Annotated in this window: 59 protein-coding genes (2 of these 59 cut by a window edge); 22 read left to right on the top strand and 37 right to left on the bottom strand. The window is 69.9% G+C overall.

What is annotated here, in order from left to right; translation table 11 throughout:
- Window positions 1-244, bottom strand: the beginning of a protein-coding gene (gene wecC / locus ACQ860_RS22360) for a UDP-N-acetyl-D-mannosamine dehydrogenase (RefSeq protein WP_431305509.1). It extends 968 nt beyond the left edge of the window; only the first 244 of its 1,212 coding nucleotides appear in the window; it begins with the start codon at window positions 242-244; its stop codon lies beyond the left edge, outside the window.
- Window positions 245-321: 77 nt separating this feature from the next.
- On the opposite strand from wecC, the gene ACQ860_RS22355 reads away from it, so the two are divergent.
- From ACQ860_RS22355 to ACQ860_RS22335, 5 genes are all read left to right on the top strand, one after another.
- A complete protein-coding gene (locus ACQ860_RS22355; protein ID WP_431305508.1) occupies window positions 322-1,278 on the top strand; it encodes a Bug family tripartite tricarboxylate transporter substrate binding protein in 957 nt (318 codons plus the stop codon).
- A gap of 135 nt (window positions 1,279-1,413) precedes the next feature.
- On the top strand, window positions 1,414-2,283 hold the full coding sequence (locus ACQ860_RS22350) for an isocitrate lyase/PEP mutase family protein (RefSeq protein ID WP_431305507.1): 870 nt from the start codon (window positions 1,414-1,416) through the stop codon (window positions 2,281-2,283).
- Window positions 2,284-2,287: 4 nt separating this feature from the next.
- Window positions 2,288-3,001, top strand: coding sequence for a haloacid dehalogenase type II (locus tag ACQ860_RS22345; protein WP_431305506.1), 714 nt, complete (start codon window positions 2,288-2,290; stop codon window positions 2,999-3,001).
- An 86-nt stretch (window positions 3,002-3,087) separates the two neighbouring features.
- On the top strand, window positions 3,088-3,489 hold the full coding sequence (locus ACQ860_RS22340; RefSeq protein ID WP_431305505.1) for a Rap1a/Tai family immunity protein: 402 nt from the start codon (window positions 3,088-3,090) through the stop codon (window positions 3,487-3,489).
- Between the two features lie 8 nt (window positions 3,490-3,497).
- Window positions 3,498-3,770 (top strand): glycine zipper domain-containing protein, encoded by a 273-nt coding sequence (locus ACQ860_RS22335; RefSeq protein ID WP_431305504.1) that lies wholly within the window; start codon window positions 3,498-3,500, stop codon window positions 3,768-3,770.
- Here the strand turns inward: ACQ860_RS22335 and ACQ860_RS22330 are convergent.
- The 10 genes from ACQ860_RS22330 to dusB form a co-directional block, all read right to left on the bottom strand.
- Window positions 3,764-4,594, bottom strand: a complete 831-nt coding sequence (locus ACQ860_RS22330; protein WP_431305503.1) for an inositol monophosphatase family protein — start codon at window positions 4,592-4,594, stop codon at window positions 3,764-3,766. The genes ACQ860_RS22335 and ACQ860_RS22330 overlap by 7 nt on opposite strands.
- Window positions 4,591-5,808, bottom strand: a complete 1,218-nt coding sequence (gene hflX / locus ACQ860_RS22325) for a GTPase HflX (RefSeq protein ID WP_431305502.1) — start codon at window positions 5,806-5,808, stop codon at window positions 4,591-4,593. Before hflX ends, ACQ860_RS22330 begins: the two co-directional genes overlap by 4 nt.
- A 94-nt stretch (window positions 5,809-5,902) precedes the next feature.
- Window positions 5,903-6,229 (bottom strand): RNA chaperone Hfq, encoded by a 327-nt coding sequence (hfq, locus tag ACQ860_RS22320; protein ID WP_431305501.1) that lies wholly within the window; start codon window positions 6,227-6,229, stop codon window positions 5,903-5,905.
- Between the two features lie 87 nt (window positions 6,230-6,316).
- Window positions 6,317-6,955 carry an HAD family hydrolase gene (locus tag ACQ860_RS22315; RefSeq protein ID WP_431305500.1) on the bottom strand — a complete coding sequence of 213 codons (639 nt, stop codon included), beginning with the start codon at window positions 6,953-6,955 and terminating at the stop codon, window positions 6,317-6,319.
- Between the two features lie 59 nt (window positions 6,956-7,014).
- Entirely contained in the window at window positions 7,015-7,887 is an 873-nt protein-coding gene (locus tag ACQ860_RS22310; RefSeq protein ID WP_431305499.1) for a D-amino-acid transaminase, read from the bottom strand.
- 10 nt (window positions 7,888-7,897) lie between these two features.
- On the bottom strand, window positions 7,898-9,292 hold the full coding sequence (locus ACQ860_RS22305; protein WP_431305498.1) for a sigma-54-dependent transcriptional regulator: 1,395 nt from the start codon (window positions 9,290-9,292) through the stop codon (window positions 7,898-7,900).
- On the bottom strand, window positions 9,282-11,528 hold the full coding sequence (locus tag ACQ860_RS22300) for an ATP-binding protein (protein ID WP_431305497.1): 2,247 nt from the start codon (window positions 11,526-11,528) through the stop codon (window positions 9,282-9,284). The genes ACQ860_RS22305 and ACQ860_RS22300 overlap by 11 nt, the downstream gene beginning before the upstream one ends.
- A 13-nt stretch (window positions 11,529-11,541) precedes the next feature.
- Complete coding sequence (gene ntrC / locus ACQ860_RS22295; protein ID WP_431305496.1) at window positions 11,542-12,984, bottom strand: nitrogen regulation protein NR(I); 1,443 nt, start codon at window positions 12,982-12,984, stop codon at window positions 11,542-11,544.
- Complete coding sequence (locus tag ACQ860_RS22290; protein ID WP_431305495.1) at window positions 12,981-14,150, bottom strand: two-component system sensor histidine kinase NtrB; 1,170 nt, start codon at window positions 14,148-14,150, stop codon at window positions 12,981-12,983. Before ACQ860_RS22290 ends, ntrC begins: the two co-directional genes overlap by 4 nt.
- Window positions 14,147-15,202: a tRNA dihydrouridine synthase DusB gene (dusB, locus tag ACQ860_RS22285; RefSeq protein ID WP_431305494.1), complete on the bottom strand. Its 1,056-nt coding sequence runs from the start codon at window positions 15,200-15,202 to the stop codon at window positions 14,147-14,149. Before dusB ends, ACQ860_RS22290 begins: the two co-directional genes overlap by 4 nt.
- 91 nt (window positions 15,203-15,293) lie before the next feature.
- Between dusB and ispD the strand changes: the two genes are divergently transcribed.
- The 3 genes from ispD to ypfJ all read left to right on the top strand — a co-directional run bounded on the left by ispD (window position 15,294) and on the right by ypfJ (window position 18,780).
- Window positions 15,294-16,457 (top strand): 2-C-methyl-D-erythritol 4-phosphate cytidylyltransferase, encoded by a 1,164-nt coding sequence (gene ispD / locus ACQ860_RS22280; protein WP_431305806.1) that lies wholly within the window; start codon window positions 15,294-15,296, stop codon window positions 16,455-16,457.
- Between the two features lie 297 nt (window positions 16,458-16,754).
- A complete protein-coding gene (locus ACQ860_RS22275; protein ID WP_431305493.1) occupies window positions 16,755-17,936 on the top strand; it encodes an acetyl-CoA acetyltransferase in 1,182 nt (393 codons plus the stop codon).
- A gap of 25 nt (window positions 17,937-17,961) precedes the next feature.
- Window positions 17,962-18,780, top strand: coding sequence for a KPN_02809 family neutral zinc metallopeptidase (ypfJ, locus tag ACQ860_RS22270; RefSeq protein ID WP_431305492.1), 819 nt, complete (start codon window positions 17,962-17,964; stop codon window positions 18,778-18,780).
- Window positions 18,781-18,818: 38 nt separating this feature from the next.
- Here the strand turns inward: ypfJ and ACQ860_RS22265 are convergent, their stop codons facing one another.
- From ACQ860_RS22265 to ACQ860_RS22230, 8 genes are all read right to left on the bottom strand, one after another.
- Window positions 18,819-19,781: a tripartite tricarboxylate transporter substrate-binding protein gene (locus ACQ860_RS22265; RefSeq protein ID WP_431305491.1), complete on the bottom strand. Its 963-nt coding sequence runs from the start codon at window positions 19,779-19,781 to the stop codon at window positions 18,819-18,821.
- 121 nt (window positions 19,782-19,902) lie between these two features.
- Complete coding sequence (locus tag ACQ860_RS22260; RefSeq protein ID WP_431305490.1) at window positions 19,903-20,106, bottom strand: hypothetical protein; 204 nt, start codon at window positions 20,104-20,106, stop codon at window positions 19,903-19,905.
- 18 nt (window positions 20,107-20,124) lie between these two features.
- Complete coding sequence (locus ACQ860_RS22255) at window positions 20,125-21,114, bottom strand: ABC transporter ATP-binding protein (protein WP_431305489.1); 990 nt, start codon at window positions 21,112-21,114, stop codon at window positions 20,125-20,127.
- Entirely contained in the window at window positions 21,111-22,079 is a 969-nt protein-coding gene (locus ACQ860_RS22250; RefSeq protein WP_431305488.1) for an ABC transporter ATP-binding protein, read from the bottom strand. Before ACQ860_RS22250 ends, ACQ860_RS22255 begins: the two co-directional genes overlap by 4 nt.
- The gene (locus ACQ860_RS22245; protein WP_431305487.1) at window positions 22,079-22,981 is read right to left on the bottom strand and encodes an ABC transporter permease; all 903 of its coding nucleotides are present in this window, start codon (window positions 22,979-22,981) and stop codon (window positions 22,079-22,081) included. Before ACQ860_RS22245 ends, ACQ860_RS22250 begins: the two co-directional genes overlap by 1 nt.
- A 3-nt stretch (window positions 22,982-22,984) precedes the next feature.
- Complete coding sequence (locus ACQ860_RS22240; protein WP_431305486.1) at window positions 22,985-23,965, bottom strand: ABC transporter permease; 981 nt, start codon at window positions 23,963-23,965, stop codon at window positions 22,985-22,987.
- Between the two features lie 6 nt (window positions 23,966-23,971).
- Complete coding sequence (locus ACQ860_RS22235) at window positions 23,972-25,552, bottom strand: ABC transporter substrate-binding protein (protein ID WP_431305485.1); 1,581 nt, start codon at window positions 25,550-25,552, stop codon at window positions 23,972-23,974.
- Between the two features lie 43 nt (window positions 25,553-25,595).
- Window positions 25,596-26,675, bottom strand: coding sequence for an AI-2E family transporter (locus tag ACQ860_RS22230; RefSeq protein WP_431305484.1), 1,080 nt, complete (start codon window positions 26,673-26,675; stop codon window positions 25,596-25,598).
- 43 nt (window positions 26,676-26,718) lie between these two features.
- On the opposite strand from ACQ860_RS22230, the gene ACQ860_RS22225 reads away from it, so the two are divergent.
- From ACQ860_RS22225 to ACQ860_RS22215, 3 genes are all read left to right on the top strand, one after another.
- Window positions 26,719-27,378 carry a DsbA family oxidoreductase gene (locus tag ACQ860_RS22225; protein WP_371819099.1) on the top strand — a complete coding sequence of 220 codons (660 nt, stop codon included), beginning with the start codon at window positions 26,719-26,721 and terminating at the stop codon, window positions 27,376-27,378.
- An 839-nt stretch (window positions 27,379-28,217) separates the two neighbouring features.
- Window positions 28,218-28,526 carry a hypothetical protein gene (locus tag ACQ860_RS22220; RefSeq protein ID WP_431305483.1) on the top strand — a complete coding sequence of 103 codons (309 nt, stop codon included), beginning with the start codon at window positions 28,218-28,220 and terminating at the stop codon, window positions 28,524-28,526.
- On the top strand, window positions 28,517-29,848 hold the full coding sequence (locus ACQ860_RS22215) for a PAS domain-containing sensor histidine kinase (protein ID WP_431305805.1): 1,332 nt from the start codon (window positions 28,517-28,519) through the stop codon (window positions 29,846-29,848). Before ACQ860_RS22220 ends, ACQ860_RS22215 begins: the two co-directional genes overlap by 10 nt.
- 7 nt (window positions 29,849-29,855) lie before the next feature.
- On the opposite strand, the gene mfd is transcribed toward ACQ860_RS22215, so the two are convergent.
- Window positions 29,856-33,296 (bottom strand): transcription-repair coupling factor, encoded by a 3,441-nt coding sequence (gene mfd / locus ACQ860_RS22210; protein WP_431305482.1) that lies wholly within the window; start codon window positions 33,294-33,296, stop codon window positions 29,856-29,858.
- Window positions 33,293-33,598 carry a succinate dehydrogenase assembly factor 2 gene (locus ACQ860_RS22205; RefSeq protein WP_431305481.1) on the bottom strand — a complete coding sequence of 102 codons (306 nt, stop codon included), beginning with the start codon at window positions 33,596-33,598 and terminating at the stop codon, window positions 33,293-33,295. Before ACQ860_RS22205 ends, mfd begins: the two co-directional genes overlap by 4 nt.
- A 19-nt stretch (window positions 33,599-33,617) precedes the next feature.
- Here ACQ860_RS22205 and recG point away from each other — a divergent pair, with 19 nt between their 5' ends.
- The 9 genes from recG to ACQ860_RS22160 are packed head-to-tail and all read left to right on the top strand — an operon-like array spanning window position 33,618 to window position 42,470.
- Window positions 33,618-35,708, top strand: a complete 2,091-nt coding sequence (gene recG, locus ACQ860_RS22200) for an ATP-dependent DNA helicase RecG (RefSeq protein WP_431305480.1) — start codon at window positions 33,618-33,620, stop codon at window positions 35,706-35,708.
- Window positions 35,709-35,763: 55 nt separating this feature from the next.
- Entirely contained in the window at window positions 35,764-36,507 is a 744-nt protein-coding gene (locus ACQ860_RS22195; protein WP_431305479.1) for an ABC transporter ATP-binding protein, read from the top strand.
- Window positions 36,504-37,235, top strand: coding sequence for an ABC transporter permease subunit (locus tag ACQ860_RS22190; RefSeq protein ID WP_431305478.1), 732 nt, complete (start codon window positions 36,504-36,506; stop codon window positions 37,233-37,235). Before ACQ860_RS22195 ends, ACQ860_RS22190 begins: the two co-directional genes overlap by 4 nt.
- Before the next feature lie 4 nt (window positions 37,236-37,239).
- Window positions 37,240-39,159: a GldG family protein gene (locus tag ACQ860_RS22185; RefSeq protein ID WP_431305477.1), complete on the top strand. Its 1,920-nt coding sequence runs from the start codon at window positions 37,240-37,242 to the stop codon at window positions 39,157-39,159.
- Complete coding sequence (locus ACQ860_RS22180; protein ID WP_431305476.1) at window positions 39,156-40,148, top strand: DUF4340 domain-containing protein; 993 nt, start codon at window positions 39,156-39,158, stop codon at window positions 40,146-40,148. Before ACQ860_RS22185 ends, ACQ860_RS22180 begins: the two co-directional genes overlap by 4 nt.
- Complete coding sequence (locus ACQ860_RS22175) at window positions 40,145-40,585, top strand: NUDIX hydrolase (RefSeq protein ID WP_431305475.1); 441 nt, start codon at window positions 40,145-40,147, stop codon at window positions 40,583-40,585. Before ACQ860_RS22180 ends, ACQ860_RS22175 begins: the two co-directional genes overlap by 4 nt.
- 37 nt (window positions 40,586-40,622) lie before the next feature.
- Window positions 40,623-41,606: a Bug family tripartite tricarboxylate transporter substrate binding protein gene (locus ACQ860_RS22170; protein ID WP_431305474.1), complete on the top strand. Its 984-nt coding sequence runs from the start codon at window positions 40,623-40,625 to the stop codon at window positions 41,604-41,606.
- Between the two features lie 34 nt (window positions 41,607-41,640).
- Window positions 41,641-41,847 carry a hypothetical protein gene (locus ACQ860_RS22165; protein ID WP_431305473.1) on the top strand — a complete coding sequence of 69 codons (207 nt, stop codon included), beginning with the start codon at window positions 41,641-41,643 and terminating at the stop codon, window positions 41,845-41,847.
- Window positions 41,844-42,470 carry a histidine phosphatase family protein gene (locus ACQ860_RS22160; protein WP_431305472.1) on the top strand — a complete coding sequence of 209 codons (627 nt, stop codon included), beginning with the start codon at window positions 41,844-41,846 and terminating at the stop codon, window positions 42,468-42,470. The genes ACQ860_RS22165 and ACQ860_RS22160 overlap by 4 nt, the downstream gene beginning before the upstream one ends.
- 10 nt (window positions 42,471-42,480) lie before the next feature.
- Here ACQ860_RS22160 and panC read toward each other — a convergent pair whose 3' ends face one another.
- From panC to ACQ860_RS22130, 6 genes are read right to left on the bottom strand one after another with little or no spacing between them, the layout of a single operon-like run.
- On the bottom strand, window positions 42,481-43,317 hold the full coding sequence (gene panC / locus ACQ860_RS22155; RefSeq protein WP_431305471.1) for a pantoate--beta-alanine ligase: 837 nt from the start codon (window positions 43,315-43,317) through the stop codon (window positions 42,481-42,483).
- A complete protein-coding gene (locus ACQ860_RS22150; RefSeq protein ID WP_431305470.1) occupies window positions 43,317-44,735 on the bottom strand; it encodes a M20 family metallopeptidase in 1,419 nt (472 codons plus the stop codon). The genes panC and ACQ860_RS22150 overlap by 1 nt, the downstream gene beginning before the upstream one ends.
- 2 nt (window positions 44,736-44,737) lie before the next feature.
- The gene (locus tag ACQ860_RS22145; protein ID WP_431305469.1) at window positions 44,738-45,298 is read right to left on the bottom strand and encodes a glutathione S-transferase family protein; all 561 of its coding nucleotides are present in this window, start codon (window positions 45,296-45,298) and stop codon (window positions 44,738-44,740) included.
- Complete coding sequence (locus tag ACQ860_RS22140) at window positions 45,295-45,603, bottom strand: c-type cytochrome (protein ID WP_431305468.1); 309 nt, start codon at window positions 45,601-45,603, stop codon at window positions 45,295-45,297. The genes ACQ860_RS22145 and ACQ860_RS22140 overlap by 4 nt, the downstream gene beginning before the upstream one ends.
- A gap of 58 nt (window positions 45,604-45,661) precedes the next feature.
- Window positions 45,662-46,129 carry an MmcB family DNA repair protein gene (locus tag ACQ860_RS22135; RefSeq protein ID WP_431305467.1) on the bottom strand — a complete coding sequence of 156 codons (468 nt, stop codon included), beginning with the start codon at window positions 46,127-46,129 and terminating at the stop codon, window positions 45,662-45,664.
- On the bottom strand, window positions 46,126-46,413 hold the full coding sequence (locus ACQ860_RS22130) for a 4a-hydroxytetrahydrobiopterin dehydratase (protein WP_431305466.1): 288 nt from the start codon (window positions 46,411-46,413) through the stop codon (window positions 46,126-46,128). Before ACQ860_RS22130 ends, ACQ860_RS22135 begins: the two co-directional genes overlap by 4 nt.
- An 83-nt stretch (window positions 46,414-46,496) precedes the next feature.
- Here ACQ860_RS22130 and ACQ860_RS22125 point away from each other — a divergent pair, with 83 nt between their 5' ends.
- Window positions 46,497-46,847 (top strand): metallopeptidase family protein, encoded by a 351-nt coding sequence (locus tag ACQ860_RS22125; protein WP_431305465.1) that lies wholly within the window; start codon window positions 46,497-46,499, stop codon window positions 46,845-46,847.
- Window positions 46,848-46,911: 64 nt separating this feature from the next.
- On the opposite strand, the gene ACQ860_RS22120 is transcribed toward ACQ860_RS22125, so the two are convergent.
- The 9 genes from ACQ860_RS22120 to ACQ860_RS22080 all read right to left on the bottom strand — a co-directional run bounded on the left by ACQ860_RS22120 (window position 46,912) and on the right by ACQ860_RS22080 (window position 54,635).
- Window positions 46,912-47,388 carry an MOSC domain-containing protein gene (locus tag ACQ860_RS22120; RefSeq protein WP_431305464.1) on the bottom strand — a complete coding sequence of 159 codons (477 nt, stop codon included), beginning with the start codon at window positions 47,386-47,388 and terminating at the stop codon, window positions 46,912-46,914.
- A gap of 67 nt (window positions 47,389-47,455) precedes the next feature.
- Window positions 47,456-48,409, bottom strand: a complete 954-nt coding sequence (locus tag ACQ860_RS22115) for a Bug family tripartite tricarboxylate transporter substrate binding protein (protein WP_431305463.1) — start codon at window positions 48,407-48,409, stop codon at window positions 47,456-47,458.
- Between the two features lie 130 nt (window positions 48,410-48,539).
- On the bottom strand, window positions 48,540-49,292 hold the full coding sequence (locus ACQ860_RS22110; RefSeq protein WP_431305462.1) for a hypothetical protein: 753 nt from the start codon (window positions 49,290-49,292) through the stop codon (window positions 48,540-48,542).
- A gap of 67 nt (window positions 49,293-49,359) precedes the next feature.
- Window positions 49,360-50,670 (bottom strand): alkaline phosphatase, encoded by a 1,311-nt coding sequence (locus ACQ860_RS22105; RefSeq protein ID WP_431305461.1) that lies wholly within the window; start codon window positions 50,668-50,670, stop codon window positions 49,360-49,362.
- Between the two features lie 66 nt (window positions 50,671-50,736).
- Window positions 50,737-51,069 carry a YnfA family protein gene (locus tag ACQ860_RS22100; RefSeq protein ID WP_431305804.1) on the bottom strand — a complete coding sequence of 111 codons (333 nt, stop codon included), beginning with the start codon at window positions 51,067-51,069 and terminating at the stop codon, window positions 50,737-50,739.
- Entirely contained in the window at window positions 51,066-52,214 is a 1,149-nt protein-coding gene (locus tag ACQ860_RS22095; protein ID WP_431305460.1) for a DegT/DnrJ/EryC1/StrS family aminotransferase, read from the bottom strand. The genes ACQ860_RS22100 and ACQ860_RS22095 overlap by 4 nt, the downstream gene beginning before the upstream one ends.
- 70 nt (window positions 52,215-52,284) lie before the next feature.
- Window positions 52,285-53,304: an NAD-dependent epimerase/dehydratase family protein gene (locus tag ACQ860_RS22090; RefSeq protein WP_431305459.1), complete on the bottom strand. Its 1,020-nt coding sequence runs from the start codon at window positions 53,302-53,304 to the stop codon at window positions 52,285-52,287.
- 51 nt (window positions 53,305-53,355) lie between these two features.
- Window positions 53,356-54,288, bottom strand: a complete 933-nt coding sequence (locus tag ACQ860_RS22085; RefSeq protein WP_431305458.1) for an ion channel — start codon at window positions 54,286-54,288, stop codon at window positions 53,356-53,358.
- The gene (locus tag ACQ860_RS22080; protein WP_431305457.1) at window positions 54,288-54,635 is read right to left on the bottom strand and encodes a RidA family protein; all 348 of its coding nucleotides are present in this window, start codon (window positions 54,633-54,635) and stop codon (window positions 54,288-54,290) included. The genes ACQ860_RS22085 and ACQ860_RS22080 overlap by 1 nt, the downstream gene beginning before the upstream one ends.
- A 48-nt stretch (window positions 54,636-54,683) precedes the next feature.
- Here ACQ860_RS22080 and ACQ860_RS22075 point away from each other — a divergent pair, with 48 nt between their 5' ends.
- Window positions 54,684-55,214 (top strand): TIGR00645 family protein, encoded by a 531-nt coding sequence (locus ACQ860_RS22075; RefSeq protein WP_431305456.1) that lies wholly within the window; start codon window positions 54,684-54,686, stop codon window positions 55,212-55,214.
- Between the two features lie 10 nt (window positions 55,215-55,224).
- On the opposite strand, the gene dnaE is transcribed toward ACQ860_RS22075, so the two are convergent.
- Window positions 55,225-55,349: the final stretch of a DNA polymerase III subunit alpha gene (gene dnaE / locus ACQ860_RS22070; RefSeq protein WP_431305455.1), read on the bottom strand. The gene runs 3,295 nt beyond the window's last position; 125 of the gene's 3,420 nt are visible here — the last part of the coding sequence; the start codon falls outside the window, past its right edge; its stop codon occupies window positions 55,225-55,227.

Genomic DNA, 55,349 nt, shown 5'->3' with positions numbered 1-55,349 from the left:
CCGCGATGATGAAGACATCGGCCGGCGGCGGCTCGGCATGCAGCGTGAAATGCCCGGCGCGGAGCGCGCGTTCCAGCAGCGCCTCGACATCGGCCTCGGCGATGTGGATGCGGCCCGCCGCCAGCGTGGCGCGCACGGCCGCGTTGCTGTCCACGCCCTGAACGGCCATGCCGCGGCTCGCCAGCAGGGCGGCGGTGGGCAGGCCGACATAGCCGAGGCCGATCACGGTCACACGCGGATTCATGAACCCAGGGTTGCATACTCCCGGGGCTTCCGCCCACAGCCATCACGCGCAAAACTCCGGTAACCGGAGGAAGATCCATGCTACGCCGACGCCATCTCCTGGCCCTGCCCGCGCTGCTGCCAACCGCTGCCCTGGCGCAGCCGGCCTGGCCGCAAAAGCCCGTCCGCCTCATCGTGCCCTATGCGGCCGGCGGCGGCACCGACATCCTGGCCCGCGCCATGGCCGAGGCGCTGCGGCCCAGCCTGCCGCATCCCATCATCGTCGAGAATCGGGCCGGGGCTGCCGGCGTCATCGGCAGCGAAATCGTCGCCCGCGCCGACCCGGACGGCCACACGCTCACCGCCGTGGTGTCCACGCATGTGATGAACCGCCATGTGCTGGCGCAGATCCCCTACGACCCGATCCGCGACTTCACGCCCGTCTCCATGCTGACGCGCAACACCATGGTGCTGGCCGCCTCGCACACGCTGCCCTTCACCGACATCCAGGGGCTGCGCGCCTTCGCCGTCGCCAACCCGGCACGGCTCTCCACCGGCAGCACCGAGGCGCTCTCGCAATTCATCGGCCAGGAGCTGGCCCGCCGCCTGCGCCTGGAGATTCCGGATGTGCAGTATCGCTCGGGCGGGCAGCTGATGACGGATGTGGTGGCGGGCCACCTGCCGCTCGGCTGGACCAGCACGGCCAGCGCCACGCCGCATCTCGCCACCGGCCGTACGCGCATCATCGCCGTCAGCACCGCGACCCGCACGCCCTTCTTCCCGGATGTGCCGACCGTGCAGGAACAGGGCATCCCCGATTTCGACCTGGCCGGCTGGGTGGCGCTGCTGGCGCCGGCCGGCCTGCCCGACGCCATCTCGGCCCGTATCCGCGCCGCGGTGGATGGCGCCTTCGCCGACCAGGCCTTCCGCGCCCGCCTGACCGCGCTCGGCATCGAGCCTGATTTGCGCGCACCTGCCGAAACCCTTGCCGCCATGCAGCGCGAGGACCGCATCTGGGCCGCGGCCAGCGCCGCCGGCCACATCGCCCGCCAGTGACGCGAAGCTTGCGTCCGTCGCTGCGCCCCTCCCGCAAGCATCACGTCACTTCAACTTGTTGCGTGGCCTGCTGATCCCTGGACATCGCCGTGGAGAACGGCGACGTCCAGGGGCAGGACACAGGAAAGGATCCACATGGCAAACCCCTCCCTCAAGGCCGCCTTCGACGCGAAGAAGTTCATCGTCGCCCCCGGCATCTTCGACATGATCAGCACGCGCGTGGCGGATGGCATGGGCTTCGACTGCCTCTACGCCACGGGCTTCGGCACCGTCGCCTCGCATCTCGGCGTGGCCGATGCCGGCATCGCGACCTACACGGACATGGTGGGCCGCATGGGCCGCTTCGCGCAGATGGCGAAGACGCCGATCATCGCCGATGCGGATACCGGCTATGGCGGCCTGCTCAACGTGCGCCACACCGTCATGGGCTATGAGGCGGCCGGCATCTCGGGCATCCAGCTTGAGGACCAGGAGATGCCGAAGAAATGCGGCCACACCCCCGGCCGCAGCGTGATCCCGGCCGAGGACATGGTCCTCAAGCTCAAGGTCGCGGTCGAAGCCCGGCGCGATCCGAACTTCCTGATCGTGGCGCGCACCGATGCGCGGACCAGCCTGGGCCTGGAAGAGGCCATCCGCCGCGGCCGCATGTATGGCGATGCGGGTGCGGACATCGTCTTCATTGAAAGCCCCGAGACCGAGGCCGAGATGGTCGAGATCGGGCGCTCCATCGCCAAGCCGCTGCTGGCGAACAATGTCGAGGGCGGCCGCACGCCCATCCTGCCCGCCGCGCGCCTGAAGGAGATCGGCTACAGCATCGCCATCTATCCGGGTGCGGGCTTCCTCGCCGTCAGCGCCGCGCTGGAGCGCGTCTATTCCCACCTGCTGAAGAACGGCGACACCAACGGCCTGCCGGCGCAGGAAAGCTACGGCTTCGGCCGCATGTGCGAGCTGATGGGCTTCCCGGAGGTCTGGGAGTTCGACAAGAAATGGGCACGGAAGGACTGAGGCGATGCAACAGGTAAAGGCCCTCGTCTTCGACGTCTTCGGCACGGTGGTGGATTGGCGCAGCGGGGTGGCGCGCGAACTCGCCGGCTATCTCTCCGCGATCGGCCGCACCGATCTCGACCCTTTCCTCCTCGCCGATGCCTGGCGCCGGCGCTACCAGCCGGCGATGGAGGAGTGCCGCTCCGGGCGACGCCCCTTCACGCGGCTCGATGTGCTGCACCGGGAGAACCTGGAGGCGATGCTGTCGGATCACGGCGTCACCGGCTGCAAGGCCAGTGATCTGGATGCGCTGAACCTCGCCTGGCACAAGCTCGACCCCTGGCCGGATGTGCTGCTGGGCCTGCATCGCCTGAAGCGCAACTACTTCCTGGCGCCGCTGTCCAACGGGAACATCGCGCTCTTGGCGAACATGGCCAAGCGCGCGCGCATCCCCTGGGACGCGATCCTCGGCGCCGAGCCGGTGCAGGCCTACAAGCCGCAGCCCGAGGCCTATCTGCGCACGGCGGATCTGCTGGCGATGCGGCCGGATGAGGTCTGCCTCGTCGCGGCGCATAATGGCGACCTGCGGGCGGCGCGCGCCGCCGGCCTCGCCACCGCCTTCATCCCGCGCCCGACGGAGCACGGCGCGGGGCAGACGATTGATCTCACGGCCGAAGACCCCTGGGACTGCGTGGCGGCCGACTTCGTGGATCTGGCGCAGAAGCTGAACTGCGGCTGATCCCGGCCTGAGCGTGGCGGCAACCCGGGACCGCCTGTCGGGTTCTCTCCGCAACGCGGCCTGGCGGGCCGCGCGGAGGGAAGCCGATGCGACCAACGATCCCCATCCTGGCCTTGTGCCTTGCCAGTGGCCAGGCCCAGGCGCAGCCACGCCAGGTTGACCATGTGCAGACCGCGAGCGACCTCGCCGCGGTCTGCGACCCTGCCACCAGCGGCGTGGTCCGGCTCGAAGCCATCGCCTATTGCCAGGGCTTCCTCACCAGCGCCGGGCAGTATCACGCGCTGATCTATCCGCAGGGGGGGCCCCTGCGCCCGCTCTTCTGCGTGCCCAACCCCGGCCCCAGCGTCGCGGAATCCGGCATCGGCTTCGCCCGCTGGGTCCGCGAGAACCCGGGCTACGCGAATGAGCCCGCACTCGACAGCCTGTTGCGCTGGGCCCAGGCGCGCTTCCCCTGCCCCGCCACCCCCCCGCGCCGGAGGGCACGCTGATGCGCCGCATGGCCTTCGCCCTCCTGGTCGGCCTGGGATTGTCCGGCTGTGTCGAGATGAACCAGACCCAGCAGACCACCGCGACCGGCGCGCTGGGCGGCGCCGCCCTGGGTGGCATCATTGGCTCCTTCAGCGGCAATGCGGGACTGGGCGCGCTGCTTGGTGCCGGCGTCGGAGGCGCGGGCGGCTATCTCTATGACCAGTCACAGCAGCAACGCGCCTATGGCTACCAGCTCGCACCGCGCGGCTACAGCCAGCAGCCCCATGACAAGCCTTACTGAAGCCCCAGCAGCCCCTCGCGCAGCGCCTGCCAGCCCGCCACATCCGGCGCGCAGATCAGCCCACCCGTGTGCTTGCGCGGCGAATAGGCGCCGCCGTCGAACTGCGCGGAATATCCGCCCGCCTCGGCATGCAGCAGCGCACCCGCCGCGTGATCCCAGGGCATGAGCTTGTTGTAGACCAGCGCGTGCAGCCCGCCCGTCGCGGCCAGGCGATACTCATGCGCGGCGCAGCGGAAGTTCAGCGTGCCGGCAAGTTGCGAGAGGCGCGGCAGCAGATGCGCCTTGCGCTCCGGCGGCAGGAAGCCCCAGGAGATGGCGCCCACCATGCGGCCGAGCGGCGCGGGCGCGGCCACGCGGCAACCCACACGATGGCCGGAGGGCGCCTCGATCCAGGCCCCCTCGCCCCGCAGCGCGATCGCCGTATCATCGCCCATCGGGTCATGGATCCAGCCGGCGATGGTCTCGCCGTGATGCACGGCGGCCAGCATCACGCCGAAGAGCGGCACGCCGCCCGCGAAATTGGCCGTGCCATCCACCGGGTCCAGCACGAAGCAGAGCTCGGCCTCCAGCATCCGCGTCAGCAGCGCGGGGTCGGCCGCCGTCGCCTCCTCGCCCAGGATCAATGCCGTGGGGTAGCGGGCCGCGAGTGCAGCGCTCAGCCGGCGCTCGGCCGCCTCATCCGCCTCGGTGACGAGGTCGAGCGGGCCGGATTTGGCGCGGATATCACCGCTCGCCAGGCGCCGGAAACGCGGCAGGATCTCGGCCTGCGCCGCCTCGCGCAGCAGCGCCGCGATCTCGCTCGCCGCGGCCGCGGAAAATCTCACGAAAGCAGCTCGTAGCGCGCGCGATTGGCGGGCGAGATGCGAACGGTGAGCTGAATGCGGTCCTCGCCATCCACGCGCTCCAGCACTTCGCCATGGCGGTAAAGCCAGGCGAGGCGCGAACCATCTTCGGTCGGCAGTTCGAAGCGCTCGGTCACCATGGTCTCGGCCAGGCGTGCATCCAGCGCGTCGCGCAGCACATCCAGCCCCTCACCCGTCAACGCGGAGACGGCGATGCCGCCCGCCGCGCGCGAGGCAAGGGCCTCGGGCCCGCCCAGCAGGTCGGCCTTGTTCAGCACCTCGATGCAACGGCCGCGCCAGCCCGCATCCAGTGCGGCATCCGGCCCCTCGGTCATCTCGTCCAGCACCGCGTTCACATCATTGCGCTGCGCCGTGCTGTCCGGATGCGCCACGTCGCGCACATGCAGGATGATGTCGGCGGCCGCGACCTCCTCCAGCGTGGCGCGGAAGGCCTCGATGAGCTGCGTGGGCAGGTCGCTGATGAAGCCCACTGTATCGGAAAGGATCGCATGCCGCCCCGAGGGGAGCGTGATCTGCCGCATGGTGGGATCGAGCGTGGCGAACAGCTGGTCCTGCGCGTAGACCGTCGCACCGGTCAGCGCGTTGAACAGCGTGGACTTGCCGGCATTGGTGTAGCCGACGAGCGCGATCACCGGGAAGGGCACGCGCTCGCGCGCCTTGCGGTGCAGGCCGCGGGTACGCCGCACCTGCTCCAGCTCGCGCTTGAGGCGGATGATGCGGTCGCCGATCAGGCGCCGGTCGATCTCGATCTGGCTTTCACCGGGGCCACCCAGGAAGCCGAAGCCGCCGCGCTGCCGCTCGAGGTGCGTCCAGGACCGGACGAGGCGCGTGCGCTGGTATTCCAGATGCGCAAGTTCCACCTGCAGCGTGCCCTCGCGCGTGCGGGCGCGCTCGCCGAAGATCTCGAGGATCAGGCCGGTGCGATCGATGACCTTGGCGCCCCAGGCGCGCTCCAGGTTGCGCTGCTGCACGGGCGTCAGCGCCGCATCCACGATGACCAGCGTCGCTCCCTGCTCCTCCAGCGCCTGATGGACCATCTCCACCTGGCCCTCGCCCAGCAGGGTGGAGGGGCGGCGCTGGCGCAGCGGATGGATCGCCGAATGGACGATCATGACGCCGATGGAAGCGGCGAGCCCTACGGCCTCCGCGAGCCGCGCCTCGGCGGCGCGTGGCATCCCGCCCGTGGGCGCGAATTCCAGGACGTTCGAGCGCTGCGTGCGCTCGAAGGGCAGGATGACGGCCGCGCGCGTCGGCGCGGCCGCGACATCTTCACTCTTCGCGGGCAGCGGCTGGCTCCCGCGACATGGTCAGCGTCGTCTCGCGAATGGGCGTGCCCGTGGCGGGCGGCGTGGTGGCGGCGCCCGCGGCCTGCGGGTCGAACAGCATGATGGGGGCGCCCGGCATCACGGTGCTGATCGCATGCTTGTAGACGAGCTGCGTGTGGCCGTCCCGCCGCAGCAGCACGGAGAAGTTGTCGAACCAGGTGATGATGCCCTGGAGTTTGACGCCATTGACGAGGAACACCGTCACCGGGGTCTTGCTCTTGCGAACGTGGTTCAGGAACACGTCCTGCACGTTCTGGGACTTCTCGGCCATCACGGCCTCCTTCTTCTTCTTGGTCGCGGGCCCCCGTCACCGAGGAGCCCACCGCCTTGCCATGAAGGCAATGTCGGTCGTCCCGGATCACTTGTCCAGAGCGTGCAAACGGTCCGCAAGTTGCACGCCATCGGGGAAGGCCATATCGGGCGCGCAGGCGGCGATTCCGCCGTCATGCGCGGCATCGCCCAGCAGCACGGCGCGGCAGCCCGCCGCGCGGGCCGCCTGCATGTCGATGGACGTATCGCCCACGTACCAGACATGCGGGCCGGCGCTGAGCCCCATGCGTTGCAGGGCCAGGTGCAGCGGCGCGCCCGAGGGCTTGTCCGCCACCGCATCCCCCGCGCCGACCAGCGCGCCGAAGCGCGTCGCCCAGCCCAGATGCGCGGCCTCCTTGCGGAGCAGCGGGCCCTGCTTGTTGGAGACGACGCCGAGCGGCAGATGCGCCAGCGCATCCAGCATGGCGATGGTGGCCGGAAGCGGGCGGATCACTTCCAGATGGGTGGCATGCACCGCCTCGTAGAAGATGTCCCGCGCGCGTTCCCATTCGGCGCCAAAATGCTCGGGGAAACTGTCGCGCAGCGATTTGCGGACATTGGCCAGCACCTGCTCGCGCGTCCAGGCGGGCTTGCCGAAGGCGGCGAAGGCCGCGTTCAGCCCCGCCTCGATCGCGGCCCAGCCATCGATCAGGGTGTTGTCCCAGTCGAAGAGGATGGCGGTCGGCATGATCTGATCGCCCGACCGATTCTGCTCTCCGGGCTGCGCCCTCCGACCATCGGGCGGGGTCATGCCGCGTTGCCCAGGCCGGCATGCACATGCCGGGAAAACAGGTCGAAGAGGCGGCGCGTGATGGGCCCCACCTGCCCATCGCCCACCGCGCGGCCGTCAATCTTCACGATGGGCTTCACGAAAGAGGTGGCCGAGGTCAGGAAAGCCTCCCGCGCGCCCTGCAATTCCGCAAGGCTGAAGGGCTCCAGGCTGTAGGGAATGCCCGCCGCCTCCATCTCCGCGATCAGCGCGCCGCGCGTGCAGCCGGGCAGGATCACCTGGTCCAGGTGGCGGGTCCGCAGCACGCCCGCCGCATCCACGATCCAGAAGGAGGTGGCCGCACCCTCGGTCACCATGCCGGTCGCTTCCTCATAGAGGATCGCCTCGGCCGAACCCGCGTCGCGCGCCGCCTGCCGGGCGAGCACATTGGGCAGCAGGTTCACGCTCTTGATGTCCCGCCGCGCCCAGCGCAGGTCCGGGTGGGTGATGGCCGTGATGGTCCAGCGCTCCACATCCTTGGGGTAGGGCGGGATGTGGCGCACGGTGACGACGAGCGAGACGGGCACCGGCGTCTTCGGGAAGGCATGGTCCCGCCGCGCCACGCCGCGCGTCACCTGCATGTAGAGCAGGCCGTCCGTCACGCGGTTGCGGCGAGCCACCTCCATCAGCACCATGCGCAGCGCGGCGCGCGGCATGGGCATGGGCAGGTGGATTTCCTTCAGCGAGCGCTCCAGCCGGTCGAGATGGCGGACCTCGTCAATGAAGCGGCCGCGGTAGAGGTGCACCACCTCATAGATCCCGTCGCCGAACTGGTAGCCGCGATCCTCGACATTCACCGAGGCGTGGCGCTGGGGCACATAGGCCCCGTTCACATAAGCGATCTTCGACATGCGAAGAAGCTTAGGCGGTTCCCGACGCCCTGTCTTCCGCGTGGACGCCGAGGAATTTCAGCTTCCGGTGCAGCGCGCTGCGTTCCATGCCGACGAAATTGGCAGTCCGGCTGATATTGCCCCCGAAGCGCAGCAATTGCGCCTCGAGATATTGCCGCTCGAAGGCTTCGCGCGCGTCGCGCAGCGGCAGCGTCATGATCTCGCTGGAACGATCAAGCCGCAGCATGGAGGGTGCGGTGGAGACGATCTCGGGCGGGAGCGATTCCGCCCGGATGGGCGCGCCCGAATCGCCCGGCGCCATGATCAGCAGCCAATCCATCAGGTTGCGAAGCTGGCGCACATTGCCCGGCCAGTCATGCGTCTGCAGAGCGGCGATCGTGTCCTCCGCCAGCGCGCGCGGCGCGAGGCCCGAGCTTTCGATGGAGCGCGTCATGAAGTGGCGCGCCAGCGCTGGCACATCCTCCCGCCGCTCCCGCAGCGCCGGCATGCGCAGCGGCACGACGGAGAGGCGATAGAACAGATCCTCGCGGAAGCGCCCGGCCGCGATCTCGGCCTGCAAATCCTTGTTGGTGGTGGCGATGACGCGCACATCCACCTTCACGCGCGTGGCGCCGCCGATGCGCTCGAAGCCCTGCTCCTGCAGCGCGCGGACAATCTTGCCCTGGGTCTCCAACGGCATGTCGGAGACCTCGTCCAGCAGCAGCGTGCCGCCATGCGCGCGCTCCAGCGTGCCGGCGCGGCGCGGCTGGTCGCCGCGCGGCTCCACGCCGAAGAGTTCCTCCTCGATGCGCGACGGGTCGAGTGTCGCGCAGTTCAGCGCCACGAAGGGGCCATCGGCGCGGCGGGAGCGCGCATGCAGCATGCGCGCGGCCACCTCCTTGCCGGTGCCGGGCGGGCCACTGATCAGCACGCGCGAATTGGTCGGCGCCACGCGCTCGATCGCGGAGCGGATCTGCGCCATGGCGGCGGAATTGCCGATGAGTTCCGCCTCCGAGCCCGCGCGCAGGCGAAGGTCGCTGATCTCGCGCTTGAGCTTCGCCGCTTCCAGCGCGCGGGCGACGATGAGCAGCAGCCGGTCGCTCTTGAAGGGCTTCTCGATGAAGTCGAAGGCCCCCTTCTGGATGGCCTGCACCGCCGTCTCGATATTGCCGTGGCCCGAGATCATCACGCAGGGAACATGCGGCTCCTCCCGGTGCAGCGCGTCCAGGATCTCAAGCCCGTCCATCCGCGAATTGGCCAGCCAGATGTCGAGGATGACAAGCGAGGGACGGCGCGCGCGGAAATGCGCGATGGCGGTGTCGGAATTATGCGCCTGCCGGGTCTCGTAGCCCTCATCGGAGAGGATGCCGTCCACCAGCGAGCGGATATCCGGCTCGTCATCCACGATCAGGATGTCATGCGCCATGGCGCGGCTCCCTGGTCTCCAGCCCGGCGGCGCCCACCGCCTCCGACTCCAATTCCGGCAGGATCAATTCAGCCCGCGCGCCCTGCCCCTCGCGCGCATCGCCAAGGCGGATGCTCCCGCGATGGTCCTCCATGATCTTCTTCACGATCGCGAGACCAAGGCCGGTTCCCTTTGTCTTGTGCGTCACATAGGGCTCGGTCAGCCGGTCTCGCTGGTCCCCCGCCGGCAGGCCGATCCCGTCATCTTCCACCGCGATGATCAGACGCCCCGCTTCGGAAGACAAGCCGACACGGATATGGCCGACCGGCCTGGGGCAGGCAAGGCCCTCCTCCTCGTCCCGCTGGACCCGCATGGCGATGGCATCCGCCGCATTGTTGAGCAGGTTGGTCAGCGCCTGGTTGATCAGGCGGCGGTCACAGGCGGCGAAATGCCTCTCCTCCGGCAGCTCCGTCACCCAGGCGATCTCGGGGCGGGATTGCTGTTGCAGGACGAGCGCCTCGCGCACCAGGCGTCCCATCTCCTCGGGGCGGATCACCGGCTGGGGCATGCGGGCGAAGGCGCTGAACTCATCCACCATGCGGCCGATATCCCCCACCTGGCGGACGATGGTGTCCGTGCAGGCGGTGAAGGTCTCGGGGTCCTGGGTGATCTGCTTGAGGTAGCGCCGCTTCAGGCGCTCGGCGCTGAGCTGGATGGGGGTCAGCGGGTTCTTGATCTCATGCGCGATGCGTCGCGCCACATCCGCCCAGGCGGCCTGGCGCTGGGCGGTGAGCAGGGCGGAGATGTCGTCGAAGGTGAGCACATGGCCCTGCCCCTCCATCTCGGGCGAGAGACGGGCGAGCAGGGTCTTGCGGTCATTGGGCGGCCCCACGCGGATCTCGGCCGTACGGGTGGTGCCCGGCTGCGCCAGGAGGCCTGCGAACTCCGGCGCCACCTCGGCCATGAGGCGGCCGATCTCGCGCTCCAGGTCAATGCCCAGAAGCTGGCTCGCGCTGCGGTTGGGCAGGTTCACCCGCAATTCCTGGTCGAGGCCCACGATGCCGGCCGAGACGCCGCCCAGCACGGCCTCGGTGAAGTTCTGCCGCTCGGCAATCTGGCGATAGGCTTCCAAGAGTTCGCTGCGCTGGCCGGCCAGCTGGTTGGTCATGCGGTTGAAGGCGCGGCTCAGGCTGCCGATCTCGTCATCGCCATCCCCTTCCTCCACCCGCACCGAGAGGTCGCCGCCGCGCACCCGCTCGGCCGCGGTGATGAGGCGCGCGATCGGCCCCGCGAGCTGATTGGCGAGCACGAGGCCGACCAGAACCGCGGCCAGCAGCACGAGCAGCGCGCCGATGGCGAAGATCATCACGAAGGTGATCTGCAGCCCCTCGCGGTTGCGGTCGATCGCCTGATAGGCCGTCACCGCCTGCTCGGTCCGCTGCATGTGCTCCAGCACCGAGGAATCCACCGGGCGGCCGATCATCAGCTGCAGGCCGGAGGCGGGCGTCAGCGCCACGATGGCGCGCACGCGGTTCTCCTCCTCGACCGCCACGACCGCCACCTCGCCGCCGGTCGCGATCTCGATCGCCCAATCGGGCGGCGGCGAGAGCAGGAAGGCGGAACTCACCCCGGCATGCGCGACGATGCGGCCGAGCAGCGGTTCGAAGACCACCGCCTCGGTCAGGCCGCGCGCGCTGGCCTGCGTGGCCAGCACGCGGGCGAAGGCGAGGCTCTGGTCGGGCAGCAGGACGACGGCGCGGTTCAGGTCATTCGCCATGGCCAGCGCATCGGCGCGGATGTTGTTCTGGTGCTCCTCGAAATAGGCGCGGCTCGCCATCAGCGAGGCCTCGAGCGCCGTCCGCACGCGGTCGCTGAACCACGCCTGGATGCCGAGGTTGAAGAAGATCGCCGAGAAACCCGCCAGCAGCATGGCCGGCACGATGGCGACCACGGAGAACAGCAGCACCAGCCGCGTGTGCAGCCGCGATCCGGCCGAGCCCCGCCGCCTCTCCGCCCAGACGCGCACCAGCTGCCCGGCCAGCGAGGCCAGCAGCAGCAGGATGATGGCGAGGTTGATGAGGACGAGCGCCACCACCTGCCCGGGCCGCGTGGGCCCGAGCGGGCTGCCATCGGACAGCACCACGAAGGTGAGGATGCCCATCACCAGGGCGCCCACCGCGAGGCCGAGCGTCACACCCTTGCCCAGCAGCATGTCGGCGAGCCGACGCAGCAGCGGGACCCGGGCCGGTTTCGCCATGCTCAGGGTGTGCTCACGACAGGCCGCGGACGACCGGCAATTCGAGGTCGCGCAGCTTCTTGCGGAGCGTGTTGCGATTGAGGCCCAGCAACGCCGCCGCCTTGATCTGGTTGCCGCGCGTGGCGCTGAGAGCGAGGCGCAGAAGCGGGCGCTCCACCTCCGAGATCACGCGGTCATGCAGGTCGCGGATGGGGATGCCATCCTTGTGCGCCGCCATGAAGATCTTGAGGTGCCGCTCCACCGCCTGTTCCAGCGTCTCGCTGGAGCGCGGCGCGCCGTCGGAGGGCGCCTCGGCCTCGGCGAGTTCGGCGGCCACCGCCTCCTCGCCGATCGTCTCCTGCGGGTAGAGGGCGGCGAGGCGGCGCATCAGGTTTTCCAGCTCACGCGCATTGCCCGGCCAGGCGTGGCGCTTCAGCCGCTCCAGCGCCTCGTTGCTGAGCGACTTCATGGGCAGGCCCGAGGCGCGGGCCCGCTCCAGGAAATGGCGGGCCAGCAGGGGGATGTCCTCGGTCCGCTCGCGCAGGGGCGGCAGGCGGATGGGCACCACGTTCAGGCGATAGAACAGGTCCTCGCGGAACAGGCCGGCGCGGATCGAGGCGCGCAGGTCACGGTGCGTCGCCGCCACGATGCGGACATTGGCCTTCACCGGCTGGCGGCCGCCCACGGTCGTGAACTCGCCCTCCTGCAGCACGCGCAGCAGTCGGGTCTGCGCTTCGGCCGGCATGTCGCCGATCTCGTCGAGAAACAGCGTGCCGCCGGCCGCCTGCTCGAAGCGGCCCACGCCGCGGGTCAGCGCGCCGGTGAAGGCGCCGCGCTCATGGCCGAAGAGCTCGCTCTCGATCAGCTCGCGCGGGATCGCCGCCATGTTGATGGCCACGAAGGGCCCCTGGCGGCGCTTGCCATAGTCATGCAGCGCACGCGCGATCAGCTCCTTGCCCGTGCCGCTCTCGCCCGTGACCATGACCGTGAGGTCGGCCGTCGTGAGGCGGGCCACCGTGCGGTAGATCTCCTGCATCGCCGTGCTGCGGCCCACCAGCGGCAGGCGTTCGCCGGCCTCGCCCTCCTCCTCTTCCGGCAGGGCGGTCGCGGGCTGCGCCAGGGCGCGCTCGACGACGTTCAGCAGTTCCTTCAGGTCGAAGGGCTTGGGCAGGTATTCGAAGGCGCCGCGCTGCGCCGCCTTCACCGCCGTGGTGAAGGTGGATTGCGCCGACATCACCACCACGCGCAGATCGGGGCGGATGCGTTTCATGCGCGGCAGCAGGTCGAGCCCGTTCTCATCCGGCATCACGACGTCGGTGACGACGAGGTCGCCCTCGCCATCCTCGACCCAGCGCCAGAGCGTGGAGGCCGAGGAGGTCGCGCGGACATTGTACCCGGCGCGCGTCAGCGCCTGGGACAGGACGGTGCGGATCGCGCGGTCGTCATCGGCGATCAGGATGGTGCGGGAATCGGTCATTCGTCACTCTCGTTCGCCGCCTGGTCCCCACGGAGATTGGGCGGCTGGGCCGGCAGGGACAAGCGGAAGGTGGTGCGGCCGGGGCGGCTGTCGCATTCGATCAGGCCGCCATGGTTCGAGACGAGCTTCGCCACGAGCGCGAGGCCGAGCCCCTGCCCGCCCCGCTTGGTGGTCACGAAAGGCTCGAAGAGCGTCGAGCGCAGCGCCTCGGGGATGCCCGGCCCGTTGTCACGCACGATCACCTGGAGCGGCAGATGCACGCGCTCGCTGCTGCCCGGCACCGCGATGCGTACGCCGTGGTGATAGGCGGTGGAGAGCAGGATCTCGCCGCTGCCGCCCGAACCCGAGCCGTCGCTCAGCGCCTCGGAGGCATTCTTCACGAGATTGAGCAGGATCTGGATGAGTTGATCCCGGTCCCCCCAGACGGCGGGCAGCGACGGATCGTATTCCTCGACGATGCGCAGATGGCAGGCGAAGCCCGTCTGCGCGACGCGGCGCACATGGTCCAGCACCGAATGGATGTTCACCGCGCGGCGCGTGATCGGCCGGTCGGAGAACATCTCCATCCGGTCCACGAGGTTGCGGATGCGGTCGCTTTCCTCCTGGATGAGCTGGCAAAGCTCGCGGTCGCCCTCGGAGGCGCCCTGCTCCAGCAATTGCGCGGCGCCACGGATGCCGGAAAGCGGGTTCTTCACCTCATGCGCCAGCATGGCCGCCATGGCGGTCGCACCCCGCGCGGCGCCCAGGAAATGCAGCTGCCGGTCGAGCATGGCGGCGGTGGAGCCATCCTGCAGCGTCAGCACCACGCCGCCGGGGAGATCGGGCATGGGGGCGCCATAGACGGAGACCCCATGCCGGTGCAGGCGCGGGCTTTCCAGGGAGAGATCGTGATCCGCCACCGGGCTGTCCTGCAGGCGGATCTGGTGCAGCAGGGCGAAGAGGCGATGATCGGCCGGCAGCAGCTCGGCCAGCTGCACGCCCATCAGCGTCTGCTGGGATTGCTGGAAAAAGAGCTCCGCCGCGGGGTTCACGAAGCGGAAGCGATCCTCCCCATCCAGCACCACGGCCGGCATGGGCAGGGCCTGCAGGATGGCGGCGCTGTCGGGCGGTGCCAGGGCCCGCGGGCGGCGCGCCAAGGCGGCCACGCGGCTGATCACGCCGGTCATGCCGCTTCCCGCCAGGGCTCTTGGGCCGGCGCGTGTCCGCGCTCGATGAGCGGGCCGTAGAAGCCCAGAATGAGCGACTCCGCCGCCTCGCCCATCTCCACCCGGTTCACCAGGGCACGGAACTCGGCGCTGCCGGGCAGGCCGCGCGAATACCAGGCGACATGCTTGCGCGCCATGCGCACCCCCACCCCCTCGCCGTGATGCTCCAGGATGGCGCGGTAATGCTTGAGCAGGATGGCGAGCTGCTCCTCCAGCGTCGGATCCGGCAGGCGGATGCCCTCGCGCAGGAAGGCCGCCACCTGGCGGGGGAACCAGGGCCGGCCATAGCAGCCGCGCCCGATCATCACGCCATCGGCGCCCGAGCGGGTGAGCGCGTCCAGCGCATTGTCCACGGTGACGATGTCGCCATTGGCGATGACGGGAATGCTCACCGCCGCCTTCACGGAGGCGATGAAATCCCAATCCGCCACGCCGGTGTAGAGCTGCTGCCGCGTGCGGCCATGGATGGTGACGAGGCGGATGCCGCATTCCTCGGCGATGCGGGCGAGCTTCGGCGCATTCAGGCTCTGGTGATCCCAGCCCATGCGCATCTTGAGCGTGACCGGCACCGGCACGGCCTTCACCACCGCCTCCAGGATGGCCGCCGCGCGCAACTCATCGCGCATCAGGGCGGAGCCGGCGCTCTGGCCGACGGCCACCTTCTTCACCGGGCAGCCGAAATTGATGTCGACGATGGCCGCCCCTTTGTCCACGACGAGGCGCGCCGCATCGGCCATCACCGCCGGATCGCAGCCGGCGAGCTGGACCGAGGAGGGGCCGCCCAGCTCATCCCCAGAGGGATCGGTCACGTCGCACATCTTCAGGCTCTGCCGGTTCTCACGGATCATCGCGGCGGAGGCGATCATCTCGCTCACCACGAGCCCGGTGCCCTCGGCCCGCGCGAGGCGGCGGAAGGGCAGGTCCGTCACGCCCGACATGGGTGCGAGGATCACGGGCGTTTCGATGGTCACATCGCGCGCAAGCGAGATGGGCCGGAGGCGGTTGCTCATCATTTGGGCAGGCATACGCAAAACCGAGCCCCGCGTCCACGGCGCGCGTATCGCCGGGCGAGATTTCTCGCCCTCAATTCCCGTGCCCGCCGATATGGCCTATTCCAGCGGCACGATGATCGCAGCCCTTCTCCTGGCCGCCGGGCGCGGCGAGCGCTTCGGCGCCCCCGAACCCAAGCAATATGCCCTGCTTCTGGGCCGCCCTGTGCTGCGGGTGGCGGCGGAGGCGCTGCTGGCCGGCGGGCATGTCGCAATCCTCCAGCCCGTCTGCGCCGCGGGCGAGGAGGCACGCATCACCGCCATGCTGGAGGGGCTGCCGCACCGTCCCCCCGTCATCGGCGGCGCCACGCGCCAGGCGAGCGTGAAGGCGGGCCTCGCCGCCCTGGCCCCGCTCACGCCCGGTGCCGTCCTGGTGCATGACGCGGCCCGGCCGGTGATCCCGCCGGGCACCATCCCTGCCCTGCTCGCCGCCCTCGAAGCCCGCGCCGGCGCCATCCCCGCCCAGCCCGTCTCCGACACGCTGAAGCGCGGCGAGGCGGGCGTGATCGGCGAGACGGTGCCGCGCGCCGGCCTGTTCCGCGCGCAGACGCCCCAGGCCTTCCGCTTCGAGACGCTCCGCGCCGCTCATGACGCCGCGACGGCCGAGGCCACGGATGACGCGCAGCTCCTCGAATGGATCGGCGAGAGCGTGGCCCTGGTGCCGGGCCATGAGAGCAACGTGAAAATCACCTTCCCGGAGGATCTGGCCCGCGTGGAATCCACCCTTCAGCCGCGGCTGCTGCCGCGCATCGGCACCGGCTTCGACGTGCACCGCCTGGTGCCCGGCCGCCCCTTGATCCTCTGCGGCGTGACCATCCCGCACGAACTCGGCCTCGATGGCCATTCCGACGCCGATGTCGGCATCCACGCGCTCTGCGACGCGATCTACGGCGCGCTGGCCGAGGGCGATATCGGCCGCCACTTCCCGCCCTCGCAGATGAAGTGGCGCGATGCCGACAGCGCGCAATTCCTGGTGCACGCCATGGGACGCGTGCGCGCCCGGGGCGGCATGCTGGTCAATGCCGACGTCACCCTGATCTGCGAGCAGCCCAAGATCGGCCCGCATGCGGGGGCGATGATCACGCGCCTCGCCGGCATCATGGGCGTGGAAGAGCGGCGCATCGGCGTGAAGGCGACGACCACCGAGCGCCTGGGCTTTCCGGGCCGTGGCGAGGGCATCGCCTGCCAGGCGGCGGTCAGCCTGATGGTTCCCGACTGACGGCTTGTCCGGCCCATTCACCACCTGGGGTGGAATGGCGAAAAAAAAGCCGCTCCTTGCGGAGCGGCCAAGTCAAGGTTGAGGAAGGCAAAGCTGTCGGGGCTGAACCAGCGCCCGACGAGTGCAGATATGGTCAACGTCAAACGCCGTTCAAGACCTTTTCGGAAATGCATCGCTTAACGAATTCGCCATCTGTTGTTTTTTTGCAACATGTCCGGACCAAGCGTCACCACAGGCAGCACTGGCGGCGCCCCCCTCCCCTGGCCTAACTTCCCCCGAAACGAGAGGAAAGCTGCCATGACCGCATCGCAACATGACGCCGCCATCATCGGCTGGGCGCATAGCCGCTTCGGCAAGCTGGAGGAGGCGCCCGACGCCGAGGCGCTGATCGGCCTGGTGGCGCGCGAAGCCATCGCCGATGCGGGCCTCGATCCGCATGAGGTGGATGCCGTCTTCCTCGGCACCTTCAATGGCGGCTTCCAGGCACAGGACTTCCCCTCCTCCCTGGTCTTCCAGGCCGTGCCCGAGCTCCGCTTCAAGCCGGCCACCCGCTTCGAGAATGCCTGCGCCACCGGCACCGCCGCCATCCATGGCGCGCTGGATTTCCTGGGTGCGAAGCGTGGCCGCATCACGCTGGTCATCGGTGTGGAGAAGATGACCTCCACCCCCGGGCCGCGCGTGGGCGAGATCCTGCTCTCCGCCTCGCACCTCAAGACCGAGGCGGGGATCGAGGCGGGCTTCGCCGGCGTCTTCGCCCGCATCGCCGAGGCCTATTTCCAGCGCCATGGCGACAGCTCGGACGCGCTGGCCGCCATCGCCGCCAAGAACCACGCGAATGGCGTGGACAACCCCTATGCCCAGATGCGCAAGGATCTCGGCTACGAGTTCTGCCGCCATGAGAGCGAGAAGAACCCCTTCGTCGCCCGCCCCCTGAAGCGCACCGATTGCAGCCTGGTCTCGGATGGCGCGGCCGCGCTGATCATCGCCGAGGGCGATGTCGCCGCCACCGCGCGGCGCGCCGTGCGCTTCCGCGGCACGGCCCAGGTGAATGACTTCCTGCCCATCGCGCGGCGCGACATCATCCGCTTCGAGGGCGCGCGGGAGGCCTGGGCCCGGGCCTTCGCGGCCTCGGGCCTCAAGCTCGCCGACCTCTCCTTCGCCGAGACGCATGACTGCTTCACCGTGGCCGAGCTCATCGAATACGAGGCGATGGGCCTGACGCCGGAGGGTCAGGGTAGCCGCGCCATCCTGGAGGGCTGGACCCGCAAGGATGGCCGCCTGCCGGTCAATCGCTCGGGCGGGCTCAAGGCCAAGGGGCATCCGATCGGTGCCACCGGCGTTTCGATGCACGCGCTCGCCGCCATGCAGCTCACCGGCGAGGCGGGCGCCATGCAGCTCCCGCGCGCCGAAATCGGCGGCGTCTTCAACATGGGGGGTGCGGCCGTCGCCAATTATGTGAGCATCCTCGAGCGCGTCTGACCCCGGCGCGCAGGAGCCTGCGCCGATGCGAATGGATGACGAACGCGAGAGCCGCAACCTCGAGGACCGGCGCGGCGCCGGCCGTGGCGGCTTCGGGGGTGGCGCGCGGATCGGCGGGCTCGGCCTTGTCGCCGTCGTCGTCATCTCGCTGCTGCTGGGCGTGGACCCGGGCGTGGTGCTCTCCATGCTGGAGACCGGCCAGGCGCCCGTCACGCAGCAGGCCGCCCAGGCACCGCCGCGCGACGATCCGGCGGCGCGCTTCGTCAGCCGCGTGCTGGCGAGCACGGAGGATGTCTGGTCAGCCGAATTCGCCCGCCACAGCCAGCGCTACGAGCCGCCGCGCCTCGTGCTCTTCTCGGGCGCGGTGCAGTCGGGCTGCGGCGTGGCGCAATCGGCCATGGGGCCCTTCTACTGCCCGAGTGACCGTCGCGTTTACCTCGACCTCGCCTTCTTCCGCGACCTCGCGCAACGCATGGGCGCGCCGGGGGATTTCGCCCAGGCCTATGTCATCGCGCATGAGGTGGGCCACCATGTGCAGAACCTGTTGGGCCGTCTCGGCGGCGGGCGGGACAATGCGGCCTCGGTGCGGACGGAGCTGCAGGCGGATTGCCTGGCCGGATTCTGGGCGCGCCAGGCGCATGAGACGCGGCGCATCCTGGAGCAGGGCGACATCGAGGAAGGCTTGGCCGCAGCGGCGGCGGTGGGCGATGACCGCCTCCAGCAGCAGGCCCGCGGCCATGTGGCGCCTGAAAGCTTCACCCATGGCAGCAGCGCGCAACGCGTGCGCGCGCTGAAGATCGGCCTGGCCGGCCCGGATTCGGGAGCCTGCCTGGGCCGGGGCTGATTCACGCCTTTGGTGCACGGGCCCAAGGCGATCAGGCCCTAACGCTCCGGCTGCACCCCCATCGCCCGCACCGTGTCGCGGATCGCGACGATTTCGGCCTGCAGCCGCGACTCAGCCGCCTCGGGCGTCTGCTCGGCGGGCGGGAAGATGGCGCTGCCGAAGCTCGCGAAGCGCTCGCGAATGACAGGGTCGGCCAGCACCTCGCGGAGCGCCGTGTTCAACCGCTCGATGACCGGACGCGGAGTGCCGGCCGGCGCGAAGAGCGCGTTCCACAGCACCAGCTCGAAGCCCTCGAAGCCGGATTCCGCCAGCGTCGGCACATCGGGCAGCGCGGGCAGCCGCGCGCGGGTGGTGACGGCGAAGGCGCGGGCGGCGCCCGCATTCACCTGCGGCAGGCCGGTGGTGGAAATGTCGCAGATCACATCCACCCGGCCGCCCAGCATGTCCTGGAAGGCTGGCGCGCTGCCGCGATAGCCGATCTCGGTGAAGCGCGTGCCCAGGCGATGCTGGATCAAGAGCCCGCAGAGATGCAGGGCCGACCCGGTTCCCGCATGGCCAAGCGTCACGCGCTCGCCCCCGGCCCGCATCCAGGCGAAGGCGGCGGCCACGTCGCGTGCGGGCAGGTCCCGCCGGCCGATCAGGATCATCGGGCCGTAGTTGATGAGGCCCACCGACGCGAAGGCGGTGGCGGTGTCATAGGGCAGGTTCGCCTGCAGCGCGGCGCTGCCCGGCAGTGCCAGATGGTTCACCAGCAGCACATGCCCATCCGGCGCCGCCCGCGCCACGCGGGCCGAGCCGATGCTGCTGCCGGCGCCCGAGACATTCTCGACGACGAAGCGCTGGCCGAGGCGCTGGCTCAGCCCCTCGGCGACCAGGCGCCCCGTCGTGTCGGTCGGCCCGCCGGGCGCGAAGGGGATGACGAGCGTGACGGGCCGATCGGGAAAGGCGGCGGCCGGCAGCGCGAGAAGGGTGAAGGCGGCAAGCAGGAACGCCAGGCGCATCAGGACCTCCAGGGATCGTGTCCCTGGAAGCTGTGCAATTTTCACGCCATGAAAAAACGCGCGCTGGCGGCCCGCCATGACGCCGGCCTGGGCAGATCGACCCGGCCGATGGCGGCCTGCCTCAGTACAGGTGTTCGAGATAGGCCATCGCGGCCACAGCCACCGCCGCGACCACCAAGGCGGGAATCAGGACGGCGCGCTCGCCGCTCCAGCCCTCCGTGATGCGCGGGCCATGCCGGTCCATGGCATCCACGATGCCGCTGCCGGAACGGGAGTCAGGGGTATGTCGTATGCTCATATCCCAGGAACCGAAGAGCCGGGCCAAGGTTCCGCGGGGCTTGTTTCAGCCCCGCCCCTCCTCGACCGCGTGGCATGCCACCATGGCATCGCCCGCCGGCTTCATCACCGGCACCTCGGCCTTGCAGCGCGCATTGGCGAGCGGGCAGCGCGGGTGAAAGGTGCAGCCCGAGGGCGGCGAGATGGGGCTCGGCACCTCGCCCCCCACCGGAATCCGCTGCCGGCCCGTCATCTCCAGGTCCGGGATCGCCTCCATCAGGGCGCGCGTATAGGGGTGGCGCGGCTGCTGGAAGAGGCTCTCCGCCGGCGACAACTCCACCAGCTTGCCCAGATACATCACGCCGATGCGGTCGCTCACCTGGCGCACGACGGCCAGGTTGTGGCTGATGAAAAGGAAGGTGAGCCCGAGGCGGGACTGCAGTTCCTTCATCAGGTTCAAAATCTGCGCCTGCACCGAGACGTCGAGCGCCGAGGTGGGCTCGTCGCAGACAAGGAATTCCGGGTTGGAACTCAGCGCGCGGGCGATGGAGATGCGCTGGCGCTGCCCGCCCGAGAATTCATGCGGGTATTTCTGCCCATCGAGCGGCGAGAGGCCCACCTGCGTCAGCAATTCGCCGACGCGCGTGAGGATCGCCTGCTTGTCCTCGATCAGGCCGAAGGCGCGGATCGGCTCGGCCACGATGTCCACCACGCGCCAGCGCGGATTGAGCGAGGCGTAGGGGTCCTGGAAGATCATCTGCATGCGGCTGCGCTGCTTGGAATCGGCGCGCGCCTGCGACAGATCCTGCCCGTCGAACATCACGCGCCCGCGCGTGGTGGGGTAGAGGCCCACCATGAGCCGCGCGACGGTGGACTTGCCGCAGCCGCTCTCGCCCACCAGCGAGAGAGTGGTGCCCTTCGGGATATCGAAGGAAATGCCGTCCACCGCGCGCAGCGTGCGCTTGCCCTCGCGCGCGACAAGGCGCTGGATCAGGGGCTTGGAGACGTCGAAATACCGCGCGACATCCTCGGCCGCGATCATCGGGGTGGCAGTCACGACTGGCCCTCCGCATAAAGCCAGCAGGCGGCACGGGTGGTGCCCGCATCCATCAGATCCGGCCGCTCCACCGCGCAGCGGGAGAAGACCTTCGGGCAGCGCGGGTTATAGGCGCAGCCCTGGGGTATGGCCGTCAGCCGCGGCATGGCGCCATCGATCTGCTGCAGCCGCTCCACCCGCCGGTCGAGGGGCGGGATCGAGCCCATCAGCCCCTGCGAATAGGGGTGGCGGGCCTGGCGCACCACCTCGCGCACGGGCCCGATCTCGGCGATGCGGCCGGCATACATGACGGCCACGCGGTCCGCGGTTTCCGCGATCACCCCCATGTCATGGGTGACGAGCATCATCGCCGTCCCCTTCTCGCGCGCCAGGGTCTTCAGCATGGCGATGACCTGCGCCTGGATGGAGACATCGAGCGCCGTCGTCGGCTCGTCGGCCACGATCAGCTTGGGCTCGGCGCACAGCGCCAACGCGATCACCACGCGCTGGCGCATGCCGCCGGAGAACTCATGCGGGTAGCTGTCGATGCGCTCCCGCGCCGCCGGAATGCCGACCAGTTCCAGCCAGCCGATCGCCTTCTCCCGCGCCTCGGCGGGGGTGATGGGCAGGTGGGTCGTCATCGTCTCCACCAGCTGACGGCCGATGGTGTAGAGCGGGTTCAGCGTGGTCAGCGGGTCCTGGAAGATCGCGCCGATCTCGCGGCCGCGGATCCGGCGCATCTGCTCATAGGGCAGGTTGTCGATGCGCCGCCCCTCCAGCAGGATCTCGCCCTTGGCGATGCGGCCGGGCGGCTCCAGCAGGCCGATGATGGCGGCACCCGTCATGGACTTGCCGGCGCCGGATTCACCCACCACGCCCAGCACCTCGCCAGGCGCGATCTCGAAGGAGACATCGTCCAGCGCCACCAGCGTGCCGCGCCGCGTCGGGAATTCAACGCGGAGATTCTTGACTTGAAGAAGGCTCATCAGCGCAGCCTCGGGTTCAGCGCGTCGCGCAGCCAGTCGCCCAGCAGGTTCACGGAGAGCACCATCACGATCAGCGCGACACCGGGGAAGATCGTGATCCACCACTCGCCGGAGAACAGGAAGTCATTGCCGATACGGATCAGCGTGCCGAGCGAGGGCTGGGTCGGCGGGACGCCGACGCCCAGGAAGCTCAGCGTCGCCTCCGCCAGGATGGCGAAGCCGAGGTTCAGCGTTGCGATCACGAGCACGGGTGACATGACATTGGGCAGCACATGGCTGCGCATGATGCGCAGTGGCGAAAGCCCGATGACGCGCGCTGCCTGCACATATTCCTTGTTGCGCTCCACCAGCGTGGAGCCGCGGACGGTGCGGGCGAATTGCGGCCAGTTGGAAATGCCGATCGCGAAGATGACGACGAAGAGCGCCACCTCGCTATGCGTCTCGCGCGGCAGCACCGCGCGCACCACGCCGTCGATCAGCAATGCCACGAGGATGGAGGGGAAGGTCAGCTGGATGTCAGCGATGCGCATCAGCAGCGCATCCACCTTGCCGCCGAGATAGCCGGCCAGCAGGCCGACCGTCACACCCACCAGGGTCGAGAAGATCACCGCCGCGAAGCCCACCAGCAGCGAGACGCGCGCGCCGTACATGATGGCCGAGAGCATGTCCCGCCCCTGGTCATCCGTTCCGAGCGGATAGGTCGCATCGCCCTCGGAGGACCAGGCCGGCGGCTTGAAGGCGTCCATGAGCTGGAGCGAGGCGAGGTCGAAGGGGTTGTGCGGCGCCAACACCGGCGCCAGCACCGCGCCCGCGATGCAGATGAAGGCGACGATTGCCGAGAGCACCGTGATGGGCGAGCGGGTGAAGCTCCACCAGAGGTCGGAGTCGAAGAAGGCTTTCATCGCTTAGTGCCCCTTCCCGCGGCCGACGCGCAGCCTGGGGTCCACCGCGTAATAGAGAAGATCCACGATCAGGTTGATCGTCACGAAAACGAGCGCGATCAGCATCAGATAGGCCGCCATGACCGGGATGTCGGCCGCGCCCACGCTCTGGATGAAGAGGAGCCCCATGCCGGGCCACTGGAACACCGTCTCGGTCACGATGGCGAAGGCGATGATGCCGCCCAGTTGCAGGCCGGCGATGGTGATCACCGGCACCAGCGTGTTCTTCAGCGCATGGCCGAAATTGATGGCCCGGTTGCTGAGGCCCCGCGCGCGGGCGAACTTGATGTAGTCGGTCCGCAGCACCTCCATCATCTCGGAGCGCACGAGGCGCATGATGAGCGTCAGCTGGAAGAGGCCCAGCGTGATGGCCGGCAGGATCAGCGCCTTGATGCCCGACCAGGTGAAGAAGCCCGAACTCCACCAGCCGATCCGCGTCACATCCCCGCGCCCGAAGCTCGGCAGCCAGCCGAGCCAGACGGAGAAGGTGAGGATGAGCAGGATGCCGATCAGGAAGGTCGGCAGCGAGACGCCGACCAGGCTGAAGGTCAGGAAGAAGCGGGAGAGCCAGGAATTGCGGTAGAGGCCGGTATAGACCCCCATCGGCACCCCGATCGCCAGCGCCAGGAAGGCGGCCGTCAGCGCCAGCTCCAGCGTCGCCGGCGCGCGCTCGGCGATCAGCTCCGCCACGGGGCGGGAGAGCCGGTAGGAGAGGCCGAACTCGCCCTGCACGGCATTGCCGAGGAAGGTCGCGAATTGCACGAAGAAGGGCTGGTCGAGACCAAGGTCACGCACCAGCGCCTCGCGCTGCGCCTCGGTGAAGTCCTGGCCCAGCATGATCGCGACGGGGTCACCCACATAGGCGAACATGGCGAAGCTGATGAGCGAGACCACGAACATCACCGGCAGCGCCTGGAGGATGCGGGAGACGATGAAGGAGAACATGCGGCCTCAGTTCACCACGGCCCAGCGGAAATAGGGCTGGTTGTTGGCCATGTGCGGGATGGTGATGGTGGCCCGCATCGCCCAGGGGATCATCTGGTGATGCAGCGGGATGTGCGGCACGTCCTCGCGGTAGAGGCGCAGCGCCTCGCGGATCGTGGCGTTGCGCGCCTCGCCCGTCTCGGTCTTCATGCGCTGGATCAGGGCGTCCATCTGCGGGTTTGAATAGCGGCCATAATTCCAGATGCCGTCGCCCTGCGCGCCGTTGCGCGTCGCCAGCAGGGACTGGAAGGAATAGAGCGCATCGAGCGTCGGAACACCCCAGCCCAGCATGTAGAGGCTGGTGTCATCACGCTGGATCTTGGCGAAGAAGGGGCCGAGCGGCATGGCGTTCAGCCGCGCCCGGATGCCGACCCGCGCCCACATGGCGACGATCGCCTGGCAGATCTGCTCGTCATTGATGTAGCGGTTGTTGGAGCAGTCGAGCGTGATCTCGAAGCCGTTGGGATAGCCCGCCTCGGTCAGCAGGGCGCGGGCGCGGGCCTGGTCATAGGGCAGGCGCACATCCTCCTCGCGCGAATAGCCCTGCACCTGCTCGGGGAAGAGGGTGCCGGTCACCACGCTCTGGTTGCGCATGATGGTGCGATGGATCGCCTGGATGTCGATCGCGTGATAGAGCGCGCGCCGCACGCGAATGTCGCGCAGCGGGTTGCGGCCGCGCACGTCGGAATAGAGCAGCTCGTCGCGGGCCACATCCATCGCCAGGAAGATGGTGCGGACCTCCGGCCCCTCCAGCACGCGCAGGCCCTGGGCGTTGCGCAGGCGGGCGAGGTCCTGGAGCGGCGGGTCGATCACGAAATCGATCTCGTTCGACAGCAGCGCCGCCACGCGCGTCGCGTCGCTCGCGATCGGGCGGAAGATGATCTCGGTGACGTTGCCGTTGTTGCTCGGCACCTGCCAGCCCCACCAGTCGGGGTTGCGGGCCAGCACGGTGCGCACATCGGGCTCCCGCGCCTGGAGGCGGAAGGCGCCGGTGCCATTGGTGTTGCGGACCGTGAACATCTCCTCGCGCTGGCGGGTGTTCTGCGGGCGCGCCGCGTTGTTCCGCTCGCTCCAGCTGCGGGACATCATGAAGACCGAGGCGAGCTTGTTCGGCAGGATCGGGTCCGGCGCCTTCGTGATGATGTCCACCGTCAGCGCGTCCACCGCGACGGCGCGGTCGATCGTGTCCACGAAGATGCCGAAATTGCTGGTGGGCTGCAGGGCGCGGGTGATGCTGAACACCACGTCGTCGCTGGTGAAGGCCTCGCCCTCATGGAAGCGCACGTTCGGGCGCAGCGTGAAGCGCCAGCGCGTCGGCTCCTCCTGCCGCCAGGCGGTGGCCAGGCCGGGCTCGAGGCCGAGCTGCGGGTTGCGGCTGATCAGCGCGTCATAGATCTGCTGCAGCACCATGGTGACGGTGCCGACATTCTGGCTGTGCGGGTCCATCGTGTTCGGATCGCCGCTCGCCGCCCAGCGCACGGTCCGCGCCTCGGCAACACCCACCATCAGCGCCGCGACCAGGATCGCGGCCCGCCACAGAGCCTTCATTGATGTCTCCCGAACCCCAGGCCGCTCCGGCCGGAAAGCGCCGCTATACGGGCGGATGCGCCCCGGGGGAAGCCTCTTCCCGGACGCCCAGGGCCCATTCCTTGATGAGCGTATAGCCCAGCGCCAGCAGGACAGGCCCCAGGAACAGGCCGAGGAAGCCGAAGGCCAGCACGCCGCCCAAGGCGCCCAGGATGGTCAGCAGCAGGGGCAGGTCGGCGCCGCGCGAGATGAACCAGGGCCGGATCACATTGTCCACCGAGGAGATGCCGAGCCCCCCGTAGAGCGCCAGGAAGATGCCCCAGCCGATGCTGCCGGTCGCCAGCAGCCAGATCGAAGCCGGGATCCAGACCAGCGGCGCCCCCACCGGCAGGATGGAGATGACGCCCGCGATCACCGCCAGCAGCACCGGCTGCGGCACGCCCGAGATCCAGAGGCCGAAGAAGGTCATGAAGCCCTGGGCCACCGCCGTGCCCAGCATGCCATAGACCACCCCGCGCGTGACATTGCCCGTCAGTTCCCACAGATGCGCGGCCCGCGCGCCCGCCAGGCGCTCCAGCAGCCCATAGGCGCCCTTCGCCAGCGCCGGCCCATCTCTATAGATGAAGAAGGCGAGCAGGATCGCGATCAGCATCTCGGCCACGCCCGAGAGCAGCCCCAGCAGCAGCGAGAGCGCGAATTGCGCGATGTCCCCCGCATAGGGCCGGATGGTGGCGACGAGGTGCGAGGCATCGCCCGCCAGCGCCTGCCACCAGTCATTCAGATAAGGCCCGGCCAGGGGGATGAGCAGGAAGACGCCCGAGAGATCGGGCAGGCCCTCGCTGAAGACGCGGACCAGCCAGTTGCGGATGCCCTCGATATCCTCGCGCCGGACCGGCGTGGCAAACACCAGCGGCAAGCCGATCAGCAGGAATTCCGCCGTCACCATCACGCCGGCGGCCATCCCCGCCCCCAGGCGCAACCGGTCGGTCAGGAAGCGGTAGGCGGGCCAGGTGCAGAAGACGAGGATCACGGCCCACATCAGGGCCGAGATGAAGGGCTTGAGCACCAGGAAGCAGCCGGCCGCCAGCGCGCCGGCCGCGATGAACCCAACCAGCCGCGCCAGTTGCTCCTTGCTCTCCATCATCCACCCTTTGCCGAGACACGCCGGAAGCCTGTAGCATGCACGCGTGAACATTCTTGCGCCACCACGCCCGCGGCTCTCGGTCGAGATCGTCTTCGATCTGGTCTGCCCCTGGTGCTACCTGGGCATCCGCCGCCTGATGCGGGTCCTGGCCGAGCGGCATGACCTGCAGCCCGAGCTGCAATGGCGCCCCTTCCTGCTGAACCCCGAGATCGCCCCCGGGGGCATCCCCCGCCAGGACTGGCTCGCCCGCAAGTTCGGCGGCGAGGACCGCGCGCGCCGGCTGCACGGGACCATCACCGAACTCGGCCGCGCGGAGGGAATCGCCTTCCGCTTCGACCTGCTGCGCCGCATCCCGGCCAGCCTCGACGCGCACCGGCTGTTGCGCTGGGCTGGCCGGCATGCGCCCGTGGATCGCCTGGTGGAGCGTCTCTTCGCCGCGTATTTCTGCGAGGGGCTCGATATCGGCCAGCACGCCACCCTCGCCATGCTGGCCGGCGAGGAAGGCTTCGACCAGACCGCCGCCCTTCGCCTGCTGGGCGGCGCCGGCGAGACGGAATGGGTCCATCTGGAGAACCTCCGTGCCCACCGCCTCGGCATCAACGGCGTCCCCTGCTTCCTGGTGGATGGCGAGCACGCCATCGCCGGCGCGCAGGAGCCGGAGGTGCTGGAACGGCTGATCGAAGTGGCGCTGGCAGCCGGTTGAGGCCGGGCGACCCGCTTGCACGCGGGCGCAATTCGGCCGTGGTTGGCTGGATTGGAGGCGAAACGGCCTCGGAAAGTCGACGGAATGAAAGATACCGAGCCGGATTGGGGGGCGGAGCTTGCAGCGCATGGCCTCCTGGCGGGAGGCAGCGAGCCAGAGCATGAGCGCGCCCTTCGGCTCGCGCTCCGCCTCTGCGACGCCTCGGCGGGGGCCGTCATCTTCCGGGCGGGCGGGCCGCTCACCGCCCTGGGCGAGGAAGCGACCAGCGCCGCCCTCGCGCTTGATCACCTCGCGCTGCAGGTCATCGAGCGCGCCGCGCCTGTCCTGACAGCCCAGCCATCCTCCGCCTTCCGCTTCCAGGCCGGCGGTTCCCCTCGTCAACACCCATGGCGCCGTCCTGGGCGCCCTCTGCGTCCTGGACCAGCGTCCCGGCCCCCCACCCGGTGGGACCGCCCAGGATGCGACGCGCGAGGCGCTGCTCGACCTCGCGCGGATCGTCATGGAGCGGTTGGAGGAACGCCGCGGCGCGCTCAGCCATGCCCGCGTGGCGCGGGATGCCCAGTTGATGCGGCGGCTGATGGCTGTCGCAGCCGAGGCGGCCGATCTCGAAAGCTCGGTCCGGTCCGCCGCCCAGGCGTTGTGCGAGGCGCACGCAGGCCCTGACCTGCCAACTCTGGCAACGCAATACGGGCCCCGCGCTCAGCGCCCGCTTCCTGGGCGGCTGGAGCGAGTCCTCCTTCGCCGTTGAGCTGAAAACCCAGCGCAACCAGACGATCTCGGCGCCGAACTCCCCCACCCTGCGCGCCCTGAGCGAAGGCCGGCAGATCCTCGTCGAGGATGTGACGACCGAGGACAGGGCGACCAACCCGCTCCTGGGCCCCGCCGCTGAGCGGGGCCTGCGCACGATCATGGTCTCGCCCTTCAAGCTGGAGGCGCAAAGCTTCGCCCTGCTCATCGGCCTGGGCGAGGGCCGGACCGACCTCACCGAACTCTCGCACCTCCTGGACCAGGCGGCCTCCGCGCTGCGCTCCATCCTGCGCCGCCTGCGCGACGAGGAGCAGGCCCGCCTGCTGCGCCGCGTCGTCGAGATGCCAACCCCGCCTTCGAGCGAGAGACGGGCTACAGCCAGGCCGAGGTCCTGGGCCTGACGCCCCGCCTGCTCCAGGGGCACGGCACCTCCAACAAGGCCCGGCGCAACATCCGCAACGCCCTGAATAAATGGCAGCCGGTCCGGCAGGCGGTCCTGACCTACCGCAAGGATGGCAGCACCTTCTGGTCCGACCTGCGGATCTCCCCCGTGGCCGACAGCGAGGGGTGGTTCACCCATTGGGTCTCCATCCAGCGCGACGTGACGCTGGAGCGCGAGGCGGAGCTCGCCCGCGCCGAAGCCCTGGCCGAGCGCGATTCCATGCTGGCCCGGCTGCCGGGGGTGCTGTTCCGCTTCGAGCGGCAGCCCGATGGCCGCTGGTTCCGCCGCTACGCCTCGGCGCAGCTGGAGGCGCTGACCGGCTTCACCCCGGCCGAGGCGACGCAGCTCGGATGGTTCCAGGAACATGCCCACCCGGAGGATTGCGACCGGATCTTGGCCCTGCCGGACGCCACCATCGGCCACCCCGAATCCGCCACCGAATTCCGCTTCCGGCACAAGGATGGCCGCTGGCTCTGGATCCGCGGCATCCAGCGCGGCCAGGTGAACGGCGCGGGCGTGCCGGAGCTGATGAGCATCTGGACCGACATCACCCGCGAAAAGCAACTCGCCGAGCAGCTCGCCCATTCCGCCAAGCTCGCCCAGCTGGGCGAGGTGACGACCGGCATGGCGCATGAGCTGAACCAGCCGCTCGCCACCATCAGCATGGCGGCCGACATCATGCTGCTGCAGCTCGACACCGCCGACCCGGCCATGGCGCCGATGCGCGAGCGGCTGGAGAAGATCATCGGTCAGACCGCGCGCATGGCGAACCTGATCGACCACATGCGCATCTTCGGCCGGGCCGAGAGCCTGCCCGCGGGCCCCATGGACCTCGCCAAGGCCGTCCATGCCGCGCTCGACTTGCTCAACAGCAAGCTCACCCTCTCCTCCGTGCAGGTGACGCTGGAGCTGGCGGCGGATCTGCCTGCGGTGGTCGGCATCGCCATTCCGCTGGAGCAGGTCCTGATGAACCTCGTCGCCAATGCCTGCGACGCCTATGATGCCCAGCCGCCGCGTGGCGGGACGGAACGGCGCATCCGGCTGCGGGCGTGGCGCGAGGCAGACCGCGTGCTGCTCGAAGTGCGCGACGCGGCGGGCGGCATCCCGGAGGACGTCCTGCCGCGCATCTTCGATCCATTCTTCACCACGAAGCCGGTGGGCCAGGGCACGGGCCTCGGGCTTTCGATCAGCTACGGGATCATCCAAGACATGGGCGGCACCCTCACCGCGGCCAATGTCCCGGGCGGCACGGCCTTCACCATCGCGCTGCCAGTAGCCTGACGGCCGATCACGCCGCCTTGGCCTGCTCCACCACGCGCACGAGGTTCGCGACCAGGCCGCGCGCGGCCTTCACCCGGGCATCGAAGGGCAGCTCCCGCAGCAGAGCGAGCTTGTGGTCCGGCCGCAGCGAGACGAGCCCCTTCTGCCCGGACACCCAGGCGACGAGGCCGGCCGGATTGGCGAAGCGGTTCTTGTGGAAGGCGATGACGACGCCCTTCGGCCCCGCATCCACCTTCTCGACGCCCGCCGCGCGGCAGGCGAGCTTGAGGCTCACCACCTGCAGCAGGTTCTCGACCTCGGGCGGGATGGGCCCGAAGCGGTCGGCGAATTCGGCCGCCATGGCCTCCACCTCGGCCTCCGTCTCCAGGCCACCGATGCGGCGATAGAGGCCGAGGCGCACCGGCAGTTCCTGGACGTAGTTCTCCGGGATCAGCACCGGCAGGCCCAGGTTGATCTGCGGCGTGAAGCGGCCCTCCGCCTCGCGCGCGCGCTTGGAGCCGGCGCGCAGATCGGCCACCGCCTCCTCCAGCATCTCCTGGTAGAGCTCGATGCCGACCTCGCGGATCTGGCCCGACTGCTCCTCGCCGAGAAGGTTGCCGGCGCCGCGGATGTCGAGGTCGTGGGAGGCCAGCGTGAAGCCGGCGCCCAGATTGTCCAGCGTCTGCATCACCTCGAGCCGCTTCTGCGAGGTGGGGCTGAGCCGGTGATGCGGCGGCCAGGTGAGATAGGCATAGCCGCGCTGCTTGCCGCGCCCGACCCGCCCGCGCAGCTGATAGAGCTGGCCCAGGCCGAACATGTCCGCGCGGTGGATGATGAGCGTGTTCACCGCCGGCATGTCGAGGCCGGATTCCACGATGTTGGTGGCGAGCAGGATGTCGTACTTGCCGTCGCCGAACTCGGTCATCACCTGCTCGAGCTCGGTCGGCGCGAGCCTTCCATGCGCCTGCACCACGCGCGCCTCGGGCGCCACTTCGGCGAGGCGCTCGGCCATCTTCGCCATGTCCTCGATGCGGGGGACGACGACGAAGACCTGGCCGCCGCGGAAGCGCTCGCGCTGCACCGCCTCACGCAGGACCAGGGAATCCCAGGGCATGATGAAGGTGCGTACGGCCAGGCGATCCACCGGGGGCGTGGCGATCACGCTCATCTCCCGCACGCCGGACAGCGCCAGCTGCAAGGTGCGCGGGATGGGCGTCGCCGTCAGCGTCAGCACATGCACGCCGGCCTCCAGCTCCTTCAGCCGTTCCTTGTGCTTCACGCCGAAATGCTGCTCCTCATCCACGATCACGAGGCCGAGATTGTCAAAGCCGATGCCCTTGCCCAGCAGCGCATGCGTGCCGACGACGATATCCACCTCGCCCGCCGCCAGCGCCGCCTTCACCTGGGCCGCTTCCTTCGCCGTCACCATGCGCGAGAGCTGGGCCACCTTGACGGGCAGCCCCGCGAAGCGCGCGGTGAAGATGCGGTGGTGCTGGCGGGCCAGCAGCGTGGTGGGCACGACGACCGCGACCTGGGAGCCCGACATGGCGACGGTGAAGGCCGCGCGCAGCGCCACCTCCGTCTTGCCGAAGCCCACATCGCCGCAGATCAGGCGGTCCATCGGGCGGCCGGAGGCGAGGTCCTCCAGCACATCGGCGATGGCGCGCGCCTGGTCCTCGGTCTCGGCATAGGGGAAGCGGGCGCAGAACTCGTCCCAGGCGCCTTCGGGCGGCGCCATCATCGGCGCCTCGCGCGTCTGGCGTTCGGCGGCGATGCGGATCAGCGCGCCCGCCATGTCGGCGATGCGCTGCTTGGCCTTGGATTTGCGCGCCTGCCAGGAGGCGCCGCCCAGCTTGTCGAGTGCGACACCCGCCGTCTCGCTGCCGAAGCGGCTCAGGATCTCGATGTTCTCGACAGGGACGAAGAGCTTGTCATTGCCGTCATAGATCATGCGCAGGCAGTCATGCGGCGCGCCGCTCACCTCGATGGTGGCGAGGCCGTCATAACGCCCGATGCCGTGATCCTGATGGACCAGCAGGTCACCCACCTCGATCTGCGTGGCGTCGGCGATGAACTGGTCGGCGCGCTTCTTGCGGCGCGCGGGGCGGGCGATGCGCTCGCCCAGCAAATCCTGCTCGGCGGTGATGGAGATGGTTTCCGCCGTGAAGCCGCGCTCCAGCCCCAGGATGCCGACGCCGATGGTGCCGGGCGAGAGCCGCTGGAAGGCGTAGAAATCCTCCACCGGCTCGGCCGCCACGCGGTTCTCACGCAGCAGGGTGACGAGGCGCTCGCGCGAGCCGCGCGTCCAGGCGGCCAGCATCGGCTGGCGGCCGCGGCCGCGCTCGGTCTCGGCATGGGCGGCGTAGGCGGAGAACAGGTTCTCACCCGCCTGGCGGATCTCGGTGAAGAGGCGCCCGGCGCGGCCGCCGGCGTCGAACCCCTCGGCGCCCTCGGGCTTGTGGAAGGGCGAGAAATGCAGCTGCAGGCCCTGCCCCAGCATCGCGTCCCAGCCACGGCGATCCAGGTAGAGGCGAGCCGGCGGCGCGGGGCGGTAGGGCACCTCGCCCTCGTTCAGCCGGGCCGGGATGCGCCGCGCCTCGTAATGATCCTGGATCATCTCCAGCCGGGCGGCCAGCGCCTCCTCCGCCTGAGCGTCCAGGCTGACCGAGGCGCCGGGCAGGTAGTCCAGCAGCGTCTCCATCTCGGCGTGGAAGAGGCCGGCCCAATGCTCCATGCCCGGATGCCGCCGCCCGGCGCTGACCGAGACATAGAGCGGGTCCTCGGCCGCCGCATTGCCGAAAAGCTCGCGATAGGCGGTGCGGAAGCGCTCGATGGAGGCGGGGTCGAGAAACACCTCGCCCACCGGGCGTAGCGTCAGGCGGTCCACGGCGGCGCCGCTGCGCTGCGTGCCGGTGTCGAGGCGGCGGATGCTCTCGATCTCGTCGCCGAAGAGGTCCAGGCGCAGCGGGTCGGCCTCGCCCGAGGGGAAGAGGTCCAGGATGCCGCCGCGCACCGCGTATTCGCCGGGCTCCATCACGGTGCCGGTGCGGTTGTAGCCGTTGGTCTCCAGGAAGGCGGTGATCTGCTCGATGCTGGCGCGGCCACCCTTGCGCAGCAGGAGCGCGGAATTGGCGAAGGCGCTGCGGGGCGGCACGCGCTGCACCAGCGCGTTCACCGTGGTCAGCACGATGCGCGGGCGCGTGGCCTGGGTGGTGAGTTCGGCCAGCGTCGCCACACGTTCGGCGATCAGCTCCGGATTGGGCGAGACGCGGTCATAGGGCAGGCAATCCCAGGCCGGCAGGCGCAGCACCTCGGCCTCGGGCATGAAGAAGGCCAGCGCATCGGCCATGCGGGCCATGCGGGCATCATCGCGGCAGACATGCAGCACCGGCGCCTGGGTCTCGGCGCGGCGCTGGCGCAGCAGCAGCGCGTCATAGCCCTCGGGGGCGCCATAGACACGCAAGGTCATTTCAGGTGATCCGGCATGCCCGCGCCGGGTGCCGCGCTCTCGGTCGCGATCCGGTCAAACAGCGGCCCGCGCACCTCGGGGGGCGCCGGGCGGCGGCCGGAGAACCAGTCGGCCAGGTCCACATCCGGCAATTCCATGATGCTTTCCAACTCATCCAGCTCGGGGGCCGTGAGCGCGCCGATATGCCGGCGCACGAAGCCGCCCAGCATGAGGTCGCATTCCTTGGTGCCGCGATGCAGCGCCCGGAAGAGCAGGCGGCGTTGGCGGGCGGGGAGTTCGGGGGTTTCGTCAGGACTCGTCACGGGTGGCATATAGGCGCGTGTGAGCCAGAGTGTCAGCCTCCAGAGCCTGTTTGATCCCCTCGAAACCCTGCCGGGTGTCGGGCCGAAGCGGGCTGAGCTCATCGCCAAGGCCTGCGGGGGCCCGCGCATCCTCGATCTTCTCTTCCACCTGCCCGACCGCATCGCGAGCCGCACGCGCATTGCCCACCCGGCCGAGGCCCTGCCCGAGACCGATTGCGTGCTGCGCGTGACGGCGCTTGCGACTCGCAGCGCCGTGAGCCGCGCCACGCGCCGCCGCTATGTGGAGGTGCGCACGGCCGAGGAAGTGACGCTGCGCTTCATGCAATCCAACCTCGGCTGGATCGAGCGGCTGCTGCCCAAGGGCGAAGCGCGCTGGATCTCGGGCCGGATCCGCCCCGAGGGGGATGGCTGGTCCTGCATCAGCCCTGATGTCGCGGCGAATGAGGAGGCGTTTCCGGCGCTGGAGGCGATCTGGCCCCTCACCGAGGGGCTGAAGCGCGGCCACATGGCGCCTGCCGTCATGGCCGCGCTGAAGCGCGTGCCCGAACTGCCCGAATGGCAGGATGCGCCCCTGCTGGCCCGCGAATCCTGGCCCGGCTTCGCGGAGGCGCTGCGCGCCCTGCACGCGCCCGCCACCCGCCCGGACGCCAAGCCCTGGGAGCGCCTGGCCTATGACGAGGCGCTGGCCGGGCAACTCGCCCTCGCCCTGCTTCGCCGCCGCAACCGCGAGGCGCCGGGCCGCGCGCTCACCGGCGATGGCAGCCTGCGCGCCCAGGCGCTGGCCGCCTTCGGCCATGAGCCCACGCCCGACCAGGCCCAGGCCCTGGCCGAAATCTCGCGCGACCTCGCCGCCCCCCGCCGGATGCTGCGGCTGCTGCAGGGCGATGTGGGCTCGGGCAAGACGCTGGTCGCCATCCTCGCCATGCTTCAGGCGGTCGAGGCCGGCGCCCAGGCCGCCATCATGGCACCCACCGAAATCCTGGCGCGGCAGCATCTGCGCACGCTGGAGAAACTCTCGCCCGTGCCGGTCGCGCTGCTGGCCGGTTCGGTGAAGGGGGCGGAGCGGCGGCGCGTGCTCCAGGGCTTCGCCGATGGCTCGATTCCCATCGCCATCGGCACCCACGCCCTGTTCCAGCAGGGGGTGGAGTTCCGCGACCTCGCCCTGGCCGTGGTGGATGAGCAGCACCGCTTCGGCGTGGCCCAGCGCCTGGAACTCGCCGGCAAGGGCGAACAGGTGGACATGCTGGTGATGACGGCGACCCCCATCCCCCGCACCCTGCAGCTCACCCATTGGGGCGAGATGCAGGTCAGCCGCATCGCGGGAAAGCCGCGCGGACGCCAGCCCATCGCGACGCGCATCGCGAGCGGCGCCCGCCTGCCCGAGATCATCGCCCGCCTGCGCCAGGCCCTCGCCCGCGGCGAGCGCGCCTATTGGGTGGTGCGCGCCATCACGGGCGGCGAGCATGATGACAGCATCGCGGCCGAGACCCGGTTCGCCGAACTCGCCGAGCTCTTCCCTGGCCAGGTCGGCCTCGCCCATGGCGAGCTGGACATGGAAATCCGCGAGGGCGCGCTGCGCGACTTCGCCGAGGGCCGCACGCAGATCCTGGTCGCCACCACCGTCATCGAGGTCGGCGTGGACGTGCCCGAGGCCACCATCATCCTGATCGAGCAGGCCGAGCGCTTCGGCCTTTCCGCCCTGCATCAGCTGCGCGGGCGCGTGGGCCGGGGCTCCAAGCCCTCCTCCTGCCTTTTGGTGCATTCCGAGGCGCTCTCCGAGCGCGAGCGCGAACGCCTGCTCATCCTGCGCGACACGGAGGATGGCTTCGTCATCGCCGAGGAGGATCTGCGCCTGCGCGGCGGGGGCGAGGCGCTGGGCACGCGGCAGGCCGGCCAGGTGCAGTTCCGCCTGGGCCTGCGCGGCGAGGATGAGGCCGCCGCCCAACGCGCCGCCAACCGCCAGAACGCGCTGATCGAGATGGCGGCCGGTGATGCCGAGGTGCTGCTGACAAAGGACCGCCACCTCGCCTCCCCCCGCGGCCAGGCGGCCCGGCTGCTGCTGGCGCTGTTTGACAAGGCGGACGCGGTCAGGCTCCTGGCGGCCGGGTGACTTGAAATCCCTGCCCGGTTTTTTAAATCGGCGGACCGAACCGGGAGACCATGGCTTGAGCGAGAGCACCGAACACCAGGGCCTCATCGAGATCGAGGGCCTGACCAAGCGCTTCGGCGGCTTCACCGCCGTGGACGGGGTCAGCTTCTCCGTGCAGCGGGGGGAGGTCGTGGGCTTCCTGGGCCCCAATGGCGCCGGCAAATCCACCACCATGCGCATGCTGGCGGGCTTCATGCTGCCCACCAGCGGCACGGGCCGCATCTGCGGCGAGGATGTGGTGAAGCGCCCCGTGGCCGCCAAGCGCAACCTCGGCTTCCTGCCCGAGGGCGCGCCCACCTATCCCGAGATGAGCGTGGCCGATTTCCTGGATTTCTGCGCCCGCATCCGCGGCTTCGGTGGCGCCGAGCGTGCGGAGCGCGTGGCCCACGCCATGGCGCTGACGCAGTTGGAGGGTGTCCGGCTGCAGCCGATCGAGACGCTCTCCAAGGGTTTCAAGCGCCGTGTGGGCCTGGCCCAGGCGCTGCTGCATTCGCCCCCCGTGCTGGTGCTGGATGAGCCGACCGACGGCCTGGACCCCAACCAGAAGCATGAGGTGCGCGAACTCATCCGCGCCATGGCGCCGGAGAAGGCCATCATCATTTCGACCCATATTCTCGAAGAGGTCGCCGCCGTCTGCACCCGCGCCATCGTCATCGCGCGCGGCCGCGTGCTGGCCGATGCGACGCCCGCAGCCCTGGTGGCCGATGGCCGCAGCATGGAAGAGGTCTTCCGCTCCCTCACCTTGGGAGCCGCCGCATGAAGGCCGCCCTCACCATCGCGCGGCGTGAATTCGCGGCCTATTTCGCGACCCCCGTCGCCACCGTCTTCATCGTGATCTTCCTCGTCCTCTCGGGCGCGCTCACCTTCACGCTGGGCGGTTTCTTCGGGCGCGGCCAGGCGGATCTCATCCCCTTCTTCAGCTTCGTCCCCTGGCTGTTCCTGTTCCTCGTGCCCGCGCTGACCATGCGCCTCTGGGCCGAAGAGCGGCGCCTCGGCACCATCGAATTGCTGCTGACGCTGCCGATCACGGCCGGCCAGGCGGTGGTCGGCAAGTTCCTCGCCGCCTGGGCCTTCTGCGCGGTGGCGCTGCTGCTCACCTTCCCGCTGGTCCTCACCGTGAATTTGCTGGGCGAGCCGGACAATGGCGTGATCCTCACCGGCTATCTCGGCTGCTTCCTGGTGGCCGGCGCCTATCTCGCGGTAGGGGCCGCCATCTCCGCCGTGACGCGCAACCAGGTCATCGCCTTCGTGCTGGCCGTCGCCGGCTGCTTCCTCTTCGCCGCCGCGGGCTCTCCGGTGGTGACGGACTTCCTCTCCTCGCAATTCCCGGTGCTGGCCGAGGTGGCGCGCGGTGTCTCCGTGAGCGAACGCATCAACGGCTTCACCCGCGGCGTGATCTCGGCGCGGGATTTCGTCTTCTTCGCCAGCTTCATCGCCTTCTGGCTTTTCGTGAACACCGTGATCCTCGAACACAAGAAGGCGGATTGAGACCGTGCGCAATTCCCGCCTCCTCTTCTCCTCCCTCGGCGTTCTCGCGGCGCTCGCACTCGCCGTCGGCATCAACATGCTGGCGGATAGGCTGCTCGCCTCCGCCCGCATGGACCTGACCGAGAACCGCATCTACACGCTCTCACCCGGCACGCGGCAGGTGCTGGAAGGCCTGCAGGACCCGATCACGCTGCGCTTCTTCTATTCGCGCAAGCTCGGCGCCGAAGCGCCGCAATTCGGCGCCTATGCCGAGCGCGTGCGCGAGATGCTGCGCGAATACGTCGTGGCCAGCCGCGGCAAGCTGCGCCTGGAGATCTTCGACCCCGAGCCCTTCTCCGAGGTGGAGGACCGCGCCGTCTCGCTCGGCATGCAGGGCGTGCCGCTCGATCAGGCCGGCGAGCAGGTCTATTTCGGCCTCTCCGGCAGCAACCAGGTGGATGAGGAGCGCAACATCCCCTTCTTCCAGCCGGAGCGCGAGCGCTTCCTGGAAGCCGACCTGACGCGCCTGATCTTCGAGCTGTCCAACCCCACCAAGCCCGTGCTCGGCGTCATGTCGCCCCTGCCGCTGAATGGCGACGCGCGCGCGATGATGCTGCGCCAGCCGGCCCTGGCCCAGCCGCAGGTGGTGATGCGCCAGCTGCGCGAGGGCTTCACCATCCAGGATCTCGGCTTCGACGTGCAGGTGATCCCGCCCGAGGTGCAGATCCTGCTGCTCGCCCACCCGCAGGACCTGCCGGAGGCCGCGCAATACGCAGTTGATCAGTTCGTCATGCGCGGCGGGCGCCTCTTCCTGATGATCGACCCCCATAGCGAGTTCCAGGCCTCGCGCCCCGGCCCGGGCGGGCGTCCGCCTTCCAACACCGCCTCCGTCCTGCCGCGCCTGCTGGAGGCCTGGGGCGTGGAGGCGCCGGCCGATCGTGTCGTGCTCGACCTGCGCGGCGCCTGGCGGGTGCGGGCCGCGCCCAATGAGCGCGTGCAGGCGGTGGACTACATCGCCTGGTTCAACCTCCAGGGTGACAGCGTAAACCGCCAGGAGGTGGCGACCGCGCTGATCGAGCAGGTGACGGTCGCTTCCTCCGGCTACCTCGCGCCGCGGCCCAATGCGGGCATCGAGTTCATCCCGCTTCTCACCAGCTCGTCGCAATCCATGCTGATCGATGCGGCGCGCGTCCGGAACGACCCCTCCCCCACGCGCATCCTGGCCGAGTTCCGCGCCGATGGTCAGCGCCGCGTCATCGCGGCCCGCATCCGTGGCAATCTCCGCAGCGCCTTCCAGGAAGGGGCGCCCGCGCCCGCCGAGGGCGTGGAGCGCCCGGCCGACTTCCCCGCGCACCTCGCGCGCAGCAACGGCCCGGCCAATATCGTCGTGGTGCATGACACGGACATCCTGGAGGACCGCTTCTGGGTCCGCGTGCAGGAATTCTTCGGCCAGCCCGTCGCCAATCCCTTCTCGGGCAATGGCAGCTTCGTCGTGAACATCGCCGATACGCTGGCGGGCTCGGACGCCATGATCAGCCTGCGTTCGCGCGGCGAAAGCCAGCGGCCCTTCGAACTGGTGGAGGACATCCGTCGCCAGGCCGATGCTCAGTTCCGCCAGAGCGAGCAGCAGTTGACCGAGCGCCTGCAAGCCACCGAACGCCGCCTGCGCGAACTCCGCCAGGGCACCGGCGGGGAAGGTGCCCGCAACACCAACCAGACGGTCATCACGCCCGAGCAGCGCGCCGAAATTGATCGCGCCCGCGAGGAGATCGCCAACACGCGGCGCCAGTTGCGCGCCGTGCAGCTGGAACTGCGGCGCGACATCGAATCCCTGGAGACCTGGCTGCGCATCTTCAACATCGCCTTCGTGCCGGTGCTGCTGACCATCCTCGCCGTCGTCATCGGCGTGCTGCGCGCCCGGCGGCGCGCGAGGGCGCGGGCATGATCGGCAAGCGTGGCCTGATCGCGCTCGGCGGCGCCGCTGCGGCGAGCCTGGGCGCCGCCCTGCTGCTCCGCCCCGAGGGCGAGGTGGAGGGGCGCATCAGCGAAGGCAGCCTCGCCTTCCCCGGCCTCGCCACGCGGCTGGCCGGCGCGCGCCGCATCGAGCTGCGCCGCGGCGCGCAGGGCACCACCCTGATCCGCGACGGCGAGGCCTGGCGCATCGCCGAATTCCAGGGCTACCCCGCCCGCCCCGAGCGCGTGCGCGAGACCCTGGTAGGCCTCACCGAACTCCGCCTCACCGAGGAGCGCAGCAGCGACCCGGCGCAATGGCCGCGCCTGGGCGTGGAAGACCCCGCCGCCCCCGGCAGCACGTCCACCCTGTTGCGCGTCTTCGACGCCGAGGGCCGGCCGCTCGCCGAGATGATCCTCGGCCGCCGACGCGTCCGCACCCAGGGCAACCAGCCCGAAGGCATCTATGCCCGCCGCCCCGGCGAGAACCGCGCCTGGCTGGCCGAAGGCCGCCTCGGCGCCGATGCCGACCCCTCGCTCTGGCTCGACCGCGACCTTGCGAGCCTCGCGCCGGCACGCCTGCGCCGCGTCGAGGTCAGCCGCACCGGCCAGCCGCCGCTGGTGCTGGCCCGCGCGGGCGAGGTGGATGCGCCGCTCGACATCATCACCCCCGCCGAACATCCGGTGGCCGACCGCGTCGCGCTCGACGAGGTGGGCCGCGCCTTTGACGGGCTGACCTTCATCGAGGTCCGCACCGAGGCCCCCGGCGAGGCGCTGGGCGAGGCGCGCTTCCACTACACGGATGAGGTCACCATCACGCTGCGCGCCCACCGTGACGGCGAGTTGTTCTGGGTACGCCTTTCCGCCGAAGGTGCCGAGGAGGCGCAGCGGCTCAATGCCCGCTTCCACGGCTGGGCCTTCCAGCTGGGCCTGTGGAAGGAGAAGGCGATGATCCCGCGCCTGGAAGACCTGGTCGTCTCGTGACCCGCGAATACCCCGACCGCCCCTGGATCGGCATCGGCGTGATCGTCTTCCGCGGCGAGGAGGTTCTGCTGGTCCAGCGCGGCAAGCCGCCGCGTATCGGCTCCTGGTCGCTGCCCGGCGGCGCGCAGCATGTGGGCGAAGGCGCGCAGGATGCCGCGCGGCGCGAATTGCTAGAGGAGACGGGCATCACCGTCGGTCCCCTCCTGCTCGCCGACGTGATCGATTCAGTTACGCGCGATGACGCGGGCGCGGTGCGCTACCACTACACCATCGTGGACTACTGCGCCGAATGGGCAGGCGGTGAAGCGCGGGCCGGCGATGATGTCAGCGCGGTCGCCTGGGCACGGCCCGAGGACCTGCCGAAATATGCCCTGACACGCGAAGCCCAGGCGGTGATCGCGCTCTCCCGCAAGCGGCTTGCGGACGCCCTCGCTTGAGCCGCAATCTCTCCCGTAACGAAGGGAGCAAACGTCCATGACGCAACGACGCAGCCTGATCCTCGGCGCCGCCGCATTGCCGCTGTCCACACCCGCGCTCGCGCAGGGCCGCCCGTTGCGCATCATCGTCCCCTTCCCGCCCGGCGGCGCGGTGGACATCCTGGGCCGCGTCCTGGCCGAGCGCCTGCCCGCCGCACTCGGCACGCCCGTCGTCGTCGAGAATCGCGGCGGGGCGGGTGGGCTGATCGGCGCCGATGCGCTGGCCAAGGGCGACCGCGACGGCACCATGATCGGCCTGATCAGCGTCACCACGCTCTGCGCCTTCCCCTTCATGACCTCGCGCCTGCCCTTCAACCCGCGCACCGACCTGGCCCCCGTCACGCAGATCACCGATGGCGCGCTGCTCTGCGTCGTGAATGCCGAGCGCGCGCGGCAGCAGGGCTGGACGGATTTCCGCCGCCTCATCGCCTGGAGCCGGGCGAACCCCGAGCAGGTGAAGATGGGCAGCAGCGGCACGGGGACGACGAGCCACATCAACATCGAGGCGATCAACGCCGAGGCCAACGCTAAGATCCTGCACGTGCCCTATCGCGGCGGCGGCCCCGCCATCACCGATCTGCTGGCCGGCACGATTGACATGATGTTCGACGTGATGCCCGCCCTCATGCCGCATGTGACGGCCGGCCGCTTCCTGCCGCTGGCGGTGAGCTCCGCCGCCCGCCTCTCCATCCTGCCCGAGGTGCCGGGCATGGCCGATTTCGCGGATCTCGGCCTCGGCCGGCATGACGTGGTGACGTGGAACGCCGTGATGGCGCCGGGCGGCACGCCGCCCGAGCACATCCAGCGCCTGCATGCGGCGATCCGCAGCGTCGGCGCGCAGGCGGATTTCGTGGAGCGGCTGAAGCCGCTGGGCTACGGCACCGTCACCAGCGAGGCCCCGGCGGCACTGACGGCGCTGATCGAGCGCGATACGCCGAACTGGCAGCGCCTGGTGCAGCTCTCCGGCGCGCGGCTCGAATAGTTGCGGCGCGCGGCTCGGCTACCGGTTGATCGAGATGAACCCGCGCTACGGCACGCCCGACTACACCTGGTGGGGCGCCGGCCTGGGCCGGGATTTCGAGGTCGCGGGCGTGGGCACCTCCATGGCCAGCGTGAACTATTTCGACACGACCATCCCCCGCAACCAATGCCTGAGCGGCCAAGGCGTGCGGCAGGATGTCTGCACGGCGCGGGTGATCGCCGGCCTCGCCTTCAAGTTTTGAGCACGACGCGACGCGCCCTGCTGGGACTGACGCTCGCCGCACCCGCCGCGGCGCAGCAGATGACGCCCATGGAGGTGGACGCCTCGCCCTTGCTCGCGCGGCTGCGCAGGGGCGGGCTCGTCCTGTTCTTCCGCCACGCAGATACGGCAGGCGAGCCCTGCGACCGCAGCTATCGCGTGGGGGACCGTGCCGGCCAGCGCAACCTCTCGCCGCGCGGGCGGGAGCAGGCCCAACGCATCGGCCAGCGCTTCGTGGAACTCGGCATCCCCGTGCAATTCCCGGTGCTGGCCGGCCCCGTCTATCGCGCGCGCGACACGGCAGAGGAGGCCTGGGGGCCAGCGCGCGTGCAGGTCACGGACAGCCTGCTGGCCGATGACTACGCGGGCACGCGGCTCGACTGGGTGCTGGCGGAGCATCGCCGGCTGTTCAACGCGCCGGTGCCGGCGGGCGCGAACCGCGTGCTGGTGGGTCACCGCACGCCGGCCATCATGATCTACGGCCAAAGCGTAGGCGGCACCGCCTTCCCGGAAGCTGCCGCGCTGGTCATCCAGCCCGGTGCCGCGCAACCTCTCGGCATCCTGGAATTCGTGCGGCTGCCGGGCGGCGGCTTCCACGGCTGCTGAGGGCCGCGCGTCAGACCGGGATGTTGTCGATCAGCCGCACCTGGCCGAGCCATGCGGCGCCCAGCAGCCGCCCCGGCGCATCCAGCCGCGCCATCTCCGCGAAATCCTCGGCGCGGCGCAGCGCCACGTAGTCCACCTGCCTGAAGCCCGCCTCGCGGAGCCGCGCCTCGGCCTCGCCGCAGGCCGCTTCCGCCGGGGCGCCCACCCGCAGCCGCGCCGCGGCATGCTGGAGCGCCGCATGCAGCGCCGTCGCGCGCTGCCGCGCCTCCGCATCGAGATAGGCGTTGCGGGAGGAGAGGGCCAAGCCATCCTCCGCCCGGATCGTCGGCACCGTCTCGATGGTCAGCGGCAGCGCGAGGTCCTGCACCACCTGCCGCACCACCATCACCTGCTGCCAGTCCTTCTCGCCGAACACGGCCACATCAGCCGCGCAAAGGCCAAAGAGCCGCGTGCAGACCAGAGCCACGCCGCCGAACATCTGCGGGCGATGCGTGCCCTCCAGACCCTCCGCCGGCCCCATCATCGTGATGCGCGTCGCGAAGCCCGGCGGATAGACCGTCGCCACATCGGGCGCGAAGAGCAGGTCGCAGCCCGCGGCCTCGAGCTTCGCGATGTCCCCCACCTCGTCACGCGGATAGCGGCCGAGATCCTCATGCGGCGCGAATTGCGTCGGATTGACGAAGATGGTCGCGATCACGCGCGGCGCGACTTCCCGCGCCCGCGCCACCAGGGCCAGATGGCCGGCATGGAGGTAGCCCATGGTCGGAACCAGGGCGATGCGCTCGCCCTGCGCCTTCCAACCCTGGGTGGCGGCGCGAAGTGCCACCGCGTCCCGGATGACCCGCATCAGACCGCCAGCGACATCCCGATCGGCGGCTTCGCATCTTCCGGCAGCGGGCAGACATAGGCCCCGCCGGCGCGCGCCGCGTGGTCGGCCTTGGCTGCGGCGATGATCTCGGGCTTCTGCAGCGCCTCGACCGCCGTGCTCGCCATCACCTTGGCCACGTGCACCATGCCCTTGTGCGCATGGGGCAGCTTGCCCTGCGCCGTCGCCTGCCAGGAATGCAGCGGCGTGCCGATGGCGTGCGTCGCACCCCGCGCCTGCACCGTCGGCACCACCCAGGAGACATCGCCCACATCCGTGCTGCCGATCATCGGCGCACGCTTGGAATCGAGAGGGACGATGCTGGTCGGCAGCGGGTCGTCATTGCGCGGCATGCCCACCTTGCGGAAGGCGGCGGCGATGTCCTCCTCCGAAAGCGTGGCCTGGAATTCGGCGGCGCGCTTGCGGTCCTCGGCATCGAAGGGCGGCGGGCCCAGCCGGTCCAGCGCATCCTGCATCAGGTGCTCGAGCGGCGTGTTGCCCAGCAGGTTGGACACGGCCGAGATCACCTGCGTCTCCACGCGCGTATCCGTCATCAGCGCCGCGCCATCGGCGATCTTGCGCACGCGGGCGACCAGGCTGTTCAGCGCCTTCACATCCGCCGCGCGGATCAGGTAGCGCACCTTCGCCTTGGCCTGGACGACATTGGGCGCCACACCGCCGGCGTCGAGATAGGCATAGTGGATGCGGCTCTCCTGCGGGATGTGCTCGCGCAGGTAGTTCACGCCGACCGACATGAGCTCGACGGCATCGAGCGCGCTGCGCCCCAGATGCGGCGAGGCGGCGGCATGGCTCGCGCGGCCATGGAAGGTGAAGTCGATGCGGGTGTTGGCGAGCGAGATGGGCTCATTGACCGAGGCGAAGCTTCCCGGGTGCCAGGAAATCGCGATGTCCACATCGTCGAAGAGGCCGGCGCGGGCCATGAAGCCCTTGGCCGCGCCGCCTTCCTCGGCCGGGCAGCCGTAATAGCGCACGCGGCCCTGGATCCCGTTGGCGGCCAGGTAGTCCTTTACCGCCGTGGCGGCGAGCAACGAGGCCGCGCCCAGCAGGTTGTGCCCGCAGGCATGGCCATTGCCGTCGCCCGGCACCGGGCGATGCTCGGCCACGCCCGCCTCGTTGGAGAGACCCGGCAGCGCGTCGAATTCGCCGAGGATCGCGATGACGGGCCCGCCCTCGCCCGCCTCGCCCATCATGGCGGTCGGAATGCCGGCGAGTTGCTCCGTCACGCGGAAGCCCTCGGCGTGCAGATAGGCAGTGTGCTCGGCGGCCGACTTGTGCTCGTTGTAGGCGAGCTCCGGCATGCCCCAGACGCGGTCGCTGAGTTCGATGGCGGGCTGGGCCTTCTCATCCACGATGCGCCAGACGGGTTCGGTGTTCTGCATGGTCAAATCCCGGAAACAGGTGGGACGGTCCCGGCGAAGGCCGGCCGCGCGATCATGGCCTCATACCACAGGGTGAGGGCTTGGCGCCCCTCCCGCCACGCAAACACGGTATGCCGCCGGTCGCAGTAGCCAAGCCCGCAGGCCAGCGCGATGGCCTCGACCGAATGCGGCGCGTACGCTTCGAGGTCCAGCGCATCCAGGATGCGGTTGGCGCGTGTCCGCTCCAGCGCCTGGAAGCCTGGCGAGCGCTCATGCTCCGGCCGCCGCAAATCGCGATTCCAGACGGCGATCCCGTCAATGAAGGCGCAGGCCTGGCCGAGGCGGGAGAGGGCCGTCGGCTCCCGCGGCAACCAGCCCAGATGCGCCAGGATCAGCGGCGTCTCGCAGATCAGGGTCCCGCCATCGAGCAGCGCGGGCACGCGTCCGGCGGGGTTGTGCGCGAGTTGCGGCGCGGCGGGGTCGCGCAGCGTCGTCTCGACCTCGTCGAGTGCGACGCCCCTCTCGCGCGCCAGGACGCGGATGATCCGCGCGAAGGGGCTGCCATGGGCGAAGTAGAGGATCATCGGCGCAGCGAGAGGATGTAGCCGACCACCGCATCCATTTCCGCCCGGCTGAGCTGCCAGTTGGGCATGTTGGCGTGCGGCGTCTGCAGGAAGACGCGCAGCCCGGCTTCCGTCGTGCCCGGCCGGTCGGCGATGCCGGGAAAGCTCGACGCGGCATCGGCCGCGGGTGGCGGCATGTCGCGCGAGACGACGTGGCAGGCGGCGCACCATTGGCGCGCGACGCGCAACCCCTCGCCCGCCATGGGCTGCTGCTGCGCGGCGGCAGGGCCCACGATGAGGGCGAGCGGCAGCAGGTATTTCAGCATGTCCGAGTCCTCCGATGACCCATGCTGCGGGTGCCGAAGCCTCTCGGCAACGGAAGGTTCAGTCGAGCCGCAGCGCGGCCCGCCGCTCGGCCAGCCCCACCGGGTCGCTCAGCGCGGCGAGGCGCGTCGCGGCCAGGGTGGCGAAGCGGTGCAGCAGGGCACGGCGCCGCGCCGGGGCCAGCGGGTGGGCGGGCGCGGCGCGCAGCGGCGCCGCCTCGAACCCGTCGCAGACCAGCAGGCCGACATCGCCCGGCAGCAGCTCCTGCGGGAAGTCGAGGTCCACGGCGAAGTGCAGCTCATCGGAAAAGGCGCGGTAATCCTGCCACTTGCCGTCGCTGAGAAAATCCCGCGCGCAGGACTTCACCTCGATGATCACGAAGCCGCCATCCGGGCGCAGCGCCAGGATGTCCGCCCGCCTGCCATCGGGCAGCGGCACCTCGGCCAGGGGCGACCAGGCGCAAGCGAGGCAATGGCGCATCGCCGAGCGCGTGACGGCCAGGGTCCGTTGCGGCGCGTCCAGGCTCACGTCAGCGCGTCAATGGCCAGCGCCAGGCGCAGATCCCGCGCCGAAAGCCCGCCCGCATCATGCGTGGTGAGGGTGATCTCGACCCGGTTGTACACATTGGACCATTCGGGGTGATGGTCCTGCGCCTCGGCCAGCGGCGCCACCCGGCTCATGAACCCCCAGGCGGCGCTGAAGTCGCGGAAGCGGAACTGCCGCCGGATGGCGTCGCGTCCCGCCACCAATTCCCAATCCGGCAGGCGTGCCGCCAGTTCCGCCCGCCCCGCCTCGTCCAGCCGCTCGATCATCCGCCCCTCCCCTTTCCGGTCCTCACATGGCACAAGCCCCCATGCGCCCAACCACACCCCCCAGCCTCGAAGACCTGTTGGAAATGGCCGAGGATGCCCTCGCCGCCATCCCCCGCCCGCTGCGCGACATGGTGCGCGGGACCGCCATCATCGTGGAAGAGGTCCCGGAGGATGAGATGGTGACCGAGCTCGGCCTGGAAAGCCCCTGGGAGCTGACCGGCCTTTATCGCGGCACGCCGCTCACCCACAAATCCACCCAAGACACGCCCGCCGAACCCGACACAATCCTGCTCTACCGCGAACCCATCCTGCTCGAATGGATCGAGACGGGGGAGGATCTGTTCCGCCTGGTCCGCAACGTGCTGCTGCACGAGGTGGGCCACCATTTCGGCCTCTCGGACGAGGATATCGAGCGGCTGGAAAACGAGGATTAGAACCAGCGGCCGCCTTGGGCGGCGAAGCCAAGCGGCCGGGGGCCGCGCCCGGCGTTTGAGGGCTTCAAACCGGCGTGATCGCGTCGCCGGGCCGGATCACGCCGCCCTTGGTGATCATGCAATTGAGCCCCGAGCGGTTGGTCAGCGGGCCGAAGAGCGGCTTGCCCAGCAGCTTGTCCAGATAGACGCAGGGCACGTTGAGCCGCCCGCCGAACAGCTCCACCTCGCCCACCCGGAAGGCGCGGCCGACCAGGTGGTTCAGCGGCACGCCGCGCGTCAGCAGGTTGCGGCGCGTCTCATGCGGCGGCAGCTCGATCTTGTGGTCGCGCTGGATCGCCTCCAGCGTCTCGATCTCGATGAGCGTCACCTGGCGCTCGGGCTGCGGCTTCTTGCTGTAGGTGCCGCGGCCGGTGGCGTAGCGGTCGCCCTCGATCCCGACACCGGCGATGAGCTTCGCCTCCTGCAGTTCCTGCATGTCGGCCGCGGCCTGTTCGGTGATGTGAATGGCGAGCAGGCGCCCGTTCCAGGTGAATTCGCTCAAGTGACGTCTCCGATCAGGCGATGTTCGAGGGATGTGACCATGCTTCGGCGCGCGCCACCATCCGGGCTTACCCGGGCTGGATGCCTGCCAGCAGCGGCCGCCAGCGCGCCACCTCCCGCGTGATGAGGCCGGTGAATTCGGCGCCCGTCCCGCCCAGCGGGATCGTGCCCTGCTGGCTGAGGCGGGCGCGCGTCTCGGGCGCGGCCAGCGCGGCGCGGAAGCCCTCGGCGAGCCGCGCCAGCACCGCATCGGGCGTGCCGCGCGGGGCGACGATGGCCGAGGTGGAGCCATTCTCCAGCCCTGCCAGCCCGGCCTCCGCCGCCGTCGGCACATCGGGCAGCAGGGCCAGGCGCTCGGGTGACGCGACGGCCAGCGCTTTGAGTGTGCCGGCGCGCACATGCTCGGCCACGATGGGCGTGGCTTCCGCGGTCAGCGCCACCTGCCCCGCGATCACCGATTGCACGCTGGCCGCGCCGCTGCGGAAATGCACCGGCAGGAAGCGCGTGTCGGACAGCGATTGCAGCAGGATCTGCGTCAGATGCGGGCTGCTCCCGGCCCCCGCCGTGCCCCAGCTCAGCGCCTCGGGCCGGGCTCGGGCGGCGGCCAGCATGGCGGCGAAACCCGTGGGCACGCTGCCCGGATGCGCTACCACCACATGCGGCGTGCTGGCGGCGAGTGCCACGGGCGCGAAATCCGCCAGCGGATCATAGCTCATGCGCGGATAGATCACCGGATTCACCGCGAACATGGCGAGCGAGGCCATCAGCAGCGTCGTGCCATCCGGTGCCGCGCGCGCCACATATTCGCCGGCGATGTTGCCATTCGCCCCCGCCCGGTTCTCGGCGACGATCGTCACGCCCAGTTCCGCCCCCGCGCGCTCGGCCAGGATGCGGGCGACGAGGTCGGTGATGCCGCCCGCGCCGAAGGGAATGACCAGGCGGATGACGCGCGTCTGCGCGCGCAGCGCGGGGGTCGTCAGCAGCAGCAGCGCCGCCGCCGGCAGGGTTCGACGTGTCAGCATGCCCATTCCCCCTCCATCCTGGGACGCAGCCTCAAACAACCTGGGCGGGGCGACCAGCATCGCACGCGACGAAAACAGCCCCGCCAGCCATGCCCTGCCCAAAGATGAAGCGGCCGGTGCCCGCCGGGGGTCAGGCGTCGGCAGCCCGCCTCGGATATTGCAGGATCAGCAACTCGGCGCCGTCCGGCCCCGCCTCGGCCTCGCGCGCCGCATCCTCGGGGTGGACATAGACGAGCGAAAGCGGCGGCATGCCGTCCAGGCTGCCCGCCGCCACCACCCAGAACTGGCCCATCCCCGCCGCGGGCTCAGGGCCAGTCAGGCGCGCGCCCGGCGGCAGGATGTGGCGCCAGGCGCCCAAGCCATCCGCGCGGGGCTCCAGCATCTCCTCCATGCGGGCGGGCCCGGTGATGGCGGGGCTGGGCTCGACGGGCGCGGTGGTGGTCTGCCAGGGCTTGCGGCCGGGGATGGCCTTCAGCGCCGCCGCCTCCTGCGCCACGTAGCGGGCACCCGGGTCATAGCCGTTGCGCAGCGTGAAGTAGTGCAGGCCGTCCTCGCCCGCCGTGATCGGGCCATAGGCGGTGTGGGCATTGGTGTAGTGCACCGTCACCGGCCGCACCGGATGCCGGCCGAGATGGCCGCCGCCCGCCACGACCACCTGGAACTGGTCGGCCGCGTGGAAATGCGACTGCACGACGGAGCCCGGCGGCTGCTCCACCAGGAAGGCCATGGGGTAATAGGCGCCCGGCGCGGGCGGCGGCGGGCTGTCCGCCGTGCGGTTGGTCCAGTTGGTGCCGATATAGGTGGTGGTGTGGATCGGCACGCCATTGGCGTTCACGGGCCGGCGCGTCGGGCGGACGGCCTCGGCGGAGGCAGCGATGGGCATGGCGGTTCTCCCTGGACGCCGGGGAATCTAGGCCCGGGCCAAGGCCGCGACAACTCCTCCGGACAAATCAGCCCGGGTCGCGCCCGAAGAGCGTCCGGTACATGATCCGGTAGACATCCACATTGTCCATCGTCCCGGCCTGGCTCACCCACTCGGCATTGCGCCCGACGGCGCGCACCAGGATGGCGCCCGAAACATCGGTCAGGGTGGACCACGCGATGGCGAAGGGGTGCCGGACGCCGTTGCGGTCCGGGGCGGAGAGCCAGGCCGTGGTCCCGGCGCCGCCCTGGCCATCCAACGGCGCGCCGTTGCGGTCGCGCTCGGGCAGGTTGGCGCCTTCGCGCACGATGTTCTGCTGCCGGCCCGGGCCGATCACCTGCATCCCGCCCGCATCGGAATCCGCCGTGGTCAGCATCAGCGTGTTCGGATTGGCCGCGACAAAGCGCCGGAAGACGCCGATCGCCGCATCCGCGCGGATGCCGGCCTCGATCGCGCCGGCCGCGTTGTTCACATTGCCGAAGTTATCCGTCCCCTCCTCCTCGGCCACCAGCAGGAAGCCGCCCGGCGCGCGGGAGAGGAGGCGCAGCGCCGCCTCGCTCATCTCCGCGATGCTGGGGGCGCTGGGGACGTAATGCGGCAGGCTCTCGCGGGCGAGGGTTTCCTCGTTGCGGTCATGGAAGCTGTGGTCATGCGCGAAGATGCCCCAGAGCCTCTCCGTGCCGGCCGGCACCCCGGCCAGTTCCTCCCGGGTGAAGACGATGGTGTAGCCGCGCTGGCGCAGCAGCTCGATCAGGTTCAGGCCGTCCTCGCGCGCGCCCTCGCCGAAGCGGCCCTGCATGCCGCGCGGCAGGTACCAGCGCTCGCCGCCAGCCATGTGCAGCTGCACGCCGGATTCGACGACAAGGCGGGTGATCTCGGCCAGGTTGTTGCGGCGCGGCGTGCTGGCGACGAAGGCCGCGGTCCCCGGCTCATAGGCGGCACCAGATTGCACGAGGCCGACCCATTTGCCGCGCGCCAGCGCCTCCTTCGCGATGGAACCCTCGAAGCCGGAGAGGCTGCGGACGGGCGTGGCGCCATCCATGCCGAAGCTGTCGGCCTGGACGCGCACGCCGAAGGCATGGGTGGTGGCGCCGCCATGCGAGGTGCCGGTCAGCCCATCCTTCATGTGGCCGAGATAGACGGCACTGTGCGGCAGGCGGTCCCACTCGGTGCGGCCATCGGGGCCGACGCTCGCCATGCGGACGGCGCCCCAATGGTTCACGCCGAAGCCATCGGGATGGAAGAAGATGACATTCGCCGGCCCGGAAGGGGGTTGCGCCGAAGCCGGGCGATGCACGGCAAGGGCGGCGGTGGCGGCGATGAGGCTGCGGCGATCCATGCGTGGCTCCGTGGCGGCTGGCCCCGGAATATGGTCGTCGCGCCCACCGCGCCAGCGACAGATGCGTTAAACCTGCCGTGCCGCACCCACCAGGATCACCGCCGTGCCCGCGAGGCACAGCGCAACCCCCGCTAGGTCCCAGCCGGTCGGCCGCAGCCCCTCCGCCAGCATCAGCCAGGCGAGCGTGGCGGCCACATAGATGCCGCCATAGGCGGCGAAGGCCCGCCCCGCCGCGATCTCGCCCGGCACCAGCGTCAACAGCCAGGCGAAGGCGATGAGCGCCCCCACCCCCGGCAGCAGCCAGAGCGCCGAGGCGCCCTGGCGCAGCACCGCCCAGAAGGCGAAGCAGCCGGCGATCTCGAAAACCGCCGCCAGCGCGAAGACGAGGGCGGCGTTCAGAGGCCCGAGAGCGCTTCGCAGACCCGCGCCACCTGCTCATCCGTCAGTTCGGGATACATCGGCAGGCTGAACACCTCCTCCGCCGCGCGGGCGGTCTCGGCGCAATTGGCGGGGCCGAGCGGCACGCGGCCGGCATAGGCGGGCTGGCTGTGCACCGGCATGGGGTAATGGATGCCCGTCCCGATGCCGCGGGCCTTCAGGGAGAACATGAATTCGTCGCGCTTCGGGTGGCGCAGGACATAGAGGTGGAACACGTGATGCGCGCCCGCGCGCCGCACCGGCGGCGTCAGCACCGTGCCGGCCAGCGCCTGGTCATAGGCGGCGGCGATCTGCCGGCGGCGGTCATTCTGCCGGTCCAGATGCTGCAGCTTCACCCGCAGGATGGCGGCCTGCACCTCGTCCAGGCGGGAATTCACGCCCTGCAGGTCACTGATGTAGCGCCGCTTCCAGCCATATTGCCGGATCGCGCCGATCCGCGCCGCCAGTTCCGGGTCCGGGGTGGCCAGAATGCCGCCATCGCCGAGCGCGCCCAGATTCTTGGTGGGGTAGAGGCTGAAGGCGGCCGCATGGCCGATGGTGCCGAGCTTGGCACCCCCCAGCATCGCGCCATGGCATTGCGCGCAATCCTCGATCAGGAAGACGCCCGCCTCGTCGCAGGCCGCCTTGATGGGCGCGAGGTCCACCGCCTGGCCGTAGATATGCACAGGGATGACGGCGCGGATCGGCGGCAGGCCAGGCGGCGGGTCCGCCAGCACGGAGGCCAGTTCGTCCGGGTCCATGGTGTAGGTGTCGGGGTCGATGTCGAGCAGCAGGGGCGTGGCGCCCACCATCTCGATGGCGGCGACGGTCGCGACCGCCGTGTGGCTGACGGTGACGACCGTGCTGCCCTCGCCGATGCCCATGCCGCGGAGGATGAGCATGATGGCATCCGTGCCATTGGCGCAGCCCACGGCGTGCATCGCGGGTGCCCCCGGCTGGTCGCCGAGCCAGGCGGCGAATTCCGCCTCGAAGGCCTCACCCTCGCGGCCCAGGATGTACCAGCCCGAGGCAAGCGCGCGGGCGACCGCGGCGTCGATCTCGGTCTGCAGGGCGCGGTAGCCGGCGCCCGGATCGGCGAAGGGGAGAATGGCGGGGGAGGCGTTCATGGGCGTGGCTCTTGATGGCAATTCGCCTCGGCCCCGGCGGGCGTCGGCGGTGTGATCGGGCGTGTTGCGGTCATTTCGGCGCGTCGGCGAAAATGTAGTCGCTCATCCGCTCGCGATACCAGTCCAGGCTGAGGCGCAGCCCTTCCTCCAGGGGGGTGAGCGGCGCCCAGCCGGTGGCGCTGCGAAAGGCCTGGTCGTCGGCGTGATAGCTGCCGATGTCGATCGGCGCGCGATCGGCCGGGAATTCGCGGGTGGTGAAATGGCCCCGCCCGCCATTAGCCGCGATGACCATCCGCGCGAGGTCGAGCAGCGAGACCGGCGGCGCGCCGCCCAGGTTGAAGACATGGCCGGCCACATCCGTGTTGCCGGCCTGCTCGGCCGCCATCAGGAAGGCGCGTGTCACGTCGTCCACATAGGCGAGGTCACGCAGCTGGGCGCCGCCCCAGACCTCGAAGGGCTCATCCTCCAGCAGGCGGCGCAGCCAGATGCCGAGGAAGGTCTGCCGCGCATCGGCGATGCGCAGGCGCGGGCCGTAGCAATTGGTGAGCCGCAGCGAGACGACGGGGCGGCCCAGCACCCGGTTCTCCAGCATCCAGTACTGTTCGCCCGCCCATTTGGAGACGCCATTGGCATCGGGCGGGTTCACCGGGTGCAGTTCGTTCACCGGCAGGCTGATCGGGCGGCCGTAGAATTGCCGGGTGGAGGCATGGATGACGGCGGCCTTGGGTGCGGCCTCGCGCATCACCTGGACGAGGCGCACCTGGGCCACGGCGTTGATGGCGATGTCGAAGACCGGGTCCTTCTGCCCACCCATGTGGCTCGTCTGCGCCGCCATGTTGAACAACACGTCCACACCCTGGCAGAGGGTCGCGAGTTCGGTGTCGCGCAGATCACCGCGCACCAGCATGACGCCGGCGCCCTCGAGATTGGCCGGGTTGGCGCCGCCATCGGGCAGCATGGCATCCAGCGCGGTGACGCGGGCGCCGAGCCCGGCCAGCGCATGGCAGAGATTGCTGCCGAGGAAGCCCGCCCCCCCCGTCACCAGGACCCGCTTCCGGCGCCAGAAGGCCGGATCACCCAATGCAGTCACGTTCGCCACCTGTGTTCGACGCCCCTCATCATCGCCCGCATTGCGGCGGAATCACGCCCGCGGGATGGTATCATTCGTCCGGCGCCCACCATGGCTGCGCATGATCTCGGCGAAGCCGAAGAGCAGCAGCAACTGGCCGAGGATCATCTGGATCGCCGCCAGCAGCCGGATGCCGTCATCGGCGGGCTGGATGTCGCCATAGCCCACCGTGGACAGGGTGACGATGCTGAAATGCAGCGCGTCCGAGAAGGAAAGCCGCCCGGGCTGGCCCATGAGGACGAAGATTTCGCCGCGTGAGAACTCGTCGGCGATCCGGTAGAAGCAGGCGAAGGCCACGGAGAGCAACGCGAAGAGGCTCACATAGGTGGCGACCGGCACGGCCAGGAACTGCAGCCGCCGGCCGACCTGGCGCAGGATGGCCGAGATGTCCACCAGCAGCCGCACGATATGCCCGACAGAGACGGCGCCGATCACGGCGATGACCGCCATGGCGAGCAGCAGCGCGAGGCTCTGCCATTCCGGCCCCGCCCGGTTGATGGGCATGGAGAGGGAGACGATGCCGATCATCCCCGTCGGCAGCAGCCAGCGGACGGCGCGCGGGAAATGCCGGAGATCGGCCCCGCCCTCGGCCGAGGCGACGGCGGCCAGATCGTTCCGCCGGACCCAGCAGGCCAGGACGAAGGCCAGCACGGGCAGGAGGAAGGCGACCGAGCGCGACCAGTCCGCCGCCGCCGGGAAGGAGGCCTGGCCGACCACCACGAAGAGGCTGACATAGATGGCCAGCCCATTCGCCGCCCCCAGCGCGAACATCAGCCCATGCGGGAAGATCCAGTGCAGCCCGCCCAGAGCGAGGCTCGCGATCAGCAGCGTGACGACCGAGAAGATCCACCCCTGGTCGGAGATACCGAGGGCGACCAGCAGCATGAAGGCCAGCGTCAGCCCCGTCGCCAGCAGGGCGCGGCGGCGGGGCGAGGCCACTTCCATCAGGGGAGCGCCGCGATCCCGGTGATCTCGACGCGCCAGGCCGGGTCCACCAGCGGCGCCTGGATGGTCATCCGCGCGGGCTTGTTGCCGCGGTCCAGCCAGGCATCCCAGGCGCGGTTCATGGCCGGGGCGTCGTTGATGTCGGCCAGGATGATCTGCACGCTCAGCAGATGGGCCTTGCTGGTCCCGGCCTCGGCCAGGAGGGCGTCGATCTGGGCGAGGATGTCGGCGGTCTGACCCTCCGCATCCAGCGTCGCGTCATCGGCCACCTGGCCCGCCAGATAGACCAGCCCGCCATGCACCACGGCGCCCGAGAGCCGCCCCTCCTCCGCCAAACGTCGGATCATGCCATAACCCCTTTTCTTCCTGCCCCTGATTGAGCCAAATAACGATTCATGCAAACCCTACTCGACCGCGCGATGATCGCCAGCCGCTACATCCTGGCGGTTTTCTACCTGGGGCTGGCGGTGGCGCTGGCCGCCTATGCGGTCAAGTTCGTCTTCAAGGTCTGGAAATTCGCCTCCACCATCCTGACCGAGACGGATGACAACCAGATCCTGCTCAGCATCCTTTATCTGGTGGACAGCGCGCTCGTCGCCTCGCTGGTCGCGATGGTCGCCATCTCCTCCTATGACAGCCTGGTCTCCCGCCTGATCAACGAGCAGGGCAAGTCCGAGATCGAGTGGGTCTCCAACCTCGATCCCGGCAACCTGAAGCTCAAGGTGGCACTGGCCATCATCGCGATCAGCTCCATCTACCTGCTGCAGAAGTTCATGAATGTGGACAGCCTGGATGATCGGGCGCTGACCTGGGGCATCACGATCCATCTGACCTTCGTGGCGGGCGCGCTGGTGCTGGCCTTCATCGACAAGATGCAGGCGCAGACCAAGCTGATCGCCAAGGGCGCCAAGCCGAAGGAAGAGTGACGGGGCCGGGTCAGACCTCCTCGACACTTGCCACCCCGGCGACGAGCTTCATCGCCTGCATCATCCGCGGTGAGACGTTCCAGCCGCCGGGCAGCGTCACCTCCACCTCCTGCCCGGGGGCGAGCCGGGGGATGA

The sequence above is a fragment of the Sediminicoccus sp. BL-A-41-H5 genome (genome assembly GCF_050632405.1).
Classification (GTDB): Bacteria; Pseudomonadota; Alphaproteobacteria; order Acetobacterales; family Acetobacteraceae; genus Roseococcus.
This window is presented reverse-complemented; position numbering and strand designations above follow the sequence as displayed.

Coding starts and splice junctions, on each gene's coding strand:
- ACQ860_RS22355 (WP_431305508.1), top strand. CDS start 322: ATGCTACGCCGACGCCATCTCCTGGCCCTGCCCGCGCTGCTGCCAACC.
- ACQ860_RS22350 (WP_431305507.1), top strand. CDS start 1,414: ATGGCAAACCCCTCCCTCAAGGCCGCCTTCGACGCGAAGAAGTTCATC.
- ACQ860_RS22345 (WP_431305506.1), top strand. CDS start 2,288: ATGCAACAGGTAAAGGCCCTCGTCTTCGACGTCTTCGGCACGGTGGTG.
- ACQ860_RS22340 (WP_431305505.1), top strand. CDS start 3,088: ATGCGACCAACGATCCCCATCCTGGCCTTGTGCCTTGCCAGTGGCCAG.
- ACQ860_RS22335 (WP_431305504.1), top strand. CDS start 3,498: ATGGCCTTCGCCCTCCTGGTCGGCCTGGGATTGTCCGGCTGTGTCGAG.
- hflX (WP_431305502.1), bottom strand. CDS start 5,808: ATGCCACGCGCCGCCGAGGCGCGGCTCGCGGAGGCCGTAGGGCTCGCC.
- hfq (WP_431305501.1), bottom strand. CDS start 6,229: ATGGCCGAGAAGTCCCAGAACGTGCAGGACGTGTTCCTGAACCACGTT.
- ACQ860_RS22315 (WP_431305500.1), bottom strand. CDS start 6,955: ATGCCGACCGCCATCCTCTTCGACTGGGACAACACCCTGATCGATGGC.
- ACQ860_RS22310 (WP_431305499.1), bottom strand. CDS start 7,887: ATGTCGAAGATCGCTTATGTGAACGGGGCCTATGTGCCCCAGCGCCAC.
- ACQ860_RS22305 (WP_431305498.1), bottom strand. CDS start 9,292: ATGGCGCATGACATCCTGATCGTGGATGACGAGCCGGATATCCGCTCG.
- ACQ860_RS22300 (WP_431305497.1), bottom strand. CDS start 11,528: ATGGCGAAACCGGCCCGGGTCCCGCTGCTGCGTCGGCTCGCCGACATG.
- ntrC (WP_431305496.1), bottom strand. CDS start 12,984: ATGACCGATTCCCGCACCATCCTGATCGCCGATGACGACCGCGCGATC.
- ACQ860_RS22290 (WP_431305495.1), bottom strand. CDS start 14,150: ATGACCGGCGTGATCAGCCGCGTGGCCGCCTTGGCGCGCCGCCCGCGG.
- dusB (WP_431305494.1), bottom strand. CDS start 15,202: ATGATGAGCAACCGCCTCCGGCCCATCTCGCTTGCGCGCGATGTGACC.
- ispD (WP_431305806.1), top strand. CDS start 15,294: ATGGCCTATTCCAGCGGCACGATGATCGCAGCCCTTCTCCTGGCCGCC.
- ACQ860_RS22275 (WP_431305493.1), top strand. CDS start 16,755: ATGACCGCATCGCAACATGACGCCGCCATCATCGGCTGGGCGCATAGC.
- ypfJ (WP_431305492.1), top strand. CDS start 17,962: ATGCGAATGGATGACGAACGCGAGAGCCGCAACCTCGAGGACCGGCGC.
- ACQ860_RS22265 (WP_431305491.1), bottom strand. CDS start 19,781: ATGCGCCTGGCGTTCCTGCTTGCCGCCTTCACCCTTCTCGCGCTGCCG.
- ACQ860_RS22250 (WP_431305488.1), bottom strand. CDS start 22,079: ATGAGCCTTCTTCAAGTCAAGAATCTCCGCGTTGAATTCCCGACGCGG.
- ACQ860_RS22245 (WP_431305487.1), bottom strand. CDS start 22,981: ATGAAAGCCTTCTTCGACTCCGACCTCTGGTGGAGCTTCACCCGCTCG.
- ACQ860_RS22240 (WP_431305486.1), bottom strand. CDS start 23,965: ATGTTCTCCTTCATCGTCTCCCGCATCCTCCAGGCGCTGCCGGTGATG.
- ACQ860_RS22235 (WP_431305485.1), bottom strand. CDS start 25,552: ATGAAGGCTCTGTGGCGGGCCGCGATCCTGGTCGCGGCGCTGATGGTG.
- ACQ860_RS22230 (WP_431305484.1), bottom strand. CDS start 26,675: ATGATGGAGAGCAAGGAGCAACTGGCGCGGCTGGTTGGGTTCATCGCG.
- mfd (WP_431305482.1), bottom strand. CDS start 33,296: ATGACCTTGCGTGTCTATGGCGCCCCCGAGGGCTATGACGCGCTGCTG.
- ACQ860_RS22190 (WP_431305478.1), top strand. CDS start 36,504: ATGAAGGCCGCCCTCACCATCGCGCGGCGTGAATTCGCGGCCTATTTC.
- ACQ860_RS22180 (WP_431305476.1), top strand. CDS start 39,156: ATGATCGGCAAGCGTGGCCTGATCGCGCTCGGCGGCGCCGCTGCGGCG.
- ACQ860_RS22170 (WP_431305474.1), top strand. CDS start 40,623: ATGACGCAACGACGCAGCCTGATCCTCGGCGCCGCCGCATTGCCGCTG.
- ACQ860_RS22165 (WP_431305473.1), top strand. CDS start 41,641: ATGAACCCGCGCTACGGCACGCCCGACTACACCTGGTGGGGCGCCGGC.
- panC (WP_431305471.1), bottom strand. CDS start 43,317: ATGCGGGTCATCCGGGACGCGGTGGCACTTCGCGCCGCCACCCAGGGT.
- ACQ860_RS22150 (WP_431305470.1), bottom strand. CDS start 44,735: ATGCAGAACACCGAACCCGTCTGGCGCATCGTGGATGAGAAGGCCCAG.
- ACQ860_RS22145 (WP_431305469.1), bottom strand. CDS start 45,298: ATGATCCTCTACTTCGCCCATGGCAGCCCCTTCGCGCGGATCATCCGC.
- ACQ860_RS22140 (WP_431305468.1), bottom strand. CDS start 45,603: ATGCTGAAATACCTGCTGCCGCTCGCCCTCATCGTGGGCCCTGCCGCC.
- ACQ860_RS22130 (WP_431305466.1), bottom strand. CDS start 46,413: ATGATCGAGCGGCTGGACGAGGCGGGGCGGGCGGAACTGGCGGCACGC.
- ACQ860_RS22125 (WP_431305465.1), top strand. CDS start 46,497: ATGGCCGAGGATGCCCTCGCCGCCATCCCCCGCCCGCTGCGCGACATG.
- ACQ860_RS22115 (WP_431305463.1), bottom strand. CDS start 48,409: ATGCTGACACGTCGAACCCTGCCGGCGGCGGCGCTGCTGCTGCTGACG.
- ACQ860_RS22110 (WP_431305462.1), bottom strand. CDS start 49,292: ATGCCCATCGCTGCCTCCGCCGAGGCCGTCCGCCCGACGCGCCGGCCC.
- ACQ860_RS22105 (WP_431305461.1), bottom strand. CDS start 50,670: ATGGATCGCCGCAGCCTCATCGCCGCCACCGCCGCCCTTGCCGTGCAT.
- ACQ860_RS22095 (WP_431305460.1), bottom strand. CDS start 52,214: ATGAACGCCTCCCCCGCCATTCTCCCCTTCGCCGATCCGGGCGCCGGC.
- ACQ860_RS22085 (WP_431305458.1), bottom strand. CDS start 54,288: ATGGAAGTGGCCTCGCCCCGCCGCCGCGCCCTGCTGGCGACGGGGCTG.
- ACQ860_RS22080 (WP_431305457.1), bottom strand. CDS start 54,635: ATGATCCGACGTTTGGCGGAGGAGGGGCGGCTCTCGGGCGCCGTGGTG.
- ACQ860_RS22075 (WP_431305456.1), top strand. CDS start 54,684: ATGCAAACCCTACTCGACCGCGCGATGATCGCCAGCCGCTACATCCTG.